The organism is Rhizobium sp. PL01, assembly GCF_033447125.1.
Taxonomy (GTDB): domain Bacteria; phylum Pseudomonadota; class Alphaproteobacteria; order Rhizobiales; family Rhizobiaceae; genus Pararhizobium.
Genome location: NZ_JAWQUM010000010.1, coordinates 57,672 through 114,305 on the forward strand (window position 1 = coordinate 57,672; position 56,634 = coordinate 114,305).

General features: G+C 58.0%; 53 protein-coding genes and 5 pseudogenes (1 of these 58 cut by a window edge). 17 read left to right on the top strand and 41 right to left on the bottom strand.

The features are described 5' to 3' along the window. Window positions 1-820: pseudogene (locus R6X40_RS22120) on the bottom strand (GGDEF domain-containing protein); it reaches 466 nt to the left of the window's first position. A 342-nt stretch (window positions 821-1,162) separates the two neighbouring features. Then, a complete protein-coding gene (locus R6X40_RS22125) occupies window positions 1,163-1,366 on the bottom strand; it encodes a cold-shock protein (RefSeq protein WP_318416118.1) in 204 nt (67 codons plus the stop codon). Between the two features lie 715 nt (window positions 1,367-2,081). On the opposite strand from R6X40_RS22125, the gene R6X40_RS22130 reads away from it, so the two are divergent. The 4 genes and pseudogenes from R6X40_RS22130 (at window position 2,082) to R6X40_RS22145 (ending at window position 5,684) form a co-directional block, all read left to right on the top strand. Continuing rightward, on the top strand, window positions 2,082-2,360 hold the full coding sequence (locus R6X40_RS22130) for a hypothetical protein (protein ID WP_318416120.1): 279 nt from the start codon (window positions 2,082-2,084) through the stop codon (window positions 2,358-2,360). Window positions 2,361-2,570: 210 nt separating this feature from the next. Beyond that, window positions 2,571-2,765 (top strand): annotated as a pseudogene (locus R6X40_RS22135) (IS66 family transposase); the annotation flags it as partial. Window positions 2,766-3,321: 556 nt separating this feature from the next. Beyond that, on the top strand, window positions 3,322-4,971 hold the full coding sequence (locus R6X40_RS22140) for an adenylate/guanylate cyclase domain-containing protein (RefSeq protein ID WP_318416122.1): 1,650 nt from the start codon (window positions 3,322-3,324) through the stop codon (window positions 4,969-4,971). 227 nt (window positions 4,972-5,198) lie between these two features. Then, the gene (locus tag R6X40_RS22145; protein ID WP_318416125.1) at window positions 5,199-5,684 is read left to right on the top strand and encodes a pyridoxamine 5'-phosphate oxidase family protein; all 486 of its coding nucleotides are present in this window, start codon (window positions 5,199-5,201) and stop codon (window positions 5,682-5,684) included. Window positions 5,685-6,088: 404 nt separating this feature from the next. On the opposite strand, the gene R6X40_RS22150 is transcribed toward R6X40_RS22145, so the two are convergent. From R6X40_RS22150 to R6X40_RS22225, 16 genes and pseudogenes are all read right to left on the bottom strand, one after another. Continuing rightward, the gene (locus R6X40_RS22150; protein WP_318416129.1) at window positions 6,089-6,493 is read right to left on the bottom strand and encodes a host attachment family protein; all 405 of its coding nucleotides are present in this window, start codon (window positions 6,491-6,493) and stop codon (window positions 6,089-6,091) included. 348 nt (window positions 6,494-6,841) lie between these two features. Further along, window positions 6,842-7,141: pseudogene (locus R6X40_RS22155) on the bottom strand (transposase zinc-binding domain-containing protein); the annotation flags it as partial. 10 nt (window positions 7,142-7,151) lie between these two features. Continuing rightward, window positions 7,152-7,577 carry a tyrosine-type recombinase/integrase gene (locus tag R6X40_RS22160; RefSeq protein WP_318416131.1) on the bottom strand — a complete coding sequence of 142 codons (426 nt, stop codon included), beginning with the start codon at window positions 7,575-7,577 and terminating at the stop codon, window positions 7,152-7,154. A gap of 228 nt (window positions 7,578-7,805) precedes the next feature. Continuing rightward, window positions 7,806-8,597 carry a PhzF family phenazine biosynthesis protein gene (locus R6X40_RS22165; protein ID WP_318416133.1) on the bottom strand — a complete coding sequence of 264 codons (792 nt, stop codon included), beginning with the start codon at window positions 8,595-8,597 and terminating at the stop codon, window positions 7,806-7,808. Between the two features lie 79 nt (window positions 8,598-8,676). Further along, on the bottom strand, window positions 8,677-9,459 hold the full coding sequence (locus R6X40_RS22170) for an SDR family oxidoreductase (protein ID WP_318416135.1): 783 nt from the start codon (window positions 9,457-9,459) through the stop codon (window positions 8,677-8,679). After that, entirely contained in the window at window positions 9,456-10,388 is a 933-nt protein-coding gene (locus R6X40_RS22175) for a dihydrodipicolinate synthase family protein (RefSeq protein WP_318416137.1), read from the bottom strand. The genes R6X40_RS22170 and R6X40_RS22175 overlap by 4 nt, the downstream gene beginning before the upstream one ends. 8 nt (window positions 10,389-10,396) lie before the next feature. Continuing rightward, a complete protein-coding gene (locus R6X40_RS22180; protein ID WP_318416138.1) occupies window positions 10,397-11,857 on the bottom strand; it encodes an amidohydrolase family protein in 1,461 nt (486 codons plus the stop codon). Continuing rightward, on the bottom strand, window positions 11,850-13,319 hold the full coding sequence (locus tag R6X40_RS22185) for an ABC transporter substrate-binding protein (protein ID WP_318416139.1): 1,470 nt from the start codon (window positions 13,317-13,319) through the stop codon (window positions 11,850-11,852). The genes R6X40_RS22180 and R6X40_RS22185 overlap by 8 nt, the downstream gene beginning before the upstream one ends. Next, window positions 13,316-14,344: a dipeptide ABC transporter ATP-binding protein gene (locus R6X40_RS22190; protein WP_318416141.1), complete on the bottom strand. Its 1,029-nt coding sequence runs from the start codon at window positions 14,342-14,344 to the stop codon at window positions 13,316-13,318. The genes R6X40_RS22185 and R6X40_RS22190 overlap by 4 nt, the downstream gene beginning before the upstream one ends. Further along, window positions 14,344-15,321 carry an ABC transporter ATP-binding protein gene (locus R6X40_RS22195; RefSeq protein WP_318416142.1) on the bottom strand — a complete coding sequence of 326 codons (978 nt, stop codon included), beginning with the start codon at window positions 15,319-15,321 and terminating at the stop codon, window positions 14,344-14,346. Before R6X40_RS22195 ends, R6X40_RS22190 begins: the two co-directional genes overlap by 1 nt. A 21-nt stretch (window positions 15,322-15,342) precedes the next feature. Next, window positions 15,343-16,215 (bottom strand): ABC transporter permease, encoded by an 873-nt coding sequence (locus R6X40_RS22200; protein ID WP_318416144.1) that lies wholly within the window; start codon window positions 16,213-16,215, stop codon window positions 15,343-15,345. 7 nt (window positions 16,216-16,222) lie between these two features. Continuing rightward, a complete protein-coding gene (locus tag R6X40_RS22205) occupies window positions 16,223-17,188 on the bottom strand; it encodes an ABC transporter permease (protein ID WP_318416146.1) in 966 nt (321 codons plus the stop codon). A gap of 77 nt (window positions 17,189-17,265) precedes the next feature. Further along, on the bottom strand, window positions 17,266-18,834 hold the full coding sequence (locus tag R6X40_RS22210) for an ABC transporter substrate-binding protein (protein WP_318416147.1): 1,569 nt from the start codon (window positions 18,832-18,834) through the stop codon (window positions 17,266-17,268). Window positions 18,835-18,878: 44 nt separating this feature from the next. Then, entirely contained in the window at window positions 18,879-19,277 is a 399-nt protein-coding gene (locus R6X40_RS22215; RefSeq protein WP_318416149.1) for a VOC family protein, read from the bottom strand. Beyond that, complete coding sequence (locus R6X40_RS22220) at window positions 19,274-20,650, bottom strand: dihydroorotase (protein ID WP_318416150.1); 1,377 nt, start codon at window positions 20,648-20,650, stop codon at window positions 19,274-19,276. Before R6X40_RS22220 ends, R6X40_RS22215 begins: the two co-directional genes overlap by 4 nt. Beyond that, window positions 20,647-21,306 carry an aspartate/glutamate racemase family protein gene (locus tag R6X40_RS22225; protein WP_318416153.1) on the bottom strand — a complete coding sequence of 220 codons (660 nt, stop codon included), beginning with the start codon at window positions 21,304-21,306 and terminating at the stop codon, window positions 20,647-20,649. Before R6X40_RS22225 ends, R6X40_RS22220 begins: the two co-directional genes overlap by 4 nt. A 176-nt stretch (window positions 21,307-21,482) precedes the next feature. Here R6X40_RS22225 and R6X40_RS22230 point away from each other — a divergent pair, with 176 nt between their 5' ends. Next, window positions 21,483-22,184 (top strand): GntR family transcriptional regulator, encoded by a 702-nt coding sequence (locus R6X40_RS22230; RefSeq protein WP_318416154.1) that lies wholly within the window; start codon window positions 21,483-21,485, stop codon window positions 22,182-22,184. Window positions 22,185-22,411: 227 nt separating this feature from the next. Here R6X40_RS22230 and hydA read toward each other — a convergent pair whose 3' ends face one another. From hydA to R6X40_RS22255, 5 genes are all read right to left on the bottom strand, one after another. Then, window positions 22,412-23,830 (bottom strand): dihydropyrimidinase, encoded by a 1,419-nt coding sequence (hydA, locus tag R6X40_RS22235; RefSeq protein ID WP_318416156.1) that lies wholly within the window; start codon window positions 23,828-23,830, stop codon window positions 22,412-22,414. A 16-nt stretch (window positions 23,831-23,846) separates the two neighbouring features. Next, window positions 23,847-25,130 carry a cysteine desulfurase-like protein gene (locus tag R6X40_RS22240; RefSeq protein WP_318416157.1) on the bottom strand — a complete coding sequence of 428 codons (1,284 nt, stop codon included), beginning with the start codon at window positions 25,128-25,130 and terminating at the stop codon, window positions 23,847-23,849. A 29-nt stretch (window positions 25,131-25,159) separates the two neighbouring features. After that, window positions 25,160-25,897: an amino acid ABC transporter ATP-binding protein gene (locus R6X40_RS22245; RefSeq protein ID WP_318416159.1), complete on the bottom strand. Its 738-nt coding sequence runs from the start codon at window positions 25,895-25,897 to the stop codon at window positions 25,160-25,162. Next, a complete protein-coding gene (locus R6X40_RS22250) occupies window positions 25,894-26,568 on the bottom strand; it encodes an amino acid ABC transporter permease (RefSeq protein ID WP_318416161.1) in 675 nt (224 codons plus the stop codon). Before R6X40_RS22250 ends, R6X40_RS22245 begins: the two co-directional genes overlap by 4 nt. A 62-nt stretch (window positions 26,569-26,630) precedes the next feature. Beyond that, the gene (locus R6X40_RS22255) at window positions 26,631-27,431 is read right to left on the bottom strand and encodes an ABC transporter substrate-binding protein (RefSeq protein ID WP_318416162.1); all 801 of its coding nucleotides are present in this window, start codon (window positions 27,429-27,431) and stop codon (window positions 26,631-26,633) included. 194 nt (window positions 27,432-27,625) lie between these two features. Here R6X40_RS22255 and R6X40_RS22260 point away from each other — a divergent pair, with 194 nt between their 5' ends. Next, a complete protein-coding gene (locus tag R6X40_RS22260; protein ID WP_318416164.1) occupies window positions 27,626-28,315 on the top strand; it encodes a FadR/GntR family transcriptional regulator in 690 nt (229 codons plus the stop codon). Window positions 28,316-29,153: 838 nt separating this feature from the next. Here R6X40_RS22260 and R6X40_RS31660 read toward each other — a convergent pair. Further along, window positions 29,154-29,483 (bottom strand): BA14K family protein, encoded by a 330-nt coding sequence (locus R6X40_RS31660; protein ID WP_412178439.1) that lies wholly within the window; start codon window positions 29,481-29,483, stop codon window positions 29,154-29,156. 306 nt (window positions 29,484-29,789) lie between these two features. Here R6X40_RS31660 and R6X40_RS22265 point away from each other — a divergent pair, with 306 nt between their 5' ends. From R6X40_RS22265 to R6X40_RS22275, 3 genes are read left to right on the top strand one after another with little or no spacing between them, the layout of a single operon-like run. Continuing rightward, window positions 29,790-30,164, top strand: coding sequence for a metalloregulator ArsR/SmtB family transcription factor (locus R6X40_RS22265; protein ID WP_318416166.1), 375 nt, complete (start codon window positions 29,790-29,792; stop codon window positions 30,162-30,164). Next, window positions 30,161-30,625 (top strand): SRPBCC domain-containing protein, encoded by a 465-nt coding sequence (locus R6X40_RS22270; RefSeq protein WP_318416168.1) that lies wholly within the window; start codon window positions 30,161-30,163, stop codon window positions 30,623-30,625. The genes R6X40_RS22265 and R6X40_RS22270 overlap by 4 nt, the downstream gene beginning before the upstream one ends. Next, window positions 30,597-31,310, top strand: coding sequence for a glutathione S-transferase family protein (locus R6X40_RS22275; RefSeq protein WP_318416169.1), 714 nt, complete (start codon window positions 30,597-30,599; stop codon window positions 31,308-31,310). Before R6X40_RS22270 ends, R6X40_RS22275 begins: the two co-directional genes overlap by 29 nt. A gap of 105 nt (window positions 31,311-31,415) precedes the next feature. Here the strand turns inward: R6X40_RS22275 and R6X40_RS22280 are convergent, their stop codons facing one another. The 3 genes from R6X40_RS22280 to R6X40_RS22290 are packed head-to-tail and all read right to left on the bottom strand — an operon-like array spanning window position 31,416 to window position 34,692. After that, window positions 31,416-32,060 (bottom strand): Isoquinoline 1-oxidoreductase subunit, encoded by a 645-nt coding sequence (locus R6X40_RS22280; RefSeq protein WP_318416171.1) that lies wholly within the window; start codon window positions 32,058-32,060, stop codon window positions 31,416-31,418. A gap of 10 nt (window positions 32,061-32,070) precedes the next feature. Continuing rightward, a complete protein-coding gene (locus tag R6X40_RS22285; RefSeq protein ID WP_318416173.1) occupies window positions 32,071-34,230 on the bottom strand; it encodes a xanthine dehydrogenase family protein molybdopterin-binding subunit in 2,160 nt (719 codons plus the stop codon). 3 nt (window positions 34,231-34,233) lie between these two features. Then, window positions 34,234-34,692, bottom strand: coding sequence for a (2Fe-2S)-binding protein (locus tag R6X40_RS22290; RefSeq protein WP_318416175.1), 459 nt, complete (start codon window positions 34,690-34,692; stop codon window positions 34,234-34,236). 140 nt (window positions 34,693-34,832) lie between these two features. Here R6X40_RS22290 and R6X40_RS22295 point away from each other — a divergent pair, with 140 nt between their 5' ends. Then, on the top strand, window positions 34,833-35,009 hold the full coding sequence (locus R6X40_RS22295; RefSeq protein ID WP_318416177.1) for a hypothetical protein: 177 nt from the start codon (window positions 34,833-34,835) through the stop codon (window positions 35,007-35,009). A 191-nt stretch (window positions 35,010-35,200) separates the two neighbouring features. On the opposite strand, the gene R6X40_RS22300 is transcribed toward R6X40_RS22295, so the two are convergent. Continuing rightward, a complete protein-coding gene (locus R6X40_RS22300; RefSeq protein ID WP_318416179.1) occupies window positions 35,201-36,103 on the bottom strand; it encodes a LysR family transcriptional regulator in 903 nt (300 codons plus the stop codon). Between the two features lie 157 nt (window positions 36,104-36,260). Here R6X40_RS22300 and R6X40_RS22305 point away from each other — a divergent pair, with 157 nt between their 5' ends. From R6X40_RS22305 to R6X40_RS22320, 4 genes are all read left to right on the top strand, one after another. After that, on the top strand, window positions 36,261-36,653 hold the full coding sequence (locus R6X40_RS22305) for a hypothetical protein (protein WP_318416181.1): 393 nt from the start codon (window positions 36,261-36,263) through the stop codon (window positions 36,651-36,653). A gap of 93 nt (window positions 36,654-36,746) precedes the next feature. Continuing rightward, window positions 36,747-37,988 carry an adenine deaminase C-terminal domain-containing protein gene (locus R6X40_RS22310; RefSeq protein WP_318416183.1) on the top strand — a complete coding sequence of 414 codons (1,242 nt, stop codon included), beginning with the start codon at window positions 36,747-36,749 and terminating at the stop codon, window positions 37,986-37,988. A gap of 138 nt (window positions 37,989-38,126) precedes the next feature. Continuing rightward, entirely contained in the window at window positions 38,127-38,837 is a 711-nt protein-coding gene (locus tag R6X40_RS22315) for a YczE/YyaS/YitT family protein (RefSeq protein ID WP_318416184.1), read from the top strand. A gap of 90 nt (window positions 38,838-38,927) precedes the next feature. Next, window positions 38,928-39,167 carry an IS66 family transposase gene (locus R6X40_RS22320; RefSeq protein ID WP_412178440.1) on the top strand — a complete coding sequence of 80 codons (240 nt, stop codon included), beginning with the start codon at window positions 38,928-38,930 and terminating at the stop codon, window positions 39,165-39,167. A gap of 58 nt (window positions 39,168-39,225) precedes the next feature. Here R6X40_RS22320 and R6X40_RS22325 read toward each other — a convergent pair. Both R6X40_RS22325 and serA read right to left on the bottom strand, forming a co-directional pair. Continuing rightward, a pseudogene (locus R6X40_RS22325) lies at window positions 39,226-39,442 on the bottom strand (transposase); the annotation flags it as partial. A gap of 295 nt (window positions 39,443-39,737) precedes the next feature. After that, on the bottom strand, window positions 39,738-40,976 hold the full coding sequence (serA, locus tag R6X40_RS22330; RefSeq protein ID WP_318416186.1) for a phosphoglycerate dehydrogenase: 1,239 nt from the start codon (window positions 40,974-40,976) through the stop codon (window positions 39,738-39,740). A 164-nt stretch (window positions 40,977-41,140) separates the two neighbouring features. Here serA and R6X40_RS22335 point away from each other — a divergent pair. Further along, a pseudogene (locus R6X40_RS22335) lies at window positions 41,141-41,675 on the top strand (LLM class flavin-dependent oxidoreductase); the annotation flags it as partial. A gap of 908 nt (window positions 41,676-42,583) precedes the next feature. Here the strand turns inward: R6X40_RS22335 and R6X40_RS22340 are convergent. Then, the gene (locus tag R6X40_RS22340) at window positions 42,584-42,817 is read right to left on the bottom strand and encodes a DUF6894 family protein (RefSeq protein ID WP_318416187.1); all 234 of its coding nucleotides are present in this window, start codon (window positions 42,815-42,817) and stop codon (window positions 42,584-42,586) included. 922 nt (window positions 42,818-43,739) lie between these two features. Continuing rightward, window positions 43,740-44,339 carry an NADPH-dependent F420 reductase gene (locus tag R6X40_RS22345; protein ID WP_318416188.1) on the bottom strand — a complete coding sequence of 200 codons (600 nt, stop codon included), beginning with the start codon at window positions 44,337-44,339 and terminating at the stop codon, window positions 43,740-43,742. A gap of 208 nt (window positions 44,340-44,547) precedes the next feature. Between R6X40_RS22345 and R6X40_RS22350 the strand changes: the two genes are divergently transcribed. Next, window positions 44,548-45,462 (top strand): LysR family transcriptional regulator, encoded by a 915-nt coding sequence (locus R6X40_RS22350; protein WP_318416190.1) that lies wholly within the window; start codon window positions 44,548-44,550, stop codon window positions 45,460-45,462. 366 nt (window positions 45,463-45,828) lie between these two features. On the opposite strand, the gene R6X40_RS22355 is transcribed toward R6X40_RS22350, so the two are convergent. Next, window positions 45,829-46,725: a LysR family transcriptional regulator gene (locus tag R6X40_RS22355; RefSeq protein ID WP_318416192.1), complete on the bottom strand. Its 897-nt coding sequence runs from the start codon at window positions 46,723-46,725 to the stop codon at window positions 45,829-45,831. Window positions 46,726-46,915: 190 nt separating this feature from the next. Between R6X40_RS22355 and R6X40_RS22360 the strand changes: the two genes are divergently transcribed. Continuing rightward, window positions 46,916-47,812 (top strand): MBL fold metallo-hydrolase, encoded by an 897-nt coding sequence (locus tag R6X40_RS22360; protein ID WP_318416194.1) that lies wholly within the window; start codon window positions 46,916-46,918, stop codon window positions 47,810-47,812. Window positions 47,813-48,289: 477 nt separating this feature from the next. On the opposite strand, the gene R6X40_RS22365 is transcribed toward R6X40_RS22360, so the two are convergent. The 8 genes from R6X40_RS22365 to R6X40_RS22400 are packed head-to-tail and all read right to left on the bottom strand — an operon-like array spanning window position 48,290 to window position 56,489. After that, a complete protein-coding gene (locus tag R6X40_RS22365) occupies window positions 48,290-49,201 on the bottom strand; it encodes an ABC transporter permease (protein WP_318416196.1) in 912 nt (303 codons plus the stop codon). Next, window positions 49,198-50,310 (bottom strand): ABC transporter permease, encoded by a 1,113-nt coding sequence (locus tag R6X40_RS22370; protein WP_318416198.1) that lies wholly within the window; start codon window positions 50,308-50,310, stop codon window positions 49,198-49,200. Before R6X40_RS22370 ends, R6X40_RS22365 begins: the two co-directional genes overlap by 4 nt. After that, entirely contained in the window at window positions 50,307-51,830 is a 1,524-nt protein-coding gene (locus tag R6X40_RS22375; RefSeq protein WP_318416199.1) for an ABC transporter ATP-binding protein, read from the bottom strand. The genes R6X40_RS22370 and R6X40_RS22375 overlap by 4 nt, the downstream gene beginning before the upstream one ends. Window positions 51,831-51,833: 3 nt before the next feature. Continuing rightward, window positions 51,834-52,931 (bottom strand): BMP family ABC transporter substrate-binding protein, encoded by a 1,098-nt coding sequence (locus R6X40_RS22380; protein WP_318416201.1) that lies wholly within the window; start codon window positions 52,929-52,931, stop codon window positions 51,834-51,836. A gap of 25 nt (window positions 52,932-52,956) precedes the next feature. Further along, window positions 52,957-54,336: an amidohydrolase gene (locus tag R6X40_RS22385; RefSeq protein ID WP_318416202.1), complete on the bottom strand. Its 1,380-nt coding sequence runs from the start codon at window positions 54,334-54,336 to the stop codon at window positions 52,957-52,959. Window position 54,337: 1 nt separating this feature from the next. After that, entirely contained in the window at window positions 54,338-54,997 is a 660-nt protein-coding gene (locus R6X40_RS22390; protein ID WP_318416203.1) for a glutathione S-transferase family protein, read from the bottom strand. Further along, window positions 54,994-55,839, bottom strand: a complete 846-nt coding sequence (locus R6X40_RS22395) for an aromatic ring-hydroxylating dioxygenase subunit alpha (RefSeq protein ID WP_318416205.1) — start codon at window positions 55,837-55,839, stop codon at window positions 54,994-54,996. Before R6X40_RS22395 ends, R6X40_RS22390 begins: the two co-directional genes overlap by 4 nt. Continuing rightward, window positions 55,836-56,489, bottom strand: a complete 654-nt coding sequence (locus R6X40_RS22400; RefSeq protein WP_318416206.1) for a Rieske 2Fe-2S domain-containing protein — start codon at window positions 56,487-56,489, stop codon at window positions 55,836-55,838. Before R6X40_RS22400 ends, R6X40_RS22395 begins: the two co-directional genes overlap by 4 nt. Window positions 56,490-56,634: the final 145 nt, after the last annotated feature.

The window sequence follows — 56,634 nt, forward strand, 5'->3', positions numbered from 1 at the left end:
AGCGTTTCGTTCATGGAGCGGCGGTTGGCAACTCCGGTTAGGGGATCGGTTGTTGCGAGGCGTTCCAGCTTTACGTTGGCATCCGTGAGCACTGCAAGGCGGCTACGGTCGCGAAGTTCCAGTAAGAAAGTTTTATGCGCCAGGACGATGATAGTCCGGCGCGCGACGACGGTCGCAAATACGCCGCATGCAAAAAACAAGGTTCCTGCAAGAGCGCTTCCAACTCCGATGCTCGGGTTTCGCAGCTGAAACACGAGATAGAGACCGAGGGCGAATATGGCGATCGCCATGGTCCATTTGAGGGGGACCGGGAAGATGATTATCGTGGTGACCGCAACGAACAGCATGATCTTAAGGTGGCGCTCGTAGAACTCTTGGCCTGCGCTTACACCGACCAAAGCCACGCAAAGCAGGATGACGAACACACCAGAAAGAATGATTGCGCCCTGTGCCCAAACCCCAGGCCTCTGAACGAAGGCGAAGCTGGTGAGGAGAGCTGCCGGAATCATCATTGAAGCGGGGAGGAGCATCGAGACGACGGTGCGGGTGGGAAGCAAGAGCGCATTGAGGACAAGCGTCAAAACATCGAGCACAACGACCCACAACATCCACGATTGCACGATTGCACGATCTTGGCAGTCTGCGGCCAAACGCGCTCGCGAAAGAGTTGAGACAATTCGGGACTGAGACGGATGTTACGCGTGCGGCGTGCGAGCAGACGTTCGACTTCTTCGACGAGCTCGGCACTCAGCCTCGGGAAGTTCTTCTTTGAAGGGCTACCCGTCGGTGTGCCAGATCCTGTCGCTCTCTGCTCGTCCATGTCCTTTGAACTAGCGGACTGATGATCAGCTGCAAGCCTCCATTATCGCATCAATGTTTGGATGTCGTTAACCGCAAATGTTGATCGCGTGCATTTCTGCTATGAGGCGGGATAGCGTCCGAGACCCACCCGGCAGCAAATCCCGCCGACGGAAAAGCTCGAGCGTTTTGGTGGCGACACGGTCATCCATGGGCCTTGCGTCCATCACGTCCAACCTTCTGATCCGAAGGCGGCCTATGCCACTGGCCAGGTTTATGGTGCGGCAGGTGGGGCAGTCAGCCGTAGCTCGTTACATCCCTTCGGCTGTCAAAACTACAGCCGAAGGGGGGCTTTCCTTGGCAATCAGAGAACCGAAACGTTCTCCGCCTTCGACTTTCCGGTCTTGCGATCCTGACCGACTTCAAAGCTTACCTTGTCCCCCTCGCGCAGGGAACTGCCGCTTTGCAAGGCGGAAACGTGGACGAACACGTCCTGTCCGCCATTTTCGGGGGTGATGAAGCCGAAGCCTTTATCGTCGTTGAAAAACTTTACTAAACCCGTAGCCATCTCGATTTCGTCCCATGTGATTTCGGCGGAATTGCGAGGCAGATCTAACGCGCTAAGGGACTGTAATCAACAGAGATTTTTGCGAAGAGAAATTAATGGAGCGCGCATATCCGTCCAGGACAGATCTGCTTGAAAAAGTCTTCTTTGTGGATGTGATTTCCAGAAATGACCTGCCTTCAGGTTTCGTTAGGCCGAGCGCAATCTCATGACTGGTCTTTTTTGCCGATTGGCAGTTTGGCGGTTGCGTTAACGGACAAGTCGACGCGTATCCTTTTGGCCGTCACAAAGTGAACACGATGAGAACATCGTCGTTTGCAATGTAAACCGATGCCTAAAGCGAACCAAGCCGTTATTGATTGCCTAAGGAGGATAGGTGCAACGCCAGCGGACCCAGTTGGATTGTTTTCTATCGCAGTTCCATTGGTGACCGAGGGCTTCAGCGAGAACGAAATCGCGAGCGCGTTGCTTTGGCTTGAATCGAAGAATGTAATAGCGCTCGAAAAAAACAATCGCTTGAGATTGTTGAAAAGGCTGCCTGACGAGCCGCACTAACTGAAGTATTGCAGGATTGACAGTGCAGCTCTGCGCAGATGGCACGACGCGCCGATTGCCAAGGGGAACGATCGTTTCCATATTACTCCCAATTCCAACGTCACACCACTTGCCGTGCCGACGGTTTCCAGCCGTGCGATGCTGCGGGAGCTAGGAGAAGGCAATGCCGATAATGCCGAAGACCCTGATGGAGATGCCTTCGAACGAGCGGACAGGAATGTTGACTGTTGTCGTAGAGGCTCTGCGTGCGTTGGCCGAAGAGGCAGTGGATGAGGGAAATGCCAGACTAGCTGCAAATGCGGTATCGATCGCCTATTCAATCGTCGGATGCCGGGCCGATCGCTCAGACGAACATTTGGGCGCTGCGGGTATGTTGCTGGAACAGGGCATCCAGTTCATCCACGCGCAAGGAGCCGGGCTGAAGCAAAGTCCGCTTCAATGAAAACCAAGCAGTAGTGATCGCACGCTCCGAACTCTTCCTTGACCTTGCATGTGGCCGGCCGGAGCACCGGTATCCAATTTGCGGTCCAGTCGCGCGCGACCGCAACAGTCACGTTCTATCGTCGTGTTTCGGGCACTTTATTGGCGAGCAGCCTCGCCACACTGCCGTCCTAGGTCAGTGCTTTCGGAGCGGTCTTGAAGCCTTTGCAGATTGATCGATGCGCATGTGCTTGCTGTCGAGCGTCTAAACGGCGATGACACGCCACTTCCGACCCTGGCGAAGGGAAAAAACCGATACTGGGCGGATTTGGACCCATGTCAGGGACGATCGGCCGTTCGGTGGCCCCCGCCGCCAGCAGCCCTCTTCTATGCCTCGCGTGATCGGCGGCAGGAACATCCACTGCGTTAACTTCGGACTCTGGGATGCTGGAAGCGTACGAAAGATCTTTTCCGAGATTGAGGAAGAGGCAATTTCATATTGTCTTGAAGAGGGACGCGCCCATCCAACATAAAGTAATTTTTTATGTTCGGTCGCGTACGGGGCATCTCAATAAGGATTGCAGTTGGTAACTCCGGGTCCAGACTATGGTGCTGCGCTGCTGCCTATTTTACCGACAATCGACATAAGGTGCTCCCGCTGAAACCGTAGAAAGGAACCGAAAAAGAGGATCAGACGCCGATAAACGCGTCGACCACGCAGCGCTCGGCACGAGCATTGATAATTTGCAAACGGCCCACGACTGCCCTCCTTCGCCTTTGTTGCGATGCCGCGTTCCCGACCGCGAAGTAGGTAGCGCTTGGCACACGACGTTCACAAACCGCGTCAGTAACCCGGCAAGCCTACAACGATTGGACTAGTTGGAACGTTTCAAAAACGATGTAAATTGTCGGACCATAGAGTTGAGAAAATCTTTCCCAGACGGACTTTGGCTGTCAAAGAGAACATATTGGGGTCCCTGAACTTGGCTTCACACAGTGTGCTTCTTGCGGAAATCACACTCGCCGCCACAACCATGGCGCAAACCACCGATTGGCGGGACGGTATTGACAATCTACTGGAACGATTGGGCGGTTCTGCGGATGTCAGCCGCGTCTATCTCTTCGAAGTCGAAGTGACCAAAGACGGAGTGCTGACACACGGCTGCTTTCACGACTGGGCGGCCCATGGTCTTGATCGTCTCGCCAAGTCGGCCCGGTATAAACGCGAGATCATTGAGAACTATGATCCCATATTCGATTCATGGATCGAGAGCCGCAGACGTGGTCAGCTCATCAAAGGCCATACCCGCGAGCTTAAGGGCGTGCTCAGAGAGGACTTCGACTATCAAAAGATCAAATCATTTATGTCGATGCCGATACTGGTGAACGGCGTTTGGTGGGGCCATCTCGGGTTCGATGATTGTATTCGCGAGCGCGAATGGTCGATCGACGAGGTTCACCTTCTCCAAACAACCGCGGCATTGATCGGCGCATCCGCCACGCGAGAAGAAGCAGCTCAAAAATATCATCGGAACGAGAGGCTGCGGGCCGCGATGGCGGACGTCGCTCTTGACGCAATCATTGTGATCGATGGTGATGGAATTGCCAGGGATTTCAACCCGGCCGCAGAAGCGATCTTCGGCCGTTCTCGATCGGATGTCCTCGGTCGGAAAATATCGGATTTGATTGTTCCTGAGAAGCTTAGACCAGGCCATGAACGCGGCTTCAAGGCCGCGACAAAAGATCGCCAGCTACGCCTGCCAGCGGTCCGCCGCGAGATGTCAGCCCTGCGCGTGGATGGAACCGAGTTTCCGATTGAACTGGCTCTGGTCCAGGTCGATCAAGGACACGAAATCCTCTACGCTGGGTTTATCCGAGATCCTACGGATCGCAAGCTGGCAGAAGTCCGCATACGTGAGGTAGAGCGAGAACGGTCGAACCTGGCGCGGTTCTTTTCGCCGCAACTCGTCGATCATATGATTTCCATCGAAACGCCCCTGTCATCTGATCGTTATCAGGCTGCGTCCGTACTTTTTGTCGATATGATCGGCTTTACGACATTTTGCGCGGAAAACATGCCGAGAACTGTGATCGATTTGCTCAGAGAGCTGCTATCAATCCTCAGTCAGCAGGTATTTGCGAACGAGGGTACCATCGACAAGTTTCTCGGCGATGGTCTGATGGCCGTCTTCGGATCACCAAAGGCTGGGCCGTTCGACTGCACCAACGCAATCCGCTGTGCATTCTCTATGCAACGTGCTGTTGCCGAATGGAATAGGCGCGCAGGCCGGCTCGACGACGAGGCCATTCGGATCGCAATCGGGATCCATTCCGGGCATGTGATCATAGGAGATATCGGCAGCGAACACCGGCTTGAGTTTGCTGTGCTCGGCGATACCGTCAATATAGCAAGCCGTGTCGAAGGAAAGTGCCGCTCGCTCGGCGCCACGATCTTGGTCACAAGCGAGGTTATGGCTGCTCTGGAGGCGGAAGGAGGCAGTGAGGTTGCGAAAGATTTCGAGGACCTCGGGGAGCAACACCTTCGAGGGCGTAGTTCCAGCGTCCATCTCCATGGCGTAAAACGTTCACTGGCCTCAACGAAGCTCAATGAACTCGGGCCACCAATCCCCTGATCCATTCCGGCCGCTTCGGAACGCTCGCCGGCCACGGGCATGAAGGGCCCAAGAGTAAGCAGCGTCTGGTTTCAAGCACTATGAACGCCGGCTAGTCGCGACAGAGTTTTTTTGATCGAGGCTGTGCTCCTATAGGCGTTCAGCAAAAAATTTTCAAACCAATCTGCGGATCACATCCGTCGCCTGCGCGTTGACGTTGGTCGAAACGCAAAAATGGAGACCGATCAATGGCCGACGAACAAGAACTGCAAGAAAAATTCTGGAAAGCGCTGAAATCCGATATGACTGTCATGCTCGGCCTATCTGGCGTGGACGAAGGTCATATGCGGCCAATGACGGCGCAGCTTGAAGGAGATAAGGGCCCGATTTGGTTCTTTACTTCCACGGAGTCCGAGCTGGTTAGCCAGCTTTCGGGTTCCCATCGGGCTATTGCAACGTTCTCGTCCAAAGGACACGACGTCTTTGCAGCGATCCACGGCGACCTTGCGATTGACAACGATCGCCCGGTCATTGACCGGCTTTGGAACAAATTTGTTGCCGCTTGGTATGAAGGGGGGAGGGACGATCCGAAACTTGTCCTTCTAAGGTTCAACGCTGAACGCGCTGAGATTTGGAAGGATGGATCGAGCCTATGGGCGGGGTTCAAAATGCTGCTCGGGTCGGATCCGAAAGAAGATTTCAAGGATAACGTCGCAGAAGTGGATCTGAAATGAAATCGAGCGGCTGACCGCGGCGTATTGGAAACCGACGGGGTCGGCCGCATTCAAATGCGCGCCGCCTCGCTCAATGCTGGGCGACCCTGATTACCAAAAAATATTTTGCAGTGTCTTCATTTAGTGACTGCCGTAGTTCGGCTCACTGACTCCCCAAGGCAACTCTTCTAGCATCATGTCGCCGTCCCACAGCGCTACGTTTTTTGGCGACCAGAACAACGGTCAGGAGGACGAAGAAGGTCACGTTGGCTGAGCAGCGATGTCCCAAGTGCCCTCGAGCAACAACGCCTAATACCACCAGCTCCGCGGGCGCACCCCCGATCGCCCTCAGGGTCAATCCGGGCTCAACGAGAAGGCCCCAAAATTTTTGGGAGCCTTCCCGTAGTGTAGAAACTAGGTCATCGCTAAGCGGCTGCCAGCGCCTTTTCGATATCCTGCAGTGAATGTCCAGTAAGATCCTTGTCTAACTCTCCGATGAGAATTTCGCTTAAAGACTTGTGGTATCGCTTTCTCATTTCGCCCAGGGTACGGGGAGCCGCGATTACAACGAGACTTTTGATATTCCCGTCAAGCACGTGCTTGTTCAGCATATCCGTGACGCCTAAGCTGAAGCCGTCCTCTTCTTGCTGACTGTCATCGGGATTTGCGGAACTGCTGGAATGGCGGCCGCCGGAAGAAATTTTCGAGCTGTCGATTTCTTCGGAAGCCATCGCCTTCAGGCTAACATTGGCCGCATCGCCTTCATTTTTGAACAGGCTGAGCTTTTCACCATCAGCCACAGCAACGACAGTGTGTTGGGGAAGTTCCATGGTATTATCTCCACTTGTGAGCAATGTGTGCATCCCGCCGAGTGGCAGGCCAATGCTGTTCGTTCGTGGGATAACCCCATTGTCCGGCATCGGTTCCTTCACAGATGGGATTGGACGACGCCTTAAAACTTCGTTGTCAGCCTAGCGACCACCGTAGGTTCCGGAAACGAACGCGCAGCCCGGCGCTGCCAGAGGTTGCGGTATTTCACGATGTGGCGGTTTCAGGATCGCGAAACATGCTGTGGGCCCTTGCTTGCCGACGATTTCGTCAAGCCAATATGCTAAGAAGCGGGACCTTCAAGATTGAACTCACCATTTCCGCGAAAACGCGCTTCGCGCCTCGGCGCCTTCGGCCGGTAGGGTGAACACCACGTGGAAGTAGCCGACTGGAAGCAGATCGGCCTCGCGTCCGGCAGGCCGGTCCGTGCCGCTGCGCCCTGGCACTTTGGGCAATGCCGATTGCGGCAGGAGTTGTAGGCGATCCGCCACTGGCCGCAGTCCTCGACGTGACCGCCGAGGGCAGCAGTGCGGCAGTTCTCAACCGCCGACATCACCTTCAATTGCGGCAGGCTCAGACGTTCAGCGTGGGCGCCGGTACGCCGCCCCGGCAGCACGGAAGATGTCGGCGACCTCGACAGAGGCGCGCACGGCTCAGCCGTCAGACGATATCTCTGCCGGCTTGAACAGGCCGAGCTTGTCGAGCGGGCTTGTCACGGTTCGCACCGTGCGGGTCGCGACCTTGGTACAGAAAGCGGTGTTGTTCAGCTTGGCGTGCCGGGCAGGACTTGGATGATCCGGATGTCGGTCCGTCGTCCAGTAGGTGGGTAGCGAAGCTGTGGCCTAACCTGTGCGGCCGACCCCTCTTGGCGATGTCGGCGGTCTTGGCCGCCGCAACGACGATGCGGTAGAGCTGCCGCGTGCTGATCGGCTTCATGGCGTGGCGTCCGGGGAACAGCCAGCCGTCGCGGTGCATCTCGCCCTGCCGCCGCCCCACCCTCCACCACTGGCGCAGCAGGGTGAACAGGTCCTCCGAAAGCATGGCATTGCGATAGCGCCCGCCTTTGCCACGTTCGACGCGCAGCACCCTCCCGCGCAGCGGGTTCGGTCTTCGGTCTCATATCAGTCATTCCATCCGACTTAAATTCCAGGGCGAGCTATGAAGTTTGTGTGCAAAAAAATGCAACCAGCAGAGCCGTAGGTTTGATACCCGTCAAGGCAAACATTCAAAGGTCGCAGCCATCTTGCGCACATTCCATGAGGAAAGTGCCAGCTCAGCCGAGACCCAGCCGCCCTCGTTGTCTCATGCGGTGCGTCACGGTCCAATTTCTGCGTGGCCTTCGAGGAAGAAGACGCATTGCCCTTCTAATTCGACCCGGTCATCTAAAGCCCGACACACAACCACACCGCCGCGGTGGGATGCTTGATAGGCGCGAAATGTCGACTTACCTGTTTTCCCCGCCCAATAAGGCGCAAGCATGCAATGAGCGGCGCCCGTCACGGGGTCTTCCGGGACACCCTTGGCGGGCGCAAAGTACCGGCTCACAAAATCATAGCCCTGGTCACCCGTTGCGGTGACGATAACACCCGGTCGATCAAATGCAGCGATGGCGCTGAAATCCGGTGTGAGCGTGCGGACGCTGCGCGCATCCTCCAACAAGACGAGGTAATTGAATGGGCTGCTGAAGACTTCTACGGGAACGGCGCCGAGGGCCTCGGCCATCCCAGTTGGCGGTATCGTCTCCTCAGAAAGCCTGGACGGAAAATCCATAACATATCCATTTTGCTTTCGATGGACCGCCAAGGGGCCGCTTGCCGTCCCGAAGATGACGCTATTGCGGCCTGGCTCCAGGCGCTCCATTACAACGGCAGCACTCGCCAAAGTCGCATGGCCGCACAGGGCGACCTCGACAGCCGGGGTGAACCAGCGCAAATTATACTGCCCTAAATCAGGAACCAGAAATGCGGTTTCGGCGAGATTGTTTTCAGCCGCGATTGCCTGCAGCGCCGCGTCGTCCAGGAAGCCCGCAAGAACCATGACGGCGGCGGGGTTTCCGGCGAAGCGCCTGTCTGTGAAAGCATCGATCTGAAATATAGGAACGCGCATGCTGTGGGATGTCCTCGCACCGATGTGAAAAAATCAAAAGTGGGTGAAATAGCGCGCGGCGCTAAGGAAAGGTACGATCCTATATTGCCCGGATTGCCCCGCCATCCACCCGGATTTTCGATCCGGTAATGTAGGAAGCGCGCTCGGATGCCAGGAACACGGCGACGTCGGCGAATTCCTCCGGTCGCCCGTAGCGGCCGAGGGGAATGCTCGCTGCAGATGCGGCAGCGACGTCTGCAAGGTTTCGGTCGAAACGTTTGGCGGCACTTGCGTCGAGTTCATCGACGCGTTGTGTGTGGATGCGGCCGGGCAGGAGGACATTTACCGTTATACCATCGGCTGCGACCTCGTCGGCAAGGGTTTTCGACCATCCCACAATGGCCGACCGGATACCGTTCGAAAGTGCGAGCCTTGGAATGGGTTGCTCAACACCGGATGATGCCAACGTGATGATCCTGCCCCATCTCCTGGCGCGCATAGGGGGCAAAAGCCGGCCGGTAAGATGGAACAGGTTTGCAGCCATCATCTCGAACTGGATAAGCCAGTCCGCACGGGATGCCTCGACAGCGGAAGCGGGCGGCGGGCCGCCGGTATTGTTGATGACAATATCGACGCCGCCTTTTGCCAGCAGGCGATCGGCAAGGTGGTCGACGCTTTTCAAATTGCCGAGATCGAGCGAGTTTGGCAACACAATTCCAGAGCCCTGCGGTAAAGCGTTGGCCCAGGCTTCGATCTTCTCCACCGACCGTGCGGCGGCAAAAACGGTTGCGCCTTCTGCAGCGAGGCCTAAGGCGATGGCCGCGCCCAGACCACGGCTTGCGCCGATCACCAGAGCCGTCTTGTCTTTAAGTCCAAGGTTCATTGTCCAAGCTCCCGCAGGCGTTTCGTCTGTCGTTCAATAAGCAGTTCGATTTCCGAAATGTCGTCCTTCGACAGGACCGTACCGGGTTTGCGCAAGGTGGGCGAGGTGATCGCACCGCGCTTGGCCATCACGTATTTGCGAATGGACAGGCCCAGACCGGGCTGCTGTTCATAACGTGCAAGCGGCAAATAGGCGTCGAAGATATCCTGCGCCTGCGCCGTATCGTCCCCGCGGTGAAGACGCACGACGTCCCGCATCATTTCGGGATAGGCAAAACCGGTCATGGCCCCATCAGCACCGCGCGCCATTTCCTCCGGTAGAAACAGGCCGCCGTTTCCGCACAGGATCGATATCTGGCGCTTGCCTGGCTCGTTTGCGGTCTTGCGCAAGGCGGTAATCTTGGCAAGGCCCGGCCAATCTTCGTGCTTCAAGCAGACGCAGGTTGGAACCAGGTCAATGATGGTCTGAATGACGGAAACCGGAATTGTCACGGACGTCACAAGCGGAAAGTCCTGTAGGACGAATGGAACGTCGCCAAGGAACTCGGCCGCCTGCTGGTAGTAATTGACAATCTGCTGGTCATTTCGGAGACTTGCTGGCGGGGCGATCATCACCCCGGCTGCGCCATCATCCATGACCATATCGGTCAGAGCTTTCATTGGCGCTAATCCGGCAGATGAAACGCCCGCGACGACCGGCACCCGTCCATCGACGCGCTTCAAAATGCGCCGGACGTAGATCTGAGATTCATCTGTGGTCAGCTTCTGAGCTTCACCCATCATGCCGAGCACCGTCAGGCCGGTCGCACCCCGTTCCAGATAGAAGTCGACCATGCGATCGGTGCTGTCGAGGTCGAGCGCGCCGGTGTCGGTAAAGGGCGTCAATGCGATAATGTAGACGCCATTTGCGTCCTCGGTCAGTCTTGCCATGGCGGTCCTCATTCGGCTTTAGGTCTTGCGGTGGGATAACGGGCTGCGCCAAAGAAGCCGTCCGGCAGGCCAGTCATGGATTTCAGGCTCATGCGGGTGACGAGAGCGTCGGCCTCGCGGTTGGCGGCCTTCAGGATCGCGTTTGTGTCGGCTTTGACCGCCAGTCCGCCCTCAAGCAGCACCTCTCCATCGATCACGACCGTGTCGACATCGTTACCATTGGCGAAGTAAATGGTGCGAAAAGCCGGCATCTGGAAGGGCGCAAGGTGCGGGCGCACCATGTCAATGACGACAATATCGGCCTTCTTTCCAGTTTGAAGAGAGCCGATCTCCCCGTCGAGGCCCAATGCCTTGGCGGCATCGATCGTTGCCATCTCCAAGACCTTTCCGGGCGGAAGCACAGAGGGGTCACGAAAGAACGTGCGGTGATAATGCATGCACTGTTGCATGTGGCGGAACATGTCTGAGGAACGATCTGGCGCCGTCGCGTCTGAGCCGAGTGCCACGACCGCGCCAGCCTCCAAAAGCTCGACCGCAGGGCACCGGCCAAGGATTGACGCTATGGCGCTTGGGTTGTGGGCAATGCGCGTCCCAGTATCGGCGACGATCCTGATTTCCTCGTCGCTCAGGTCGATAGCGTGCGAGAGCAGAGCATCGGTGCCGAGAATGCCGATGTCCCTTGCGCGCTGGACCGAGCCGCGCCAGTGACCATCCTGCGTAAAAATCACACCGGCCTCGCGCGACAGGGCGCGAACGGTCTGTGTCTGGCGGACGGCCGCCTCATAATCTGCCACAGACATCGTCTTGGCATGCTCGTCTCGTAACACTGGCGTCAGGAGCGCGATACGGATGCGGCCCTTGCTGTGCCAATCATCGAGCAGTCCGCGCGAGACCGCGAGCTGGTCTTCGAACGTTACAGGTCGTTCGCTACGCTGGCCACCGTCCCAACGCGCATAGGTGCGCGGGTGTGGTGGGCGGGTGCTCCCGACTGCGACAACCGAACGCGTACCGATGGCGGCCACGCCCTCACAATGCGCGGTTCCGTAAACGGGGTCGTCAGTTCGCATGATCGTGTCGCCGCCACCGAGCAGCGATACGGCGCACGTTACGCCAAAACGCAGCCGCTCCAGTGCGGCGAGTTGTGCCTCCGCATGCCAAAACTCAGGCGTCGTTCCGACCGTGTAGGCAGCATTGACGATCTCTTCCCAGTGGCTCTCCTGTTCCATACCCATCGTTTTGATCAATCCGTGACCAGCATGCGCGTGAACGTCGATCAGTCCGGGGATAAGGACCTTGCCGGTTGTGTCGATGGTGCGGCCAGACCGATAGCGCAATGCCAGGAGTTCGGATGGACCGACGTCGACGATCCGGTCGGCACGTACCGCGATTGCACCGTCGTCGATGACGCGGCGTGTGTCATCCATGGTGATGACCGTGCCGCCGGAAAACAGCAGGTCGATGTCAATCATGGCGGTCGGCCTTAATCCCGAAATCTGGCAGCATGGTCACGTCGAGGACTGCGTCAGGGCGCATGCGCCATTGTGGGTGTTTGCCGCCCAGTCCCGTAATGCGCAGCGGATTGTAGAGATAAAGCCACGGCGGATCCTGCTGTAACAAACGGTAGGCGCTGGCGTAGATCGCCGCACGCGCCGTGTCGTTGATGGTTCGGCGGCCCTCATCAATAAGACGCTCGACCTCGCCGTTGTGGTAACCGAGCCACCAGGACCCACGGCTGCGCGCGTCTATTTTCTCGGCGAGCACGCGGAAGGTACTGAGCGGGCTGGAATCAAAGACGCACATGTCGCGCACGTTTTTCAGGCGAACGTCATGGGCATAGGCCTCGCGGTCTTCATGGCGATGGACACAGAACGATATGCCGATTTCGGCGAGTTGGTGACCGACTGCTGCGGTCAGTGCTTCTGCTTCGTCGGGAAGGCGCGTGGGGCAATCAACGTTGATGACCAGACCATCGCCATGGCCCGCTTCGATCAAGAGCCGTTTTGCTTCAGCAAGATCACGCGACATGCCGGGCGCAGAATCCCCGGCACCAAAATGGGTGGGGCTGACGAAGCCGGGGAGCGGGTGAGCCGCACCGCAAACCACCGTCTTGACCAGTGCATGCCTGTCGAGCGCTATGTTAGCAGCGCGTCGAACGCGCGGGTCGGCAAATGGGCCGCGGGCGCTGTTGAAGAGGTAGATAATGGAGACTGGCACCAGCGAAACAACACGCGTATGGCCGCCGCTGTCTAAATCACACGATTTCCGGAAGCCAAGGCCGTTTGCAACCTGTGCATTGCCGGCGAGGAGCATGTTTTGCCGCCGGCTTTCGTCGGGCTCCAGGAGAAAGCGGATACGCGCATTTGCCACCCTTGCGCCATGCCAGCCTTCAAAGCGTGAGCCGCTGATCTCGTGACCGTCTGTAAACGATTCAAAACGATAGGGGCCAGTACCGATCGGCGTGGTCACATCACCGCGTTCATAGCCCTCAAGTGCAGCTGGCGCGATGACATAGCCGTACACGAGGACGTCGAGAAGGTCTGCCATGGGGTGGCTGAGACTGATCGTGACCGTTCTCTCATTCGCCGCGGAGATATTAGCGTCACCGAGATACTGATGCCAGACACCGGGTGCGCCAAGCGTGTATCCCTTGTCCGCCCGCGCCATGCGGCGCAGCGACAGAATGACTGCAGCCGCATCGCATTCGGTGCCGTCGTGGAAGAAAAGGTTTTCGCGCAGAACGAACGTCCAGTCGCGCGCATCGCTGGAGACAATCCAGCTTTCCGCGATCGCAGGACGGTAGCCGCCGTCTTCTCCGAAGCGCACAAGGCCGTCAAAAAAGGCATCGAATATACACAGGACGTCATTTGCATCCGTGCAGTCATGAGGGTCTTCAAGCCGTAGCCGCGGCTGGACGATCGTTGCTGTGGTCATGTTGAGCAGGCCTCCGGAAAGCTGTCATGCAGATGGCAGGCAACGCTGCCTCCACCGGGCTGTGGGAGAAGTGCAGGACGCTCCGACGCACAGCGAGAAAAAGCAAGCGGACAACGGGTTCGAAAACAGCAGCCCGCCGGCAGATTGAGTGCGCTTGGAACCTCGCCGGTGATTTCCGCCTCCGGCTTTCGCAATGTCTTGTCGACGCTCGGGGCGGCCGAGAGCAATGCCTGCGTGTAGGGGTGCCGGGGATTGGCGAAAAGCTGTTCGCGCGAGGCTGTCTCGACCATGAAACCGAGATACATCACCGCGACCCGGTCGGCGATGTGGTGGACGACCGACAGGTCATGAGAAACAAACAGATAAGACACGCCGAACTCGTCGCGCAGGTCCATCATCAGGTTGAGGATCTGCGCTTGGATCGAAACGTCGAGTGCAGAGACCGGCTCGTCGGCTATGATCAACTTGGGCCGCACCGACAAGGCGCGGGCAATGCCGATACGCTGGCGCTGCCCTCCAGAGAACTGATGCGGATACCGGTCTGCTTGTTCTGCGTTGAGACCGACGCGCGCCAGCAGCTTGATCGCCTCCGCATCAATGTCGCTGCTGCTCATTCTGCTGTCGGATTGCGCCCTCATGGGTTCGATCACGATGTCTTTGACGCGCCTGCGCGGATTGAGGGAGGCGTAGGGATCTTGAAAGATCATCTGGAGCTCGCGCCGTACAGGCCTGAGTTCCTTCTGGCTAAGGTGGGATACATTTTTGCCGTCGATAAGAATCTCACCTGACGTCGGGGCGTGAATGCGGGCGATCGTCTTTGCGACGGTGGATTTCCCGCAGCCGGATTCACCCACCAGGGCCAGTACCTCTCCGGGCGCAATCGACAGCGATACGCTGTTAACGGCGTTCACTATCCTTGGCGGTGCAAGCAGTTTTCCGCCGCTGAACCGGAGCCGGTCAAAAATACTGTCGCCAACGGCGAAGGATTTAACGAGGTTTCGAACGTCAAGAACGGGCTGTGTCATCAACTCGCCTCCTTGAGCGGAAAATGACAGGCAGCATCGAGCGATCCACGCACCGCAACGAGTTCAGGGGATCGCTCTGCACATAGAGGTTGCGCGTGCGCGCATCGGCCGCGAAACGAACAGCCTTCGCCCAGGGTGTGAATATCAGGAACGGTTCCGGGAATTTGCCGCAGACGGTGCTGGCGGTCGGAAATGCGAGGAATGCTGTCGAGCAGACCGCGCGTATAGGGATGTGCCGGGCTCTCAATGACCTCATCGGTCAGCCCGCGTTCAACGACTTTGCCGCAATAAAGCACCACAACGCGGTCAGCCATTTCCGACACCACGGCAAGGTCATGCGTAACAAGGATCATCGCGGCTCCAGTCTCCTCGACCTGGCGGCGCATGAGCTTGAGGATTTGTGATTGCACGGTCACGTCGAGTGCGGTCGTCGGCTCGTCGGCGATGATCAGGCGTGAGCCCGCAAGCAGTGCGATTGCGATCACGACACGTTGTCTCATGCCGCCGGAAAACTGGTGGGGATAGGCACCCAGCCGGCTCTCGGCGCTCGCTATGCCGACGTCTTCCAGCATACGAATACAACGTGCTTGCCTGGCCGCCTCATCGAGGTTGGTATGCAGTCGCAATACCTCGTCCATCTGCCTGCCGATCGTATAGACCGGGTTCAGCGAGGTCATGGGATCCTGGAAGACCATGGCGATGTCACGGCCACGCACGTTTCTCATTTCGCGGTCGCCGAGCCGTGAGATATCGCGGCCATCAAACAAAATCTCGCCACCTGCAATGCGCCCGGGCGGATCGATAAGCCCGAGGATTGAAAAGCCTATCACAGACTTGCCGCCGCCGGATTCTCCGACAAGACCAACGATTTCACCGCTGCGGACGTCGAAACTGACATCGTCAACAGCCTTGACAAGCCCTCCGAACGTTTGGAAATGCGTTCGAAGCCCCCGGATGTCGAGCAAAGGTTCTGCCATGTGCACGTGCTCCCCCATGGCTCACCGGAGCCGCGGATTAAGTTCGTCGCGCAAGAAGTCGCCGAACAGGTTTATGCCGAACACCAGAAACATGATGAACAAGCCTGGAAAGGCCGACGTCCACCAGATGCCGGAGAAAAGAACGTCGAAACCTTCCTTGACCAGAAGCCCGAGCGACGGTTCGGTGATGGGCACGCCGACGCCCAAAAAGCTCAAGGATGCCTCGATGAGGATGAATGTGCCGACCTGGATCGTGGATACGACGATGAGCGGTGTCAGGACGTTCGGCAGTACATGGCGGCGGATGATCTGGGCGTCGTTAAGGCCTGCTACGCGCGCCGCCTGAATGTATTCCTTCTGGATTTCGCTCAATGTGGAGCCGCGCACAGTTCGCGCGTAGACGACCCATCCGACGGCAGTCAACGCGATAAGGATCATGCCGATCCCGTTTCCGAAGGCCGACATGAGGAACAGCGCGATCAGCATCGATGGGAAGGAAAGCTGGATGTCGGCAACCCGCATGATCACGGCGTCCAGCATGCCCCCGTAGTAGCCGGAGATGAGGCCGAGGATAGTGCCGATCACGCAGGAACAAGCCATCGCAGCAATGCCGATAAAGGCGGAGATCCGTGCGCCATATATGATCGAAGCCAGGACATCGCGGCCTTGGCCGTCTGTGCCAAGTAGGTAACGCGGATCTCCGCCGTCTAGCCAAAGGGGAGGCTTGAAGCTGTCCATCAGCTCCAGCTGTGAAACATCGTAAGGGTCCTGCCACACAAGCAGGGGGCCGAATATGGCGAGAAACGTAAAGGCGAGGACAAGGAGGCTGCCTAGCACGGCGGGAATGTTATGGCGGTAGTTGTAGACGAATTCTGATGAAAGCAATCGGTGCATCTGTCCCTCACTTGACGGTGATACGAGGGTCGATCATCGTGTAGACGATGTCGACGAGGAAATTGATGACAACGAAAATCAAGGCGGTCAGCATCAGGTAGACAACGATAACGGGACGGTCGCCGCGATAGATGGAATCGATCAGGAGCTTGCCTGTACCCGGCCATGCGAAGATCGTCTCGGTGATGGTAGCAAAAGCGATGAGGTCGCCAAGTTGCAGGCCAAAGATTGTTACGACAGGGATGAGGGCGTTCTTCAGCCCGTGCGCGAACAGGATGTGTGTTCGCGAGGCGCCCTTTGCGCGTGCAAACCGGATATAGTCCTGCCTCATGACTTCCATCATCCCGGCGCGCGTGATGCGCAGGATAATGGCTAGGGTCGCCAGTGCCAGGGTGACTGCTGGAAGAAGGATGTGCGACCACCCGTCCGCCGTGAAAATCGAGATGCGCAGCCCAAGAACCTCGATCGTCTCACCCCGGCCTGATGACGGCAGAAACTGGTGGCGAACCGAGAAGAAGTAGATCAGCATCATGCCAACCCAGAATCCCGGCAGCGATATACCGAAAAGCGATGCAGCCATGATGCTGCGGGAAGTGGTGCGGTTCGGGTTGGCGCCGGCGTAAACGCCGAGCGGAATGGCTATCACCGTGGCAAATGCCATGGCAACCAGAACCATTTCGATGGTCGCAGGCAGCCGCTCCAGAATGAGATCCATCGCTGGCTGACGAAAGACGTAGGATCGCCCGAAATCGCCCTGCAGCACGTTGGACAGGAAAATCCAGTATTGGTTGAGAAGCGATTGGTCGAGGCCGAGAAGACGCCGCGCCTGCTCGATTTCTGCTTGCGTGGAATCGATCGGAATGACCATGAAGACCGGATCACCGGTGAAGCTCATCATCAGGAATACAATGATCGAGACCACGAAGAGAACCAGCACCATCTGCAGGAGCCGTTTTATTGTGTAACCGAGCAAGGTTGAGGTTCCGTCAGGTTCGTGACTGAAAGAAAGGGTGCCGGATCCGGCCGGCACCCCATGAGGACTAAAGTTTCCTACTCTTTTACGTCAATCTCATAGGCCCAAAGGAATTTGTCGGCTCGAGGAGTGATCTCGACAGTGGTCTTGGCCGCGTAGAGGTCCTGCTCATAGTGGATCGGGATCATCGGGATGTCGGCCATCAGGATCTTGGTCACACTTTGGAGAAGTTTGTCGCGTTCATCGAGCTTCGATGTAGCGTCCGCCTTGTCGATGAGGGCGTCCACGTCAGCGCTGGAGTAGCCACCGCGGTTGACCTGACCATAGCCTTCCTTCTTGCCGCGCGAGTAGAACATGACGCTGTACATCGAGCCGCCGTCGCCGGAGGGAACGTCCCAGCCACTCATGATCAGACTGGACTTGTCGCTCGGCACCCGGATGTAGCTGAAGAAGTTGGACTTCGGCATCAGGTTGAGCTTCAGATTGATCTTGATCTTGCCCAGCATGCTGGCAAGCGCCTGGACGATCTGCTGGTCGTTGACGTAGCGATTATTGGTCGCGTCCAGCGTCACCGTGAAACCGTCCGCATGGCCAGCTTCTGCCATCAGGGCAGACGCTTTTTCCAGGTCGAACGGATACATGTCGCGGAAGCTTGCCCCATCAAGATAGCCGGTGTGGGAAGCCGGCACGTACTGCTCGGACGGCGTCGAGAGACCGTTCATGATCACCTTGTTGATGGCGCTAACATCGATGGCGCGCACCATCGCTTCACGCACGCGGCGATCGGTCATCGGGTTCTTGTCGAGATCGATGGTCGGGCTCTTCTCGCGCTGGTCGATCGAAAGCACAACATTGAGCAGGCTTGGCCGCATCAACACCTTATAGCGGTCATCGCTCTTGACACGTTCAACGTCGCGCACGTTGAGATCTTGGATGACATCAACTTCGCCGGTCAGGAGCGCAGCGGTTCTTGTTGCACCATTGGTGATCGGGCGGAAAGTGACGGTGTCGAGTTTTGCAGGGCCTGCGTAGTAGTCCTTGTTTGCCTCCAGAGTGATGTGATCTTCCTTGACCCACTCGGCGAGCTTGTAGGGACCTGTGCCGATCGGCTTCAGGTCCGCTTGTTCGTCTCCGGCCTCCTTGACGTACTTTTCACTGAGGATCAGCACGGCGGCGAGGTCGTTCGGCAGGACCGCGTAGGGACGCGCTGTCTTGATCTCGACCGTGTGGTCGTCGATCACCTTAAACGAGGCAATGTTGGCCCCCAGATTGGCCATCAGCGACTTCTTCAGCCGGTCGAGGGTAAACACGACATCGGACGCCTTGAATTCCTCGCCATTGTGGAATTTGACACCCGTGCGCAGCTTGAAAACCCATGTGGTGTCGTCGATAAGCTCCCAGCTTTCGGCAAGGCCCGGACCGAAGGTAAGGTCGGCGTTTCGGCGAACCAGGGGGTCGTAGATGTGGTAAAAAAGGATATTACTCGACAGTTCCTCGCCCGCCTGGGGGTCAAGGTTGACGGCATCCGACGTGAGGCCGATGGTCAGTGACTTGGCGTCAAGTTGGCTGCTCAAGGCGGTTGAGGCTAGAAATAGAGCACCTGCGAACAGGGTTCCTTTCGTTGCAATCATGCGTAGGTTCATCATCGTATTCCCCTTTTTTGTTTGGTGATGATAAGCATGCGGGGCGGTCAGCGAAGCACGGACTGCACCTCGATCTGATAGCCTTCTGTGTCTTCGAAAACGAAAGCACGTATGCCAAGGCCCGCGCTGTCGCGCGCTTGCGTCAGGCTGGGTGCCCGGTTGACGGCGAGATAGGCATGCCACGCGTCGACGTCAGATACGCGGATGCACAGCTGCACCGGCTTGATGGGGTGCGTCCGGTGCATGCCGCGCGTCTCGTCCACGAGACCGACATAGGCGCTTTGTCCGATACGAAGTATCTTTGACCAGCCTTGGTCAATCTCAAGCGGAAAGCCCATGATTTCGGTATAGAAAGCAAAGGCCTTTGGCAGGTCCTTGTAGTAGAAGAAGGTGATTGCCTTCTCCACATGTCCGTCGTTAGGGAGGGCGGTGTTGGCGGCGCTCATATCATCGTTTCTCCAGTAAACCAGCTGGTTGAACCGCGCGGGACAAAACGCCCGTCTCCCGGTCGGTTGAGGACGCGCTCGCCGTCATAGACCAGGCGTCCAGCGAGGTACGTGGCTGTGACGCGTCCTGCAAAGCGGCTGCCGTCATATGGGCTCCAGCGCAGCCCATCCTCGGCTCTTGCGGAATCCCAGACAACGTCTGCTTCTTCGAAAATTGTGAGGTCTGCATCTGCGCCTGCAACAATCGCGCCCTTTCGGGGTGAGAGACCGAAGAACCGGGCGGGCCGGGTGCAGAGTTGGTCGACTGTTAGTCGGATCGCATCCGTGCATCTGGCGCGCGCCGCCGTGTAGAAGGCAGGCAAAAGGGTCTCCATGCCAGGCACACCCGCGCCGGCGTCGAAGATGCTATCGGTGAACTTGTTGTCAATCGGCCAACTGGAATGATCCGAACTCACGAATGCAACGCGATCCGACGTTACTTCGTCCCATAGCGCGTCAATCATGCCCGGCCGGATCGGCGGGTTAACTTTCATACGGGCGCCGAGTGCCGCACCGTCGCGCTCCGGGTCGAAGCAGAAGTAGTGAACACACGTCTCACCGGTGGCACGGTGTCCATCCCGACGGTAATGATCGACGATCTGAAAGCCCCGCGGATGGCTGATATGAACAATATGGGCATGCGCACCCGCTGCGGCGGCAAGTTCGAGGAAATGCGCCGTCGAAGCAAGCTCTGCGGCCGGCGGCCGGCTTTGCGAATGAACCGCAATACCGTTAAGACCGGCGCTGCGCGTGCGCTCGACGCGCGATCTGACAATCTCCTGATCTTCATTGTGCAGCCCGACTGGAAGTTCGGTGGCCGCAAGGGCTTCTAGCAAATCGAGCGCGAGTGCGGCATCGACCCGTGGGAAACGCGTCGGACTGCTTTCGAAAGCCGAGATTTTGAATGCAACCACACCGCCCTGCGCAAGCGCTGCCACGTCATCCAGCGGATGGCCGGGCATCACAGTTGCATAAAGCGCGACATTGGCGTGGGCATAACGGCTAATCGCCCTGATCTTCGCTGCCAGATGCTCCGGAGTGCTTAGGGGAGAAGGGTTGTCATAGGGCATATCGACAATCGTCGTGACGCCGCCGGCAACGGCTGAACGGGTGGTCGGCTCAATGCCCGCCAAGCCAAGATAGCTGCCGGCATGTGTCTGACCATCCACAACGCCGGGCATCACGTATCGGCGGCCGGCATCATGACATTCGGCTGCGTCTGGCTCTTTCCCTTCCCCTATGGCCTCGATTTTCCCCTGCGTGACGGCTACCCATCCGTCATCGAGGACGCCGTGCGGTGTTACGATCCGGCCGCGAATGATCAGATCGGTCACTGGGCCCTTCCCACGTAGCGTAGGTCAGCATGTGTGCAGGCAAGCGCGACGCCCGCCTGAACAGGATCGACGACGGGCAGGCGGAGCCTGTCTTGAATCGCCTCGCGGTAGGAGCCAAGACCAGCGCAGCCAAGAATGATGACGTCGGCGCCATCCTTGTCTCGCAGCTGCGTCGCGATTGCGCAGACACGATCCACAACGTCCGTTGCGACAAGCTGGACGATCGTCATGTCGATGGAGCGGTCTCCGGCAAGGCGTGCCTGAAGGTTTAGCTTTTCGAGATAGCGGCGGTGGCGGGCGATCGACGAAGGGCCGAGTGACACGATGCCGAAACGCGGGCCAAGGCCAAGCGCTGCGAGATATGCAGCTTCGGCAATTCCGGTTACCGGAACATTTGCAGCAGCTCGCACTGCGTCGATGCCGGGGTCGGAAAAACAGCTAACAACGATGGCGTCGGCACGCGCATTGCGCGCAGCCTCGACCAGATAAGGGATCACTTCGTCCACATGTTCATCTGTTTCGATCCCCGGCGGCGACTTGGCAAGTTCGATGCAGCGGATGGCATGGCGACGGTCAAAGAGCGGTTCGAGACAGGCCTCCATCGATCGCGTCACCGCTTTCGAGCTGTTCGGATTAATGACGAGAATATTCCCCACGCGGCCTCCACGAGCCCGGAAAAATGCCCGGGCGTTAGTCTGATATTCTACGTGATATACTACGAAATATTTCATGTCAAAGGGCGATGTGATTGCATGTTCGATAAACTTCGACCACAACGGAAAAAAGCGCTACTGCGCGTAAGCATGACTTCCAACAGGAGAGACCATTGGGCATGACAGCGGCAAACAGTGACGGCGCGGCTGGCAAACCCCGCAAGCAGTCGTTGACCGAAATGGCGTATGTGTCCGTTCGCGAACAGATCCTCCTGGGCCTTCTTCGGCCGGGGGCGGAGTTTTCAGAACTGGAACTGGCCGAACAGCTCGCCATGAGCAAGACGCCGGTGCGCGAAGCGCTTGGCCGGATGGTAGCCGAGGGTCTGATCGAAGCCTTTCCGCGACGTGGCTATCGAGTAACGCCAGTCACGGTGAAGGATATCAATGATCTCTTCGCAATCCGGGCAATGACGGAGGGTACGGCCGCTGCCATGGCAGCCGTCAATCTCAGTGCCGGCGAACTGGATCATCTCGATGTGCTGGCAAACGCGCATTATGAGCCCACGGAAGGGATGACGATCCATTCTTTTGTCAAGGCAAACCGGGATTTTCACATGGCGATTGCGAATGGTTCGGACAATCCACGACTTTCCGCCATGGTCTCGACGCATCTAGACGAATGCGCGCGGCTTTTCTATCTTGGCGCCCGCAGCCGGGATGTAAACCCCGAGACCAACGATGATCATCGGCATATCGTCAATGTCTTGCGGTTCAGGGACAGTGAAAAAGCGCGGGCAGCCATGGTGGAACACAGCGAGCACACCCGGCAGGGCGTGTTGAAAGCGCTGATTTCAAGCGACGTCAGCGACTTGCGTATCTAAGGCTGACTATGCTGGAAGGCTGGAGCACCGTTTGCGCTGAGCAAGTCGTACTCAACGTCCCGCAATCACCTTTTACGTCGGTTGTTCAAGCCGCCACAGCCATTTGTGAATACACCTGTTTCCACGTGAGTAGACGCGATCGGACAGCCTCCACTTTTAGCATGTGAGAGTTTGTCGCGCCTACCGCTGACAGAAAAGTTTGACTTCGACGTGCAGGGACGCGGTCGTTAACTGCCCGCGTTGTCTGCAGTTAAAGAGGACCTTGACCGTTTGAGATAATTTCCCGAGCCCTTCGCCCCAATCAGCGCCGCTCCATCAGTGACCGTTTTCCCACGCACGAGCACGCGAACCGGCCAGCCTGTAACTTTAAGCCCCTCATACGGCGTGTAGTCAGCCCCATGATGCAAAATCCCGTTGCTAATTGTTACCGACATCTTCGGGTCCCAAAGCGCAATATCGGCATCCGAACCAATCGCGATCGTCCCCTTTTTGGGATAAAGGCCATAGAGCTTGGCGTGGTTGGTGGAGGAGAGGGCGACGAACCGGTTGAGGTCGATCCGCCCCTTGCCAACACCTTCTGAAAACAAGATAGGCAACCGTGTCTCCACACCGGGGATGCCATTCGGGATCCAGCGAAAATACCGTTTCCCTTTTTCATTCAGCTTGCCCTGATCATCCTCGTAGCGAAACGGGCAGTGGTCTGAGGAAAACAAGTCGAACGTTCCATTTTGCAGGCCTTCCCAGCATGCGGCCTGACTTTCCTTGTCGCGTGGCGGCGGCGAGCAGACGAATTTTGCGCCCTCCAGCTCCGTGGCGTCGAGGTCGTCCGCCGTCAACATCAGATACTGCGGGCAGGTTTCCCCAGCGACCTTGCTGCCGCGTGCGCGTGCGCGCTGGATTTCTTCCATGGCCTCGCGGTTCGAGACATGGACGATGACAATTGGCGTATCAACGATTTCGGCCAGCGATAATGCCCTGTGGGTCGCTTCGCGCTCGGCAGCGACAGGCCGGCTGGTGGCATGATATTTCGGCGCCAGTTCGCCGTTCTTCTCATGGCGGCCGATCAGGAAACGGATGGCATCCTCATTTTCGCAATGGACCATCACCAGCGCACCGGATAAGCGTGCGCTGTCGAGCGTCGCCAGAATTTCGTGATCGCGAAGGCGAAGATTGTCATAGGTCATGAAGACCTTGATCGATGTATAACCATCCTCAACCAGGGCTGGCAGCTCCTGCCCCAGCACATGGCCGGTCGGATCGGTGACGACGAGATGGAAGCTGACGTCAACATAGCATTCACCGTCAGCCTTGGCATGATAGACCTTGAGCGATTCCCTGAGCGTCGTGCCCTTTTCCTGCATGCAGAAAGGCATCACCGTGGTGTTGCCGCCAAAAGCTGCCGATAATGTGCCGCTAGCAAAATCATCGGCCATGACGATGCCGTCGCCGGACGGCTGTGCAAGGTGCACGTGGCTATCGATACCGCCGGGCATGACGTAGAGCCCGCTGGCATCGATGACCTCCGCCGCGTCATCAAGTTTGTCGGCAAGGGCCGTTATGCGGCCATTCTGGATGCCGACATCACACCGGAAGGTATCGCTGGCGGTAACGACCGTTCCGTTGCGGATAATCGTGTCGAACTTCATGCGGTATCCTCCGGGTTCAAGCGGCCGTGGTGACGGTACTGCCGGCGGATGCGAGGATCTGATCCAATGCCGAAGTCATCCGGTCAATTTCCTCGATTGTGTTGTAGTGAACCATCGAGACACGGACCATGCCATTGTTTCCGGTGAGGTCGAGATATTCCGCGAGCCTGCGCGAGTGGAAATCGCCAAAGCGGATCGCGATGCGATGGGCGTCCATTGCCTTGCAGATTTCCGCCGAGTCACGGCCGTCAAAGACGAAGCTGATGGTCGGGATACGTTTGCCGTCGCGGTTGGTACTCTGGCCGATGATCCGGCAGTCGTTGCGGCCACGAAGATAACCGAGAAGCCGGTCGACGAGAGCATTTTCCTGCCGTGTGATCGCGCCATAGGCCGCGACGATCTTTTCGCGGGTGGAGCCCGTTTCTCCGGCCTTTTCGCCCAGGTCGTTGAGGTAATCGACGATACCGCAGGTGGAATAGGCGAGCTCGTAGTTCGGGTTGCCTGGCTCGAGTTTACCCGGCACTTTGTCCTTGCCGTAGAAGTAGTGGTAGAGCGTGTCGAGTTCGAGCAGATGCGCGTACTTGCCGTACATCAGTGCGTAATGCGGACCATAGGTCTTGTAGAGGCTGAAGACGTAGTAATCGACATCCAAGGCCTGCACGTCGATAGCGCGATGAGGCGCATAGGCGACCGCATCGACACAGATGCGAGCACCCCTCCCATGCACGAACGCGGCTATTTCCTGCACCGGATTGATCGAGCCGAGGATGTTCGACACATGGGTGATGCAGACAAGCTTCGTGCGGTCGGACATCAGCGGTTCGAGATCGTCAAGATCGAGCGCGAAAGTGTCCTTGTTCAACGGCCAGAACTTGATGACCATCCCGGCATCGCGCAGCCGGTCCCAGGGCCCGATATTGGATTCGTGGTCCGCAATGGTAACGACGATCTCGTCGCCCGGGGCCAATTGGCTAGTCATGGCACGGGCAAGGTTCTGCAGGAGCGCGGTGGTCGAGCTGCCGAAGACAATTTCCTCCGGGCGGCTCGCATTGACGAGATGCATTGCGGCGGTGCGGGCTTCATAGAGTGCCTTCGCGGCGGCCTGCGACACCTCGTAACTGCCGCCGATCTGGACGTTCTTGTCATAGAGGAAGGTGTTGATCCGCTCGACGGCGCGCCTCAGAATCTGCGATCCGCCAGCATTGTCGAAAAAGGTCCAGCCGTTGGAAAGCCCGGGAAACTGGCTACGGACGAAGTCGACATCCAGTCCGTCCTGCGTCTGCTTGTTTTGGTTCGGCATTGGGTCCTCCAGACCGTCTTTTGTTTTTCTCAGTGGTTGAGAACAGCGCGCAGGAACCCGCGTGTCCGTTCTTCCTTGGGGTTGTCGAAGATTTCGCCCGGCGTGCCCTGTTCGATGATGCGGCCGCCATCCATGAAGATAACGCGGTCGGCCACCTGACGGGCAAAGCCCATCTCGTGGGTGACGACGATCATCGTCACACCGGTGCCGGCAAGCCTTTTCATGACGTCCAGCACCTCGCCGACCATTTCCGGGTCGAGCGACGATGTCGGCTCGTCGAACAGCATCACCTTCGGCTCCATCGCCAGTGCACGGGCAATCGCGACGCGTTGCTGCTGTCCGCCCGATAGCTTTCCAGGATATTTCTCCGCCTGCTCGGCAATGCCGACACGGGAAAGAAGCTCGCGTGCGTTGCGCTCGGCATCTTCAGGCTTTTTGCCCCGCACCCGCATGGGGGCGAGCATGACGTTTTTCAGAACCGTCAGATGCGGGAAGAGGTTGAAGGATTGAAACACCATGCCCACTTCGGCCCGCACCTTTGCCAGCGCCTTTCCTGGTCCGACGGTGACGCCATCGACGACAATGCTGCTATCGCTGGAAAAGGCCTCAAGCCGGTTGATGCAGCGGATGAGGGTGGACTTGCCGGAACCGGATGGCCCGATGACGCAGACGACTTCCCCCTCGGCAATGTCGAGATCGATGCCATGCAGCACGGTGAAGATGCCGTAGGCCTTTTTCAGATTGGTGATCTGGATAAGCGGGCTCATGAGCGTTTCTCCCCGCCGAAGCGTTTCTCAAGGCGCGCGACGATGCTGACCAGCGGCCACAGCAGGCCGACATAGATGAGTGCCGCACCGATCAGCGGCGTCGGATTGGCTGACAAGGCCTGCGCCTGGGTGGCCTGTTTCAGGAGGTCGGGCATGGCGACGACGGAGGCGAGGGCGGTGTCCTTGAGGACGTTGATGCAATTGTTGGTCAGCGGAGGAATGACAATCTTGACGGCTTGCGGCAGGATCACGTCGATCATCATGTGGCGGCCCGAAAGCCCCAGCGCCTGCGATGCCTCAAACTGGCCATGCGGAATGGCCTCGATGCCGGCGCGGAAAATCTCCGCCGTGTAGGCCGATGACACCAGGGTGAGTGCCACGACGGCCGAGACGAAAGGCGAGAACCGGATGCCGACAAAGGGCAGGGCGTAATAGACGACGATTAGCAGCACCAGAAGAGGGATCGAGCGGAAAATGTCGATATATATCTTGGCGAGGAACGGAACCGGCCCGGCTCCGTAAAGCCTGACGAGTGCCAGAAACAGGCCACCGGCCAGGCCGGCGACGATGCTTGTGATGCCGATTTCAAGCGTCACCAAAAGCCCTGATAAAAGAAGCGGGAAGGTTTCGATTAGGATCGGTATATTGAAGAAGGTATTAAGCAGATTCATGAGATCACCGGCTTTGAATGCGATGGCGGCGCACCAACGCCGTCATCGCATGGGGTCACGGTTTACTTGGCAGATGGCATGTCCATGACCATAACGGTCGATGTCGTGTCTTCGGCCTTGGCACCGAACCAGGTCTCGTGCAGCTTTGCGATGAACCCATCCTTCTTCAGCGTTGAAATGACCTCATTGACTTCGGTGGCCAAAGGATCGCCCTTGTTAAACATGACGGAGTATTTCTCGCCGGTCGTGATCCGCTCCACCACCTTCAGTTCCGGCTTGTCCTTTACGTAGTACTGAAGGGCCGGAATATCGCTGATATAGCCGTCGATGCGGCCGGCAGCCAGATCGAGCATGGCTGGCGAAAGGCCCTCGAACTTACGGATTTCACCAAGCTTGTATTTTGCCGTATTGGTTGTCGCCCACATATCGCCGGTCGAGCCTGTATCGACGCCGACGACTTTTCCTTCCATGGCCGACACTCCGGAAATGCCGCTGGAGGCCAATACCGTCAACGACTGGTCACTGTCGTAGTATGGCTGCGCGAAGGTGACGGATTCCAGCCGCTTTTCGGTAATCGTGATGGACGAAACCGCCATATTGATGCGGCCTGACTGCACGGCGGAAAACAGCCCGCTGAAAGGGATGTTGACAAACTCGACCGACTTGCCAAGCCGCTTGCCGACTTCGGTTACGAGATCGATTTCAAAGCCAACGGTCTTGCCGGATGCATCCTGAAATTCCCACGGGACGTTGCCGATATTTGCGCCGACTGTGAGGTCGGCTGCGATGGCAGTGGAGGCAAAACCCGCCGTCGCAAGCAGGGCGGATAGAATGGTGGACTTGATGAGGGTGAGCGTTTTCATGAGGTTCCCCTTGATTTTTTGACCTTAACACGTTTACGCTGGCTTGCCTGGTCTAACTGGTCAGACCGGTTTAACCAGGGAAGCATGCCTGTTTGGCAATTGCAAGACAGGGTGCCAATAAATTAGACTGGCTCAGAGAGTAGGCGGCTGCGTTGCGGCGCACAGCACCAATGGGACGGATGGATCACACGAGAATGTTGAACAGAACCTTGGTCCCCCAATCGGTTGCCCGCGAAATTCAAAGCATGATCCAGAACGGCAGCCTTAAGATTGGCCAAAAGATCCCGTCGCAACGGGAGTTTTCGCAGAAATTCGGCGTCAGTCGGGCATCGCTGCGCGAAGCGTTATTGACCCTTGAGACACTTGGCTTGCTTAAAACGGAGGCGGGACGGGGGACATTCGTGTCAGGGGGCCCGTCCTCGGAATCGAACCATATGGCGCCCTGGCGCTATTCCGGCAGCTATTCGGTATTCGACGTGTTCCAGACCCGCATCATGCTTGAGGGGCAGATCGCCAGCCTGTCAGCGGGCAGGCTCATGGCCAATCAGTTGGAGCAGATGGAGCATGCAACCCGTCAGATGGAAGAGTGCTGGGCGAAACAGGATTTGCTGACCAATGTCGAGGCAGACCTGGAGTTCCACGCAATCATTGCATCGGCTTGCAGCAATACGATGCTGCGTGCGCTCTATCAAACCGTGCGCGAACAGCTAACGGAAACCCAGCGCCAACCTATCCCGATTACCGATCCCGCCCGCATGAAAGCATCCATCTCTGAGCACCGTCGCATCATCGCGGCCCTGCGCTCCAATGACCCAGCTGCTGCACGTGTTGAAATGGAAACGCACATCCGCAATACGGCGCGTTGTGCGGGGCTCGAGCCGTAGCGGATAAGCACATCCTGTTGGGTTTCATCAGCATTTAACCCATTTTTCCGTTTCGGGTTAGGCGATCAAATCCAATGTAATGGATTGGCCGCACACACCTTTTCTCGCTCTGATTGGATCAAGGTGAAGTGGAAAAACGGATCGAAGTCATACGAGAATCAATAGCCGGCACCCAGACGCTCGCCTGCGAGCTGGGCGAGGGGACGGCAGGCGGGAAGGGGATTTCCCTACGCGTCTACCGCCCTCAGCAGAGGCTTCTCGTCGGCGGTACGCCGATGGAGACCGGGGCAGTGGCGCGTGCTGCAATGGCGGCAGGCTATGAGGTTATCGTGGTTAAGCGCGGCCTACCGCTTTCAGCGGATCAATTGGACCGGGATACGGCCGTCGCAATATTATACCATGACGTCGATGCGAATTGCCATTCCTCCAATACGCACTCGCCTCACCGGCCTTGTATATCGGTGCGCTTGGGAGCCGCCGCACACATGCAATACGATGCGAGGCTTTGAGATAGCTTGGATACAGCTAGCCTGAACTGGACAGCGTCAAGGCGCCGATCGGAATCTTTGGCAAGGCGAGAAATTCAAGATCGCTTGCGCTCTCGGTCGTTACCGGCATCGCTCAAACAAGATTGCGCCCAGACTGATGATAGGAGCATCTACGGTCCTCGTAGACGTTCTTCCTTCACAAAGGCGACGAAATCAGTGCAGATTTCAGAACTGGCGGAAGAGCCGAGCTGCTTATTTTCAACTCCGGCCCGTCTCGCATGCTTAATCGGTTTTGCACTAGCCAAATCGCGCCCTTCCTCGTCTTCACCCAACCCGATTTAGCTGTAGGGCTAATACGGTGATCGACACTCTACCCGCTTGCCGGTCAGATCAGCGTATGTGTTGTCGGTCGCATGGTATGATAGGTGGCGCGTTGCGCACCAGCGGACGTGCAATATATCCTCGGGTGACAGAAATAACCCGTCAGGTGCAGATTCGTCCGTGCCGTTGGCGGCAAACGCGGCGATGCTGTTAGCGGCAGACACTCGCTCTGGGTTCTCGACAATGTGGAATGCGTTGGCAGATACCGCCGTGCAACCAAACATTATGACCGCAAGAGTGAGCGAGGAAGCAAAGTTTTTCAATCGAGGCATCGCCGATCCAATTCCTAACGTGCCCATTTAACGGCAATTTCGTGGTATTTGTTCCGGATTGCTTCAGCGGTCGCGTCCTCAAGCTTTCGATTCACGTGCCTGGGTGGGTATCGTCACGGGACTTCCGTGCAACCATATGCCCTGTATTGACCGACCGAATGGGTGCTCGCAAATGCGGCCTCGATGATTGAATGCTGAAAGCGCTCGGCAGCCGCCATCGCGTTCAAACGGAGCAGGGGGGCGATTGACGAGCAGAAGGGTCCTGACGCAGCTCGTGCGGCTTGGGCCTGTCGTCGCTCTCCCAGCTGACAGGGGGCGCCCGGAGCCGGACGCTTGACTTCGCCAGCGAAAAAGCAAATACTTCGCTATGTGGTGAAGTATCAATCAACAGCGATGGATCGCACATTTTTCGCGCTCGCCGATCCCACTCGGCGACACCTCTTGCTGCGGCTGAATGACGAACTGGAACTGTCGGTTAGCGAGCTTGCGCGGCCGTTATCGTTGAAGCTTCCCGGGTTAATGAAGCATCTCGACGTGTTGTCGGACGCTGGATTGATCACGCGGTCCAAAACAGGCCGCACGGTGTCGGTTCGACTGTCCGTTGCGCCAATGCATGAAGCAATGGAATGGCTGAAAAGGTACGAACGTTTGTGGATGGTAAGCTTGGATCGGCTTGCCTTTCTCGTCGAAGAGGATGGCGAGCGATGACCAGCACACTTCCAAGCGTGATGATTGTGCGCACAATCAAAGCTTCCCCTGCCAAGGTTTGGGCAGCGATCACGCAGCCTGAGCAGATGATACGGTGGTGGGGTCCTGACGCAGGCCCCACGCTCAGCGCCGTGGCGGACGTTCGCCCAGGCGGACAGTTTGCCGTGGTATTCCAGTTGATCAACGGCGATGAGCACAACCCTACTGGAATTTATCAGGAAGTGGTTCCTGAGGAGAAACTTGTTTTCACCTGGGATTTGCCTGAGACGTCCGAGCGGGTGTCGCTCGTGACATTTCTGCTGAGACCGTTCGAAGGCGGCACCGAACTGACGTTGCTGCACGAACATCTTCCCAACGAGGAAGAGCGCAAGAGCCATAAGCAAGGCTGGAAAGGCCTCCTCGATAAACTGCCAATTTTCCTGGAGATTCCCAATGAGCAAACTGATCGTTTGGACATATGATTGGGTGCCAGATGGCCCCCGTGGTTTCGTGCGCGACATACGGTTGAGATGGGCGTGTGAGGAGGCAGGGTTTGGCTATTCCGTGCAAACAGTCCCTTTCAACGACCGGGGGAGCGATCATCTGGCGCGGCAGCCTTTCGGTCAGGTCCCGTTCCTGAACGATGGCGAGCTTGAGCTATTCGAGAGGGGAGCGGGGCTGTTGGATATCGCGCGGAAAAGCGAAAAGCTCATGCCACGCGACCCGGTCGGGGAAGCCCAAACGCTTCAATGGACGATTGCAGCACTCAACTCGATGGAGATTGTTACAGTTCCATGGTGGTTCCTGGAGATGACCGGCGTTAAGGACAATCACCTGACCGGGTGGTTGGAAAGCCGCCTTGATCATATGGAGCGCGTCCTGATGGAGCGAGAATGGCTGGCCGCCGGCCGCTTCACTGTTGCGGACTTGCTCATGGCCGATGTTCTCCGCGTGGTAAAAGTTCGTTCCTTCGGGAAGCGAACGGCGACCGAAGCCTATGTGGCACGGATCACCGAGCGCCCGTCATTCAAGACGGCCCATGCCGATCAGATGGCGCACTTCGCTGCGGGTGACGCCTCGAGGGCGCTCCAAAACCTTGACGAATCCCGGCGGTACAACAACTTTTTCCTTGTAAATCATACAGCGCGGAAAGGAGATAAACCATGATGGGATGCGGTGGCTGACGTGAACGCTTACGTTTGCGGAAATCCACTTGGAGATGAACGTGAGTGCGCCTACCGCGCGGAGTATCCGGGGTTTGGTCGAGGGAGCTCAGTCACAGACCGCGCCGCTTTCAACCCACGCAGCGATCAGTTCGCCGAAGACAGCCTGTGAGCCCGGGACGGGCTCGCGCCCGGCACCTGGCTGCCAGCCCCAGCCGACGAGGCTGTCGTGCGCCATGTGCTCGGTGATTTCGGCTAGCGTCTTACCGCCGTTGCGTTCCGGATCCTTGATCTGCCGACAGATTTCCTTGAGGGACTTGCCCTCCCACGCCATTTCGATCGGCGCCAGATGCCAGGCCGGATTGCCGGGGATGCTCTTTAGCGTTTCGGCCTGGCCGATGACCTCGACATTGGCCTGCCCGTGACAGGTGTTGCACGTCATGCCCGGCATGCCCATGCCGCCGTCGCCGCGTGACACTGGCGGCTGGTGCTTGTGCATGGCCATGGTCTGGAGCGGCCGGTCGGTCGCCGGGTGGCAATTGACGCAGCGCGGATGCTGGATGACCTTACCGGCCTCTTCGAACAGCGCCCACGAGCGGTTTTTCGTGTCGGTGATCGACTGGAATTCCGCGGCTGGTTTTAGCGGAGCGGATTTTTCTGTCTCTGTGTTTTGCGCGGCCGAGAATGTGGCGGCGAAGAGCGAGACGGCGACACCGAGGACTGCGACGCCGGAAGCGATGGTACGGTTCTTCATCGTCTGGCCCTCACGACATCACGACATTGACGATCGGCAATCGGCGTACCGGGGTGCCGGTCAATCGTCGCCAGGCATTGGCGACCGCCGGCCCGACGGGCGGAACTCCGGGTTCACCCACGCCGGTCGGCTTTTCCGTCGATGCAATCACCGCCACCTCGACCGCCGGCATCTCGTTGATGCGCAACGAACGATAGTCGTGGAAGTTCGACTGCATGATCTTGCCGCCCTTGCCCAGCGTCACCGCATCGAAGAGGACCGCGCCGAGGCCGTAGCCGATACCGCCTTCCATCTGCGCCTTGATGATATTTGGGTTGACGGCAACGCCGCAATCGACAGCGCACCAGACGGTGTGTACGCGTGGTGCCCCGTCATCTCCGAGCGAGACCTCAACAATTTGGGCGACATAGGTGTTGAAGCTCTTGACGACGGCGACGCCGCGCGAGCGCCCATCGGGAACCTTCGATCCCCAGTCGGCCATTTCCGCCACCCTCTTTAAAGTACCGATGTGCCGGGGCTCGTTGGTGAGCAACGCAAGACGACCCTCGACGGGATCCTTGCCGACTTTCTGCAGTAGTTCATCGACGAAGGTCTCGACGGCAAAACCCGTGTGCGTATGGCCAACCGAACGCCACCACAGCGGTGGCACCGCCAGCTTCACGTTATGCGCCGTGACGCGCAAGTTGGGGATGACGTAAGGCAGGTTCGACGCACCCTCAACCGAGGTTTCGTCGAGGTCGGCCTTACCCATGATCGACTGGCCGACGATGACCTGCTCCCACGCCGCAATCTTGCCGTCTGCATCGATCGCGCCGCGCATCTTGTGGGCATACATCGGTCGGTAGTAGCCGCCGCGAATATCATCCTCGCGTGTCCACATGTGCTTCACCGGCCGCTTGCCGTCCGTCGCCGCGTAGACGGCGGCAGCTTCCTGCATGTAGGGCGAGCCGAACTGCGCCTTGCGTCCGAAACTGCCGCCGGTCAGCTGCGTATTGACCCGAACCTTGGATGGATCGAGCCCGATGACCTTGGCGGCGGTCGCCTGATCCATTGCCGGAAACTGAGCACCATTGTAGATATCGAGAGACCCGTCGGCTGCCTGGATAAACACCGCATCGAGCGGCTCCATCGGCGCATGCGCCAGGAACGGGAAGACAAGCTCCGCCTCCAGCGTCTGCAGACCTTGCCTGGCGAAGGCGCCGTCGACGTCACCATTGTTGGTGGCCTCCAGGCCCTTCTCCGAAAACTGCTTGGCGTAGTCGGCGGCAAGTTGCTCGCTTGACCGTGTCTCGGCCTTGGAGAGATCCCATTCGACTTTCAGGTTGGCCCGGCCGCGCAACGCTGCAAACGTGTTGTCAGCATAGACGGCGATCCCGTGCGGTACCTGTTTGACATCGACCACGCCCATGACCTTGCGCGTCTCGCTGTCATCGAAGGATTTGACCGTCGCCCCGAAGTGATCGGGATGGGCGACGACGGCGATCAGCATGTCATCGGTGGCGATATCCAACGTGTAGATCGCCGTACCATTGGTCTTGCCGACCGTATCGAGCTTGGGCAGTTCCTGGCCGATCAGGACGAATTTTGAGGGATCCTTGAGCGTCGGATTTTCCGGTGCGACCTGCGTTGCGGCCCTGACGGTCAGCGCGCCGAATCCGCTCTCCTTGTTGGAGGGAGCGTGCCTGATGCGTCCTTTCTTGACGGTAATCTCGCCAGCAGGCACGCCCCATTCCTCGGCGGCGGCCGCAACCAGCATGGCGCGCGCAGTGGCTCCCGCCTTGCGCATTTGCTCGTAGGAATTGGCGATCGACGTCGAACCGCCGGTTCCTTGCAAGCCGAAGGCAAGATTGGCGTAGATCTTGTCGTCGGCCGGAGAGTGGACGGCACGCATCTGCGACCAATCGGCATCGAGTTCCTCAGCGACGAGTGTCGCCAGTCCCGTGAAAGGTCCTTGCCCCATCTCAATGTGCTTGGAAAGTACGGTAACGGTGTCGTCGGTACCGATCTTGACGAAGGTGTTAAGCGCCGTCAGCGCATCTTCGCCGCCTGCCTTGACGCCACGCGGGGCGGCGAAGGCAGTCATGCTGCGCTGGGTAAGCGCCAGGCCGATGATGAGGCCGCTACCGGCAAGAAACGCGCGGCGGGTGCTGGAAATCTGTTGCAGTGTCATGGCTTAACCCTCCATCGCATCGGCAGCATTGTGGATCGCCTGCCGGATTCGATGGTAGGTTGCGCATCGACAGAGGTTTCCGGCCATGGCGCCGTCGATATCGGCGTCGCTCGGTTTCGGCGTGACCTGCAGCAGGGCAACCGCCGACATGATCTGCCCGGATTGACAGTAACCGCACTGCGGTACGTCGATGGCGACCCAGGCCGCCTGGACCGCCTTTGCCTCGACACCCTCAATGCCTTCGATCGTGATGACCTGCGAACCATCGACCGTCGAGATCGGGGTGATGCAAGAGCGGCGCGTCATGCCGTCCAGATGCACGGTGCAGGCGCCGCACTGCGCGACGCCACAGCCATACTTGGTTCCGGTGAGCTTTTCGAAATCGCGTATCACCCAAAGCAGGGGTGTGTCCAAATCTCCGTCGAAAGTCCGTTCTTTTCCGTTCAGTGTGAAAGTAACCACGGTGCAGCCTCACAATTTGTCCGGCGCCACATACGGTCGCACGGATGGAAACCTGAATTCAAACGGGATGCCGATCATAGCTATCTAAACCGCGAGCCTGGCATTTCCAGTCCCTGACACGAATAAATGGAATTTCGAACATGAATCAGCCCGAGCTTTTTGAAAACACGCCGGCGGATTTCTGCAAACCACCCGGCTGGTGGCAGATCGTGAATGGGTCAAGCGGCGGCGGCTGGACTTTCCGAATGCCCAGTGATTGGGGCCTTCGTCGCGCCATTTTCGGTCGGTATTCCCAAGACCGGATGAGCTCGATGTGAGGGCGCACCGCACTGGCCGGACAATGTCGAGGCCAGATCCTTCCGGAGAGCCGCGGCCGGGCATGATGGTGGATGAAGCTGCCACGCGGTACGGACTGAAGCCGAACACGCTTTTAGCCTCGCGTGATAGGCGCATGGCGACGACAGCCTACCTGGGTGTCGAGCTTAAGACGTGGCAGCCCGGCGTTTTTCTATTCACCCACGGCGCGGACCGTACGGATAAGCTCCTCGCCGAACATTGTGGCCGCGAGGCCCCGGTTTCGCTTTTCGCGTTGGACAAGGGAAAGGGTGTTCTTGCCGAAGGTGCGATCGCGTATCGGCACGTAGGTCAGCACACCATTGCGCTGCTCCTCAGCAACGTCGAATTTACTGAGGAAGGCGATACCGTCGCCAGCAGATGCCAGGTATTTCATCGCCTCTATCGAATTTGCAAGGAAGGTTGGCTCGACCGTTAGTCCCGCGTTGACAAAAGCATCGGCAACGATGCCGTGGATCAGCATCGACTTGTCGGCAAAAATCAGCGGATAGGTTTGGCAGACAGAGAGCGGGAGCGACGCCGTCCCAACCAGCGGATGTTCGGGAGAGACGACAGCGCCCAACCGGGTGTCCATTTTCCAAAGAGTTTCCAATTGAGGGACCGGTGGAAGGTTGTAGGCGAGGCCAAGATCCGCCTGCCCATCCAACACGGCCTGGACGATATCGCGCACGAACATCACCCGTATTGTAATCTTGAGGCGGGGGTGCCGTGCTGCAAAATATGCTGCCGTTTTCGGCACGATCCCGCCGGCAAGTCCCCCCATGGTGGCGATGATGATCTCTCCACTCTGGAGGGTTTTCATGTCGCGAATGTCGGCCTCGACCTGGCTGAATTCCTTGATGGTTCGTCGCACATGCGCGACAAGGATTTCTCCGGCGGGCGTCAGATGCATTCCGCGGGGCAGGCGTTCGAACAACGGCTCGCCGATCGCCTCTTCCAGCTGCAGAATGTGTTTGTTGATTGCAGATGACGCGACATTCAGGCGTTCCCCTGCCGCCCGGATAGAGCCGCAGCGCGCGACCTCGTCAATATAGCGCAAGACACGCGAATGCAGCACCGGCGACTCCTACCGTTCTCGAAAAGCGTACGAACTGCGCAGAAAATAGCGCTTTTCGGAAGCGGTGCAATCCTTTCTTATCGTTCTCGCAAGCATGCGGGGAAACAGACCTGGTTCGCAAAGGGTCTGCCCGCTGGCAATGGAGTGGAGGAAAGACGTGAACGCATTGGAAGCTGCGCATTATGAAAAGGTGCGCGCGATATTCGATATCCTTGAAGGCAGGGGCGAGGCCGATCTTCTTTTGAAGAACCTCAACATTCTCGATGTGCATGGAGAGACGGTCTATCACGGTTCGATCCTCGTCTATGACAAGCGCATCATCGCGCTCAACCCGGACGAGGATATTTTGAAGGTAAAGGAGGTTTTCGACGGTGAGGGGCTCTATGCGATCCCAGGCCTGATCGACGCCCATATTCACTTTGAATCCCAGCTCGCCCATCCGACCGCACTGGCCGAAGCCATGGTTCCATGCGGGACGACGACGATCTATGCCGAATGCCTGGATCTTTTGAGCGCGGCCGGCGCGCAAGGCGTTGACGCCGCCGAGTAGCTGTTCAAGGACTACGACAAGCTGCCGTACAGGCTCTACGCCTTTGCGCCGGGGAAAAAGACAGCCGCTTCTGTCGCCGAGGCTGTCCTCGATATGGATCCGGTCATTGGCCTCGGCGAATTCGAGCACTTCACCTATAGCTCAGGCAGTGACGATGACTTCCGCAAGGCGGCCTGGGTGCGTGCCAAAGGCGGCTTTATGAACGGCCATTGGGGCGTTACCGCGCTTTCCGACATGATGCTCAACTACCTGCCGGCGATCGGTGTTTCCAATAACCACGACGTCTGGAACGAGAAGGACATCGAAAAAAGCATTCGCTACGGCTTCCCGACACATATCAAGTTCGGTGTCGGCTCCAGCGATGTGATCAAGGTTCTGCTGCGTGCCATCGTCGATCGGAAATGGCCGACTGACAATTTCATGCTCTGCACCGACAACATCTCCGTCGAGCGGCTGCTGACCATGGGCCACATGGACTGGATCATTTCGCTCTGCGTCGAAATGGGTTTCAACCCGATCCACGCCATCAAGATGGCGACCTACAACACCGCGCGTTCCTTCCATATGGAGGATCAGCTTGGCTCTCTGACCCCAGGACGTTTCGCCGACATAGTGCTGACCGACAGCCTATCGAAGATCAACCCGCTCTATGTGTTCAAGGACGGCGAACTGGTTGCCAAGGACCGCAAGCTTTTAAGAAATGCCGCGATCGATTACTCCGGCATGTGTAAGACTGGAATTCCGGGCCTTGAAACCTTGACGCCGGAGCAGCTCGAAATCACGCCTCTGGAGGTCTGCGCCGACGGTTCGCAGGCAAAGGTTCTTCTGTTCGACGTCTACGGTCGAGGCCATGCGAAGTTCTTCCAGGAAGTCTGGGTTCCGCTGCATCACGGCAAGGTGGTTGCGGAACTGGACGGCGTGAAACTCAGCCGGCTGTCGGTAGTGCAGCGTTACGCCGATGGTAAGCGCCATGTGGTCAACGGCCTGTTCAAGGGCGTCCATGTCGACCGCGGAGCTGTCTCGACCTTTTGGCCGGCACCGAAGCCCTACTTTGTCGCGGTCGGGCAGGACAGCGCCGAAATGTGCCATTGCCTCAAACAGGTCGATACCTATGCCGGCGCGTGTATCGTGACTGAAAACAGAACGGTAAAAGCGGTCATGCCGCTCGATATCTACGGCGTCATGGCGAATATGTCCGTTCCAGAGCTGACGGCTGCTGCCGCCAGCATCGACGGCGCACTCGAGGACTTGGGCAATCGCAATGAGGGAGAGCCAGTGGTGAACAAGCTGCTCAGCCTCTTCATATCGCTGCACCGGTTCCGTTTCATGACCTGACGGCTGCAGCAACAAGAGTGCCGACAGGTGCCGGGAGGACCTGTCGGTAAAGAGCAGGACTGTGAATTGAAATGCAGCCGGCGCAAGTCGGCAAAACGACCGCAGGAAAACCTGCGCAAAAATGAGGGAGAACGAATAATGGCACACAATGCGGCGGAAGCCGAAATCGTCGATACAGGCAGCCTGGTGCGACGCTGGATCATGTATGTGGTCGGCATCTATATTCTGACGTTCGGTGTCAGTCTGGCGATCCGCGCTGGCATCGGTATTTCGCCCCAGAGCAGCTTGACGCGAACGATGACCCTGGTCTACACGCCGCTCAGCCAAGGCACCTACAATTTCATTCTCGAACTGATCATGCTTTTCCTGACCTATCTGGTCTTGCCGAAGGATTTCAAGGTCAAGAATTTCGCCTCTCTCATCCCGGCTTTCGTACTGGCTGCATGCCTGGATTTGAACCTGAAGCTCACCGAGTTCATCCAGCTCGACGTCTACCAATGGAAGGTCGTGCTCCTTATCATCGGCGATGCGGCACTCGCTTTCGGCCTATTCATGATGATCCGCGCCAATCTCGTGCTGATGCCGATCGACATGTTCGTCAACACCATCTTCAAACGAACCGGCTGGAAGTGGGGCAACATCAAAACCGGTTTCGACTGCACGCTGCTCGTCACATCGGCGCTTGTCGGTCTGGCCTTCCTCGGGGAGATTAAATTCATCCGCGAGGGAACGATCTTGAACGCGATCCTGGTCGGCCAATATATCAGGCTGTACTTCTTCTTATTTAAGAAGTTCCAGTCGCGTAAAACCGCTCAGGCTGGCGAAAGGGTGGAAGCCGCGATCAAGTAGGCGAGTGACTAGGGTGACCGCCCAGTTTCGGCGGTTACCTTGTGGGCCCATGCGCGTGACGATCGGCCGTTCGGGGGATCAAGGCTAACAATGGTCGCCTACAGATTTGAAGACAGCAGGGGCGGGCGGTGTGGTGCTCGGCACCTGAGCGGCTTCAACGGCATTCTCCAAGTGGATGGGCACGGCACCTATACGAGCATGGTCAAAGACCAGGTCAAGTCCGGCAGCAATGAAACCATCACGCTGGCCGGGTGTTGGGCTCATCTCAGGCGCAAAGTCTATGAACTCCATGTGGGGGCGGTATCAATTACGTTGCGACAGCGTCGGTGAAAGCGATGGCCGAGTTTTGGAAGGTGGAGGACGAGGCCCGCGGCAAGGATGCGGAAACAGGAAAATCCCTCGGCAACATTCGCCGTTGGCAGCCGGTCGATGCAATATAAAGCAGTGTGCTCAAAACCCCGCGCAACTCCGTCTTGCGCGGTCGGCCGAGCCTGGGTGGTGGCGGCATACGCAGCGATCAGCGACCACTCCCAGTCCGTCAGACCAGTTGCATAACGCCCTGTCCGCCGGACATATCGGCGACGGGTGAAATCAGTCCAGCCCATTTCGGTCTCCGTCGAACCCCTAGCAGATCCGATGGAACCACAACTGGCTGATATCACTCAACTCTTTTTCGTCCAGGCTCTAAGACTTAATAGGTTTCGACGGTTCATTTCCTTTCAAGAGCTCGCGATATCCTCGAATTTACATTCGCGGAAGCGAGACATACCTCCCCACCTCTTCATCGAACGTTTGGAGGCTTCACCTCGATAGGTCCGAAAATCGGCGTGAAAACGTATCTATGCGTTCAGCCACAAGGCTATGCGGGAACGCCAGGAGAAGAGCAATTCTCCACCGTCGTCAGTAAACCAATCGAGCCCGTATTGTTCCTGGGATCCGGCGGAGCGCATCAAGTATGTCATTTGCTGTTTGGTCAACAGCCTCGACTTCAATAACCACATAACCCGTTTCGCCATGTGTCTGCAGGAACTCGCCAACGATATTCAGTCCGCGCGACGAAAAAATCGAATTTAGACTATTTAGAATGCCAGGGCGATTTTCATGAACATGGATGAACCGCGTGCCGTTTGGACGCGGTGGCAGTTGGACCTGGGGAAAGTTGAGCGCGCCCAATGTCGAGCCGACGTCGGAATATTCCACAAGCTTCCTGGCAACTTCCCGTCCTATGCGCTCCTGGGCTTCCTCGGTCGATCCGCCAATATGCGGGGTCAGGATAACATTATCCAAACCTTGCAACGGGGTTTCGAAGCGCTCGTTGTTTGATGCCGGCTCCTTCGGAAACACATCGACAGCCGCGCCTGCGAGATGTCCTTCTTTCAAAACCTTCGCGAGCGCTTCAAGATCCACCACCGTACCGCGGGAATTATTGATGAAAAAGGCCCCCTTCTTCATTTTACGTAGCTCGGTTTCAGTGATCATGTTCTGCGTCGAACGGGTTTCGGGAACATGCATCGTCACAAAATCTGAGATTTCGAGAAGATCACCAAGCGAGGCCATCGATTCCGAGTTGCCCTGGCGAAGCTTGTCTGAAAGATCGAAATAGCGCACGACCATACCCATGCTTTCCGCAAGGACGCTGAGCTGCAAGCCGATGTTGCCGTAGCCCACGATCCCCAGTGTTTTCCCGCGCACCTCACGATTACCTGCTGCCGATTTGTCCCATCCGCCCACGTGGGCCGAGGCCGAGCGTGGGAAAATCCGCCTGGTCAGCATTATGATCTCACCGATCACTAGCTCCGCGACGGAGCGCGTATTCGAGTAAGGAGCGTTAAACACCGGGATTCCACGTCGGCGGGCCGCATCCAGATCCACCTGGTTTGTACCCACAGAAAAACAACCAACAGCGATGAGTTTTTTGGCCGAGTTTAAAATCTCCTCGGTCAGTTGCGTGCGTGACCGAATTCCGACGATGTGGGCCTCGGCCATATGCCTTTTAAGGTCCTTGTCATCCAAGGCCTTCGGCAAATGGGTCAGGTTGACGTAGCCGGCCGACGCAAAGTAGTCCACCGCGCTCTGACTGATCCCTTCCAGAAGAAGGACGGAAATCCGATCGCGAGGAAGAGAAAGTTGTCCGGTCATTGAACTGCCTTTGAAACTCGAATTCTATTTCGCCAAAGGCGCTCGTCCGCCTCAAATGCACTTTGCCATTAACACTGACTTAGCGATCATCCTAAGGACAGCGCAAGAACGAACTCAGTTCCACAGGCAGGGAGAAAGGATTGTTTCTGCATCTCACCACGTGCCAGGCGGCGCAGATACCGGTCAACGGTCCGTTGCAACGCGCCGCTCCGATTGCGCTTGCGGCAGAGCGTCCGGGGATCGGCATCACCGCCTCCACCTCATTTGTACATCCTTATACCTTAGCCCGCCGGCTGGCGACGGCAGACTATTCATACGAAGGGTCGTGTCGGCTGGAACATCGTGACGTCCCATCTCGAAAGTGGCGCCAAAAATATCGGCCAGGGTGGCTTGCGCGGCCATGACAATCGCTAGGCGGTCGCCAACGAATATGTCGAGGTGCTTACACGCTCTTCGAAGGCAGCCGGGAGGAGGGCGCAGTCTAGCGCGGCCGCGCGGCGCATGCTCACCGATCCTTCCAAGGTCCACGAGAATGACCACAGGGGTAAGTATTTCGTTGTGCCCGGCTATGCCCTCAGCGAGCCTTCGCCACAGCGCACACCGGTTCTTTAGCAGGCGGGCGCCTCAGGCCCAGGCAAGACCTTCGCCGCCGGGCACGCCGAATGCATCTTCGTTGCGGCGCCGACGAAATCGGTGCTCTACAACGCCACCGCATAACTACAATTTCTTGTTCACGAAAATTAGCAATATCTTTCAAAATGTCCGCTGCTACAATTTTGGGGTGAGTCCAATGAATTGATGGAGCAATGTAAGGATGCGAAATTCTCACGTTCATGACCATTTGACCGTTGCCAAGCTCGGCGCAATATCAGCGAATGACACCATGTTGGTTTACTTGATCGACATGGCTCTGCTTCACGAGGCTCAGTCTGCGAGGGAGCCGAAGGTATCAACGGCACCCTCAAAGGTCGCTTGAACCGCGACCGTCAAGGCCGAAAGTCATCAGCGCGCACTCTGTGCTAACATCAAAAGAACCCGCGATTGCACGGAGTGTCAGCGACAGCCGGACCAAGCTGTTGATTTATTCCATTCCACTCTTTTTTCCTTGCCAGACATTTCGGCAAAACGGCGATCGCATACCTTACGATGGAAACGGGATGACCGGTGCGATGAGGGGAGGCCAGTTCTGGCAGATGAACATTATGCCGTGAAATTGGGTTTCTGCGCTGGCTGTGCCGGTGTGATTGTCGTGATCAATAAGACAAGCTCGATCATGCATTCAGCATCTGTCGAGCGGTGAGCACGGTCGATCCGCTTTCAATCAGTGTGATATCGCCCCTTCGCGTTGCATCGCTCGAAGCTGCCATATCGTTAATGCGCGTATCGGCTTCACGATACAGGTCGAGAGCTTTGTCGGCATGTTTGACGGCGGCGACTGCGGCAAGGTGTCAGTCCTCATAGCCTTCACCTTCGGCAGCTTGCGCCAGTTGCATTGCGTCTGTTCTATGAAACATGGCAAGCAGAATGGCGTCATGGGTACGACTACAATGGTTGTGTTCGAACGTCATCGTGAACCCAATCGCGAATGTGGCTTCTTCTGATCAGATTCAAACGTGCAGAACGTCTTTGAAGTCGACCCTGAACAAAAGACAGCCTGACTCGTCGCTCACTTCAAAGGCTTTTTCATGCAGAGGTTTTGCAAGAGCAAGGTCTTCGATCATCATTTCACGGGCCGCACGCAATGTCTCCTGATATGCGGCGCCTGCATCCGGCAAATCGATGCCTTCAAGGTCTTCATCAATCTCGTCGCCGTCGATTAGGACAAAGAAGAACCGTGGCATCTTGCGCTTTCCCGTTTCATTTGCCGGAAAACGAACGTAAGTCTTTGTTGTTCCATAGTTTTACATGGTGTTTATGATCAAATCTGATCGGGCGGGATGTATCTGCCATACACTGGATGGTCGCTAACGCTATTCGACCTGCCCGCTTTAGCCGCCGTTCGCACATTTCGATGTGGATCATTCCATCTGTTTAGCATGCCGGGCTCTTGGTGTGTACGGCTCAAGCTGCAGAGGACATAGGCGCCGATCTCGCTCTTCGACAAAAGACCGCTTGTCCGATGTCCTAGCCTGACAAATTGGTCGTGTTGTCAGCCGGACACAAATGGACCGTTATCTGTTGCAAAGTTGTCAGCGATGAAGCTATCCTGACCATTCTCCGCGATATCCATGCCACGCCTGAGAAGCCGGTGGTTCTTTATGAAATCGGCATCGCGCTGATCTTGGGACAGAAGTACTTTACGCAAGACGATCTCTCCACGCTCTTGATTGGCTTGTGCGCGAACGTATCATCGAATTGCTGGGGAACAATACGTCGAGGTTGTTGAAGCCATTGCCGGGCTAATCGATGCCATGTCACTTTCCGACTTCGATGCAAGCCGCATCCGCGTTATTTCCGGTGTCATAGATCCTCCCGTAAACAATGCCTGCATGTTGATTGGGACTGCCCGCCCTTGCGAGGACAATCGAATGGGATGCCCCCTTCATTGAAGGAAGGAGAGCCCTTGCTGTGTCCATACGGGGCATCGATATCGGAAGAATAGCTGCAGCCGTGTTGGCGTCGACGAACCGCATGAACGTCCGTCGAACCATGCGGCGGACGTTCATGCGGTTCGTCGACGCCCAAAGCGAAGACCAGGCCGAAGCTTGCCTCTGGTCATCGCGGCTCATTGAGGCGTAGGTCGGCTCATGCCCAGCAGTTCCATCAGTCGCCAAATTTAACCAGGTTTTGAAAAACAAGTGCGTTGCGGGCCTGGATAAGGCGACCACCCTCGGCAATCTTGCCGACCGCGATGGGCGCAAACCCGAGGTCTGTCGCCAGCGATACGATCGTTGCACTCGCATCGCTGTGGTCACTGGACACGAACACGACGCGGCGACCACCGTCAGCAACTGGAGCGACGAGCTCCTTCATTGGGAGCTGGTTGAACGCTTTCACCAGTTTTGCACCGGGGACGCGTTCGGCATTGATTTCAGACGATAGGCGACCTTGAAGCTCGCGCTCTTGAACCTCGGGCGGGAGAAAAGCCGAATTTGTCACATCAATGACGATCTTGTCCGACCAGTCCGGTCGCAATTTGCCGACGTCCTTGAAATTGAGGAACTGGACAGCGAAAAAGATGATCTCGGCTTCCAGCGCGTCTTCGATCGTCACCGCGACGACCTTTTCACCCAAATTCCCGATAAGAGGCGCGATTGAATTCGGCCCGCGTGTGTTGGTGATGCCGACCTCAATGTCGCTTCTGGCGAACAGGCTCGCCAATGTATAGCCGACATTCCCGGTTCCTATAATGCTGTATTTCATTGTCATTCTCCATCATTTTATTGGTTCAGGAAGACGTCGCGCGCCAGGAAACGGCCGTTTGCCAACTCTCGGTAGGCTCTTTGGATTTCGGTTTCGGTCTCCGTCTCCGTGAAGGTGACTGCGTCGTTGAAAGGATGTGTAGCAGGATGGAATTATCTAGGTAATTGACGTAATATTGCTCATATTTATCTAATCTTTGGATGTATCAATGCTCGATAGCGTTACCATCAACCAGCTTCGTACATTCGTTGCAGTTTGTGAGGCGGGTAGCTTTTCAGGCGCAGCGAAGACCCTTCTTCGCGCGCAATCTGCAGTGAGCCATGCCGTCTCGGCGCTGGAGACAGCGCTGTCTGTGGAACTGTTCGAGCGGGATAAGCGAAGGCCCGAACTCAGCGCTGCTGGCCGCAGTCTTCTCCCGGACGCCCGTGCGGTCATCGCCCGCACTGAGGAGATGAAGACACGGGCACGCTCGATCGCCGACGTTGGCGCGCCTCAGCTTTCAATCGCAGTAGATGTCTATTTCCCGCGTCAGCTTCTCGTCAGAAGCATCCAGGCACTCCAGCGGTCGATACCAACGGCCGCCGTTACCCTGTATCTCACGACTATGCAGAGTGGTGAATCACTGGTCGTCGATGGCAAGTGCAACTTCGCCATTACCGTTGCTGACGTTCCTGAATTGAAACCAAGCGCGATAGAAAGGCACTGGCTTTGTGAAACAAAGATGGTCACCGTCTGCGCTCCGTCCCACCCTTTAGCGGATATGATGAACCCGGTGTCCCTCGACGAATTCAACCGGCACGTCCAGCTTGTCGTCACGGACAATCAGCCCCAGTCTGAAAAGACACAGATGGCCGTCGCGGGTGAGAGGCGCTGGTTTGTCAATGACCTCGGCGCGAAACACGACTTCCTCAAAGCCGGGCTGGGGTGGGGGCATATGCCGGTTGACCTCGTCGCGGATGATCTGGCTTCAGCAGTGCTGGTCGAGATCACTCGCCATGCTTGGCATATCAGGCCACTAACCTTCATGGTCTCTCGGCGGAGGGGGGATAAGCCGTCCCCCCATGCGGCCCAATTGATCGAGGCGCTCACTGGAGTGTCGCCCCAGACGACTGGGAAACACTGAATGCGCCCAGCGGAGTTTGCGTCCAATGGGTCGCAACACTTCAAACTTTTGAATCGCATGATATCCCGACTGGCTCTTGAAGTGATCGAAAGTGGGGATTGCAGCATGGCTGTTCTGATGCGATCGATCTTGGCGCACGTGTTGTCAGCAGCCCGCTGGCGTCATTGCCGTTTGGGCCGCTCTCTGCGCAGGGCTTCGCCATGATCCAACCTGCTCCATTGCTGAGCTTCAAGGAAGCTCCGCATGCGACTTTCCTTTTCTGTCAAGGTCGGACGCAGCTGAAAGGATGGCATATCACCGGAAAACGTAGCCTTTTCTGTCAGAGACTTGGCCATAAGGCCGTTCATCTTGTGGCATAATCGTCAGTTATCCCTTCAACGCCGTTGTCAGCATATCGACAAACGCTGAAACTTTTGGCGGACGAAATCGCGCCGCTGGGTAGACAATGTAAATGCCGCCAGATGGGAGACGCCAGTCAGGCAGGACATGAAGCAGCCGCCCGTTTTCCACATCTGCCTTCGCAAGGAAATCCGGCAGGATCGACAGTCCGCCCCCTAGGCGGACGGCCTCCATAACTGCCGGTGTGGTATTGATCGCGATATTCTCATGGAAACGCACGGTCTGAACGTTTTGATCGCCGCGCGTGAACGTCCATTCCAGAGGCTCTCGCAGCGCGTTATTGGCGACAAAGGGCAGGGACGGCAACTCGGACGGCATCCTCACTTCGGCTATTTTCGCGGCAAGCTGAGGCGGACCGACCAGAAACTGCGAAAAAGAGCCTATCCGTCTGGACTGCAGACTTGAGTCATCGAGCCAGCCGACGCGAATGGCGAGGTCCATGTTGTCAGCGATCAGGTCCATCGTACTGTCGCTTAGGTTCAGCTCAACCTTGCAATCCGTGTAGTGCGCGGTGAAGGTCGTGATCAAAGGCACGATGACTGAGGTGCCATAGTCAAAGGGTGCGGTGATCCTCAAAAGGCCTTTGGGGTCGGTCCTGGATTGTGCCAGTTCCGCCAAGGCTTCCTCTGCCTCTTTCAGGATCGACACACAGCGGGCATGAAACAGTCGTCCGGCCTCGGTCGGCTGCAGCCGCCGTGTCGTGCGCATCAGCAACGTGGTCCCGACTTCCTGTTCAAGCTTGGCCACTTGCTGGCTGACAACAGCCTTCGTAATTCCGAGATATTCAGCCGCCCGCGTGAAGGAACCCGCATCAACCACAGCGGCAAAGTGGGCGAGGCGATTGAGGTTCGTGGCGTGAGGCATCAGGGGGCACCCATGAAATTGTCAGCTTTTGGCATACAATATGTCAAATTAAACGGTATTTTCCATCCAATGTCTACGTGCGACAGTACGAGCAGGATAACGGCCTACTGCAGGCGAGATACACGACCGCACGTGCAGACACGTTGTGACGATTTGAGTTCCCACTATGAACGAGACGCAAGGAAACCTCATGTTTACCAGGAGAACCATCATGAAAACCACGCTCGCCGCTGGACTGACTACCGTCTTCGCACCCGCTGGCCTTGGCCATGCGTCAGGAAGCCTCACATGGCAAGCATTTCCGGCCGGGCAAAACGGCTTCTTTCGTGCGCCCGTTCTTTTGTCCGGTGCGACCGAAGCTGTGCTGATCGACGGCGGCTTCACCCTTCCCGACGGCAAGGCCGTCGCTGAGGCGATCAAAGCGTCAGGTAAAAAACTCACCACGATCTATATCAGCCAGAGCGACCCGGACTATTACTTCAGCCTGCGCCCGATCAAGGCTGCATTCCCTGATGCAAAGGTCGTCGCGGCTTCCACCACCGTTGACGTCATCAAGGGCAGTGTTGAGAAAAAGCTTGCCGTCTGGGGCCCGCAGCTCAAGGAGAACGGTCCGCAGGCACTGGCCGATGTTATCATCCCGGAATCCTTCGACGACAAGACGCTGATGGTTGACGGCGAGACAATCGAGATCGTTGAGGCCGAAGGCCTGACCAACCGGCGCTATCTGTTCGTGCCTTCGCTCAACGCTGTAGTCGGTGGCGTGCTGATCTTCAACGGCGTGCATGTGTGGACGGCCGACACCAACAGCGCCGAGCTGAGGGCCGGCTGGATTGCCACGCTCGAACAGATTGCGGCGCGCAAGCCGGTGATCGTGGTCGCCGGCCATATGACCCCGGAAGCCAAGGCAGATATCTCTGGCGTGAGGCATACGATAGCCTACCTGAAGGCGTTTGAGGAAGAACTCGCTAAGCACAAGGATTCGACATCGCTCAAGGCTGCCATGGACGCGCGCTTCCCGGGTCTCGGAATGAGTGTGGCGCTCGATATCGGCTCCAAGGTCGCAACCGGCGAGATGAAGTGGGGCTGATCAATCATGGGTGCTAATCTCGATCTTCTCCGGGCCAAATACAAGGGCTTGTCAGAAGACAATGGTGGTAATCTGGCTGCAGCCCTTTCACCCGACCCCGCCGGCTGACCACATACTTTGCCGTTCGCGGATGGGCGGATGACGAGCACCGCTTGCGGGCGCGTTCATCGTTCGGATATCGGACTAGGAGAAGATGCCTGGCTCATCGCGGCAACCGGCTCCAACGTTGCGTAAGACGAAATCTTGGCATTTCCATCTGGCGTATCCAAAACTGCCGAAACGCCAATCGCCGCCGGATGAGACTTCAATCGCTGGCGAAACAAAAGACGATAAGCGACAGGGACGCAGCCATTCGCGCAAGCTGGTTTGCGGTTCCAATTCGTTCAAGGTGAGCAGGCGGTGTTACCACTTGCTCAACGTCGGTTCACCAAGCACGATTTTGCGACAGGGCTGGCTGTCTTGGCTGTCCCCTTCCGGCTAACGTCCGAACGGTTCGCCGAGCGAGGCGACGCCGTTCAGCTTCAGGAGGCGGCGGTCTGCCGAGATTATTCCCAACACGATTATCGTGACGAGATAGGGTAGGCTAGACAGCAATTGGGAGGGAACATCCATTCCCGTCGCCTGAGCTGCCAGCCCCATCAGGGAGACGGCACCGAATAGGCAGGCACCCAGGAAGATGCGTCCGGTGAGCCAGGTACCGAATACGACGAGGGCGATAGCAATCCAGCCGCGACCGGCAATCATCCCATCGGCCCAAAGTGGTGTGTAGATCACAGCGGCGTAAGCGCCGGCAAAGCCCGCCATCGCACCGCCAAAAGCGATCGCAAGAACGCGCACATTGATGACTGCGTAGCCAATGGCGTGGGCCGCCTTTGGGTTTTCGCCGACGGCGCGGATGACAAGGCCGAGTTTGGTGTGGGTGAACATCGCCCATATGGCGAAGGTTGCCACAAGCGAAATCCATACGACGATGTCCTGGTTGAAAAGCCCGCCGACGACCGGGACTTCGGACAGCCAGGGAAGTGCAAGCTTCGGCAATGCCTTGACTGTAAGGCTTTCGTAAGTTTTGCCGAACAATGCGGAGAGGCCTTGGCCAAGAATGCCGATCGCCAGGCCAGTCGCCACCTGGTTTGCCCGAAATCCAAGCGCGACAAGGGCAAAGAGGAGCGAAAGAGCAGCGCTGCCAAGGCCCGCGACGACGAAACCGAGGAAATGCCCGCCGCCGTGATAGACGACGATGAAGGCGAGCACGGCACCTAAGGCCATCAGCCCTTCGACGCCAAGGTTTAGGACGCCAGCACGCTCGACCACCAACTCGCCGAGGGCGGCGAGAAGGAACGGCGTCGCAGCGGCAAGCATTCCGGAAATGATGAATTCGATGGCGTTCATGACGGGCTCCGGTGGGCGGTCTTCTGGGTGGATTGCGGCCATTCAAGTCGGTAACGCACGAAGGCAACTGCAACGAGATAGGCAAGCAGAAGACTGCCCTGGAAGACGCGGACGGCAGCGATCGGCAGGTTCGCCGAGACCATGGCATTGTCGCCGCCGATATAGATAACCGCCATGACCAGTGCGGAGATGATGATGCCGATCGGATGTAGGCCGCCGAGATAGGCGACGATAATGGCAGCGTAGCCATAGCCGGTGGAGATCGAGCGTTGCAGCTGGCCAAGCGGCCCGGCAACTTCTGCAGCGCCCGCAAGTCCTGCGGCAAAGCCGCCGATCAACAGCGAAAGCCAGATAGCCCAGCCTTCGTTGAAGCCGGCATAGCCGGCTGCCTTCGGTGCAAGCCCACCGACCTGCAGCTTATAGCCAGAGAAGCTCTTCTGCATGAAAACCCAGGCCGCGAGCGACAGCGCAAGCGTGATGAGGAGCGAGACGTTGACGCGCGTACCGGACATCAGTGTTGGCACCATTGCGTCATACTGGAACATCACCGACTGCGGGAAATTAAAGCCGTTCGGATCCTTCCAGGGACCGAGCAGCAGGTAATTGAGCAGCTGGGTTGCAACAAGGCTGAGCATCAGCGAAACCAGGATCTCGTTGGCATTCAGCCGGACCCGCCAGAAGGCGGTGATCGACGCCCAGAGCGCGCCTCCGATTGCGCCGAGCAGCAGCATTGCCGGCCAGATCCACTGGCCCGTCGCCTGCGGAAACCAGACGGGAATAGCGGAGGCGAAAATCGCGCCGAGGATGAACTGGCCCTCGGCGCCAATGTTGAAGACTTTGGCGCGAAAGCCGATTGCCAATCCCTGGGCAATGAGAAGCAGCGGCCCCGCCTTCAACAGCACTTCCGAAAACGATGCCCAGGAGAGGAAGGGCTCGAGCAGCATGGCATAGACGACTGCGACCGGGTCACGCCCCATTACAATGTAAAGACCGAGATTGAGGATGATGGCGGCCGACAGCGCGATGACAGGTGCAAGCAAGGTTGCCTTCAGTGACGCGCGCTCCCGCCGCACAAGATTGGGAAGGAAAGCCATGGACAAGCCATTCATGCGGGTGCCTTTCCGGGCGAATGCTGCGCCCCGATCATGTATCGGCCGATGTCTTCGGGCTTTGTGTCGCGGGTCACGAGCGGCGGGCTGAGCGCGCCGTGATGCAGTACCTGGATGCTATCGCTCAGCTCGAACAGTTCCTCAAGCTCTTCGGAGATCACGAGGATCGCCATGCCTTCGTTGCGCAATGCGACCAGCCGGCTTCGCACGGCCGACGCAGCGCCGATATCGACGCCCCAGGTCGGTTGCGCGACGAACAGCAGTTTGGGCGACAGCATGATTTCGCGGCCGACGATGAATTTCTGCAGATTGCCGCCGGACAAGCTACCGGCTTCCGCGTCTGGGCCGGGTGTGCGGACATCGTATTGGCGGATGCAATCTTCGGTGAACGCGGTCGCGCGCGCCCTGTCGACAAGGCCGCGCCGCAGAAGCTTGAGCGGGTGGGCCGTCAACAAGCTGTTGAGAGTGAGCGACATTTCCGGCACGGCGCCGCGCCCAAGCCGGTCTTCCGGAACGAAAGCGAATCCGAGGTGTCTGCGGGCGGCGGCATCGAACCTGCCGACGTCCTTTCCCATCATGTAGATCCGGTCGCGCTGTTCCCGCCCAAGCAAGGTCTCGCCGGATATCAGCGCGGCAAGCTCGCTTTGACCGTTGCCGGAAATTCCAGCAATTCCCAGAATTTCACCGGCGCGCACTTCAAGGCTGATGCCGGAAAGCGGCACGCCGAAAGGGTCGGTGGGCGTATGGTCGAGCCCGATGATCTCAAGCCGCTTTTCACCCGCCGACCGTGGCAGCGCCGGCATCGGTGCCGGCATCTCGCGGCCGATCATCATGCGGGCCAGATCATGAGCATCGTGCTCGCGTGGGTCGATATCGCCTGTGACACGCCCGCCACGCAGGATGGTAGCCCGGTCGCAGATTGCGCGGATTTCCTCCAGCTTGTGGGAAATGAACAGGACGGAAACGCCGCCGTCGCGCAGCCTGCGCAGCGTATCGAAAAGCTTCTCCACCAGCTGCGGCGGCAGGACCGAGGTGGGTTCGTCCAGGATCAGCAGTTTCGGATTGGTCATCAGGCAGCGAATGATCTCCACCCGCTGCCGCTCGCCGACGGACAGCGCGTGCACATGGGCGAGCGGATCGACGTCAAGGCCGAACTCCCGTCCAAGCGCCTCGATCCGCGCCTTGAGATCGGCTTTCCGACCGGGCACGACCAGCCGGATGTTCTCAACGACGGTCAAAGTCTCGAATAGCGAAAAATGTTGGAAGACCATGCCGATGCCCTTGCGTCTCGCATCCGCAGGGGAGGCAAGATGCAATGGCTTTCCTTCCCAGACGACGGTACCGTCATCCGGTTGCTCGACGCCGTAGATCAGTTTCATCAGCGTCGATTTTCCCGCCCCGTTTTCTCCGAGGATCGCATGGATCGACTGCGGAGCCACATCCAGATCGATTGCCTGATTGGCGTGGATCTGGCCGTAGCTCTTGGAAATGCCGCGGAGCGACAGGAGCGGGATAGCCATGGCTTATTTCGGCAGCGGCGTGGTGACGCCCTTGACGTGCCAGTCCAGTGCAACGATCTGGGTATCGGGCATTGCCGTTCCGGCCGCCACGCCTTCGCTGCCGTCCGCCTTGGTAATCGGCCCAGTAAATGGCGAGAAACTGCCGTCGGCGACTTTCGCCTCGACGTCCTTGATCTTTGTCATCACATCGGCTGGGACGTCCGGGCTCCAGTCGATGACTTGGACGACCTTTTCGGCGACGCCGAGGAAGGTATTGGCACCCTTGAAGGCGCCGGCAAGATGCGCATCGACAGACGCCTTGAAGAAGGGCGACCAGTCTGTCGAAATGCAGCCGAGGTACGTTTTCGGCGCGTATTTCTTCATCGACGAGTTGAGGTTGAACGAGTAGACGCCCGCGTCCTCGCAGGCGGCGATGACGGAGGGCGTATCCTGAGCGTTGGAGAAGATAACGTCGCATTTCTGCGCGATCAAAGCCTTGGCGGCTTCCTGCTCCTTGGCCGGATCAAACCACGAATTCACCCATACGACCGACACTTCGATGTCCGGCTTGACTGCCTGGGCGCCAAGCGTGAAGGCGTTGATGGTGGTGATGAGCTCGGGGATCGCGAAGGCGGATACGGAGCCGAGCTTGCCGGTTTTGCTCAGCGCTGCGGCCGCCATTCCGAGCAGATAGGAGCCCTGGAAATACTTTGCGGCAAAGGGTGAGAAGTTCGGGGCAACCTGAAAGCCGGAAGCATGCAGCACGGTAACGCCCGGATCACGGCGCGCGATCTGCAATGCGCCATTCTGATAGCCGAACGAGCCGGCAATCAGGAACTTGTTCCCGTCGGCAACTGTCTTGGTCATGATACGGTCGGCATCGGGACCTTCGGCGATGTTTTCGAGAATGGTGACCTTCACCTTGTCGCCATAGGCTGCCTTGATGGGATCGAGGCCGACGGCCAGCGCATGACCCCAACCGACGTCACCGATGGGCGAGGGAACGACAAGCGTGATGCCGAGCGGCTCGTCGGCGGCAAAGGCCAGGCGGCCGCCGAGCGCGCCGGCAAGGCCAGTTGCGGCAGCGGCCTTGATCAGGTTTCTGCGGGTCAGGTTGTTCATGGTTACAGTTCCCTTTTTGGTTTTTTTAGAATTCCACGGTGGCGAGTGCGGCCTCGGCATCGGCCGACAGTTTTGCTTCGTCAAGGCCGGGGAATTCGCCCTTTTGCCAGACAATGCGGCCGTTGATCATGGTCATGTCGGTTGCCATGCCGATACCGACGCGGGGAATAAGGCTCAGCGGATCATGCCGCGTGCCGACATAGTCCATACGGCGGGTATCAATCGCAAAAAGGTCGGCGGCCATGCCCGGCGCAAGCCGTCCGATGTCGCCCCGGCCGAGCAGGCTCGCGCCCCCGGTCGTGGCGTAGCTGAGGAAATCGACCGGTGGCGGTACCGGATGGGCGCGTGTGGACGCGACGAGGCACTGCAGCATGTAGGCCGAGTGCAGGCAGTGCATCAGGTTCGAATTGTCATTGGACGCGGTACCGTCGCAGCCGAGGCCAACACGCAGGCCAAAGGCCTGCATGGCGGGGATATCGGTGACTTCAGCGCCGACCAGATAGACCGGTTCTGGGCAATGGGCGACGCCGGTGCCGCTGGCAGCCATCGTCTTGAGCTCGTCATGGGTCAGTTCCCAGCAATGGGCATAGAAGGCGTCAGGTCCTGCAAAACCGAGCTCTTCCAGATAATCGACGGTGCGCATGCCGTGGCGGGCCTGAATGACCGGGCTTTCACCCTCGCCGACATGGGTGTGCATCATCACGCCGCGATCGCGTGCCAGTGCCACTGATTCCACGAACGTCTCGCGGTAGCAGTTGACCGGCTGGCAGGGTGCGACCGCAACCTGGCGCATACTGAACCGGCTGGTATCGTGATAGGTGTCGATCAGGCGGGCGCAATCGGAAATGAACTCGTCCGTTGTTTCCAGCATTTCATCGGGAATGGTGGAACCCTTCGATTTTGGCAGGGTATTGCCGCCCCGCCCGGCGTGAAAGCGCATGCCGAGCAGTTCGGCGGCCTCGAACTGGCGGTCGATCAGCTGCTTTCCGGCGTGGCGGGGGAAATTATACTGGTGATCGAAGGCGGTGGTGCAGCCATGCTTGATCAGTTCGGCCATGGCGGTGACTGAGGAGTGGTAGAAGCATTTTTCGTTGAGCTGCGAGAAGATCGGGTAGATGCGGTCCAGCCATTCGATGACCGACAGCTTCGTCCAGTCGAGTTCGGCACGGTTGCGCACGAAGCACTGGAAGAAATGATGGTGGGTGTTGACGAGGCCCGGATAGACGAACCAGCCGGTGGCGTCTTGAACGGTCGTGCCATCGGGCAGCGTGCCCATCTCGATATTTGCGCCAATGGCTTGGATGGCTGGCCCATTGGTCAGGAGGTCGACATTGCGACGAACGACCGGTCTCTGGCCTTCGTCGACGATCACAGCTGCGCAGTTCTTCAAAAGATGGCTGGTCATGTCATGCCTCGCCCGGTTCGATATGAGGTTCGGGCTTCAGTTCATGCAGCCGGTGAATGCCGGGCATCTCGATGAAATGATCGAGACTGCGGAGCGCCCGCGACCAGAGCCTGATCGCGGGATAGGGATCGAGCGATACGCCGCCGTCGGGCGCCAGCGCGACGTAGGGAAAGCAGGCAATATCGGCAACCGTCGGCCGGTGTCCAGCAAGGAAGCGCATGCCACGGAGGTCTTGCTCGACAAGGCCCGCTTCCAATTCGCGTAGGGCCAGAACTCCTTGTGTCTGCAGCGCGCCGATATTGCCCGGCCGCAGCAGCATTTCGGTCAACCGTGCGCCGCCGAGACTTGCCGTCAGCCGACCGGAAAAGGAAAGCCATTGCTGCACGCGTGCGGCTTCCTCGGAACTCGCGCCGCCGAGCCATACCGGTGCTGCCTTGGCGGCGAGATAGACGAGGATGGCCGAGGATTCGGTCAGGACCAAGTCGCCGTCTTCCAGGATCGGGATGGAGCCGGCCGGATTGAGTGCCAGGAGTTCGGCGCCCTTATGCTCCGCCCCGGGATGGAAATCCACCGGGCGGATGTCGAGCGTCAAGCCGGTGAGTGCCGCCATAAGGCGCACCTTGTAGCAGCTGGGCGAGAGGATGTAGTCGAACAACCTCATTGTGCCACCAGCTGTGCGCCATAGGTGTAGTTGTGGCGTTTAAGCCAGCGTCGGTAAGCGACCGAGGTCAGATCGGCTCGGGTGGGAATTTCCATCCCGGGATCGAGCGGCAGAAGGCGCGGGATCTGGTTTTCGAGAATCGAACGGTCCTGCAGGAAGATCGTCTGCTGGAAGTGGATAAGATCGGTCTGGGATGTCGTGTCATCGAACAGCGCCATCCACGGCCAGACGTCGCACAGGTCTTCGGCAAGCGGCTGGACGAAAAGCGTGATGACATCCCATTCGCTCGGGCGCGGTGGGCACGTCTTGTAGAGGACCGAGCAGGTGGGCGCCGGCACGCGATACATATACTCCGTCGTGATGCCGCCGCTTGCCGACTTCGCCGCCTGCGGCTGGTAGAACCTCACCTGCGTTGCCCAGACCTCATCGACGTCCTCGCGGATCTCGACCTTGTAGTTCTGCACTTCCGTATGGGGCTCGGCGCCGAGAATATCGGTGTGTACGAAGGGGAAATGCGCGACATCGAGGAAGTTCTCGACTGCGCGCAAGGGAGAGCAGCGCACTCGCACGGCGCCGACATCGACGAAGCGGCGGCCAGGCTGATCAGCCTCGGGGATCGGAAAAAGGTCCTTCCTCGGCGCGCCGAGGGACGACCAGACATGGCCGTAGCGAACGCGCACAGGCAGGCAGCGGCCATTTCCGCCGGTTACCTTCGCGTCGCCATTCTCATCGCGCGCCACCGCGATTGGCTCGCCCATCAGCGTGGTCTGGCGCCCTGCCTGATCCAGCTGACTGAACAGGCCGACCGGATACCATTCGTCAATCATCGCCTGTTCGGTCATTGGGCGATCGCCTTGATCTGAAGATCCTCGGCCTTGCGGCGCAGAGTTTCGACCGCCCTTGAGGCGGCGATGCGAGCAGCAGGGTCGGCCGCGCCCTTGAGCAGCACATGGATCAGGGTCTTGCCCTCGTCTTGGGCTGACAGCAGAAGAAAGATCGTCCCGGCGGTCCGGGCGAGGTCGACGACACCTTTCACGCTCGCCTTCGCGCCCGCTGCAGACTCGATCGCAGCGACATCGGCGAGCGCCGTCAGGGAACGCAGAGGAATGAGATCTTCAAGCCGAGGAGGTCTGTCCTCCGGCTGCCCAACGGCGACCCAGATGACCCCATCGGATTCCACGACCGCATGCGTTAAGACGCGGATCGTCTCCGGCGGCACCAACCCTGGATGAGCCGGAATGCGAAGACAGTGTCCAGCCTGTGCATAGCTCCAGCCGTGATAGATGCATGAAAGCGATTCGCCGCGCACGAAGCCGTGAGACAAACGCATTCCACGATGCGGACAGCGATCGGCCGATGCTGTTGCATGCCCTGAAACCGTTCGCCAGAGGGCAAGCGATCCAGCTGATGTCTGTGCCGGCATGACAGTTCCCGCCGGCAAATCTGCGGAAAGGGCGACTGGCGTCCACGAGCCCCTCGTGTCGGAATGCATCAATGAACTTCCTGAATAAAATCAAATAGTAGCCAAGTGTATTCGCGTTATGCGACGCGCGACGTTTTCCCGGCGGCCGTCACGTTTGCATAAATTTTCTGCATTGGCAAGAATGATCAAATAAAGTGCAGAGGTTGTATCTCTC

Bases quoted from the DNA above. Each gene is read 5' to 3' on its own strand.
- R6X40_RS22125 (WP_318416118.1), bottom strand. From the start codon at position 1,366: ATGGCTACGGGTTTAGTAAAGTTTTTCAACGACGATAAAGGCTTCGGC.
- R6X40_RS22130 (WP_318416120.1), top strand. From the start codon at position 2,082: ATGCCGATAATGCCGAAGACCCTGATGGAGATGCCTTCGAACGAGCGG.
- R6X40_RS22145 (WP_318416125.1), top strand. From the start codon at position 5,199: ATGGCCGACGAACAAGAACTGCAAGAAAAATTCTGGAAAGCGCTGAAA.
- R6X40_RS22150 (WP_318416129.1), bottom strand. From the start codon at position 6,493: ATGGAACTTCCCCAACACACTGTCGTTGCTGTGGCTGATGGTGAAAAG.
- R6X40_RS22165 (WP_318416133.1), bottom strand. From the start codon at position 8,597: ATGCGCGTTCCTATATTTCAGATCGATGCTTTCACAGACAGGCGCTTC.
- R6X40_RS22170 (WP_318416135.1), bottom strand. From the start codon at position 9,459: ATGAACCTTGGACTTAAAGACAAGACGGCTCTGGTGATCGGCGCAAGC.
- R6X40_RS22175 (WP_318416137.1), bottom strand. From the start codon at position 10,388: ATGGCAAGACTGACCGAGGACGCAAATGGCGTCTACATTATCGCATTG.
- R6X40_RS22180 (WP_318416138.1), bottom strand. From the start codon at position 11,857: ATGATTGACATCGACCTGCTGTTTTCCGGCGGCACGGTCATCACCATG.
- R6X40_RS22185 (WP_318416139.1), bottom strand. From the start codon at position 13,319: ATGACCACAGCAACGATCGTCCAGCCGCGGCTACGGCTTGAAGACCCT.
- R6X40_RS22190 (WP_318416141.1), bottom strand. From the start codon at position 14,344: ATGACACAGCCCGTTCTTGACGTTCGAAACCTCGTTAAATCCTTCGCC.
- R6X40_RS22195 (WP_318416142.1), bottom strand. From the start codon at position 15,321: ATGGCAGAACCTTTGCTCGACATCCGGGGGCTTCGAACGCATTTCCAA.
- R6X40_RS22200 (WP_318416144.1), bottom strand. From the start codon at position 16,215: ATGCACCGATTGCTTTCATCAGAATTCGTCTACAACTACCGCCATAAC.
- R6X40_RS22210 (WP_318416147.1), bottom strand. From the start codon at position 18,834: ATGATGAACCTACGCATGATTGCAACGAAAGGAACCCTGTTCGCAGGT.
- R6X40_RS22215 (WP_318416149.1), bottom strand. From the start codon at position 19,277: ATGAGCGCCGCCAACACCGCCCTCCCTAACGACGGACATGTGGAGAAG.
- R6X40_RS22230 (WP_318416154.1), top strand. From the start codon at position 21,483: ATGACAGCGGCAAACAGTGACGGCGCGGCTGGCAAACCCCGCAAGCAG.
- hydA (WP_318416156.1), bottom strand. From the start codon at position 23,830: ATGAAGTTCGACACGATTATCCGCAACGGAACGGTCGTTACCGCCAGC.
- R6X40_RS22240 (WP_318416157.1), bottom strand. From the start codon at position 25,130: ATGCCGAACCAAAACAAGCAGACGCAGGACGGACTGGATGTCGACTTC.
- R6X40_RS22245 (WP_318416159.1), bottom strand. From the start codon at position 25,897: ATGAGCCCGCTTATCCAGATCACCAATCTGAAAAAGGCCTACGGCATC.
- R6X40_RS22250 (WP_318416161.1), bottom strand. From the start codon at position 26,568: ATGAATCTGCTTAATACCTTCTTCAATATACCGATCCTAATCGAAACC.
- R6X40_RS22255 (WP_318416162.1), bottom strand. From the start codon at position 27,431: ATGAAAACGCTCACCCTCATCAAGTCCACCATTCTATCCGCCCTGCTT.
- R6X40_RS22260 (WP_318416164.1), top strand. From the start codon at position 27,626: ATGTTGAACAGAACCTTGGTCCCCCAATCGGTTGCCCGCGAAATTCAA.
- R6X40_RS31660 (WP_412178439.1), bottom strand. From the start codon at position 29,483: ATGGGCACGTTAGGAATTGGATCGGCGATGCCTCGATTGAAAAACTTT.
- R6X40_RS22270 (WP_318416168.1), top strand. From the start codon at position 30,161: ATGACCAGCACACTTCCAAGCGTGATGATTGTGCGCACAATCAAAGCT.
- R6X40_RS22275 (WP_318416169.1), top strand. From the start codon at position 30,597: ATGAGCAAACTGATCGTTTGGACATATGATTGGGTGCCAGATGGCCCC.
- R6X40_RS22280 (WP_318416171.1), bottom strand. From the start codon at position 32,060: ATGAAGAACCGTACCATCGCTTCCGGCGTCGCAGTCCTCGGTGTCGCC.
- R6X40_RS22285 (WP_318416173.1), bottom strand. From the start codon at position 34,230: ATGACACTGCAACAGATTTCCAGCACCCGCCGCGCGTTTCTTGCCGGT.
- R6X40_RS22295 (WP_318416177.1), top strand. From the start codon at position 34,833: ATGAATCAGCCCGAGCTTTTTGAAAACACGCCGGCGGATTTCTGCAAA.
- R6X40_RS22310 (WP_318416183.1), top strand. From the start codon at position 36,747: ATGGATCCGGTCATTGGCCTCGGCGAATTCGAGCACTTCACCTATAGC.
- R6X40_RS22315 (WP_318416184.1), top strand. From the start codon at position 38,127: ATGGCACACAATGCGGCGGAAGCCGAAATCGTCGATACAGGCAGCCTG.
- R6X40_RS22320 (WP_412178440.1), top strand. From the start codon at position 38,928: ATGGTCGCCTACAGATTTGAAGACAGCAGGGGCGGGCGGTGTGGTGCT.
- serA (WP_318416186.1), bottom strand. From the start codon at position 40,976: ATGACCGGACAACTTTCTCTTCCTCGCGATCGGATTTCCGTCCTTCTT.
- R6X40_RS22340 (WP_318416187.1), bottom strand. From the start codon at position 42,817: ATGCCACGGTTCTTCTTTGTCCTAATCGACGGCGACGAGATTGATGAA.
- R6X40_RS22345 (WP_318416188.1), bottom strand. From the start codon at position 44,339: ATGAAATACAGCATTATAGGAACCGGGAATGTCGGCTATACATTGGCG.
- R6X40_RS22350 (WP_318416190.1), top strand. From the start codon at position 44,548: ATGCTCGATAGCGTTACCATCAACCAGCTTCGTACATTCGTTGCAGTT.
- R6X40_RS22355 (WP_318416192.1), bottom strand. From the start codon at position 46,725: ATGCCTCACGCCACGAACCTCAATCGCCTCGCCCACTTTGCCGCTGTG.
- R6X40_RS22360 (WP_318416194.1), top strand. From the start codon at position 46,916: ATGTTTACCAGGAGAACCATCATGAAAACCACGCTCGCCGCTGGACTG.
- R6X40_RS22365 (WP_318416196.1), bottom strand. From the start codon at position 49,201: ATGAACGCCATCGAATTCATCATTTCCGGAATGCTTGCCGCTGCGACG.
- R6X40_RS22370 (WP_318416198.1), bottom strand. From the start codon at position 50,310: ATGAATGGCTTGTCCATGGCTTTCCTTCCCAATCTTGTGCGGCGGGAG.
- R6X40_RS22375 (WP_318416199.1), bottom strand. From the start codon at position 51,830: ATGGCTATCCCGCTCCTGTCGCTCCGCGGCATTTCCAAGAGCTACGGC.
- R6X40_RS22380 (WP_318416201.1), bottom strand. From the start codon at position 52,931: ATGAACAACCTGACCCGCAGAAACCTGATCAAGGCCGCTGCCGCAACT.
- R6X40_RS22385 (WP_318416202.1), bottom strand. From the start codon at position 54,336: ATGACCAGCCATCTTTTGAAGAACTGCGCAGCTGTGATCGTCGACGAA.
- R6X40_RS22390 (WP_318416203.1), bottom strand. From the start codon at position 54,997: ATGAGGTTGTTCGACTACATCCTCTCGCCCAGCTGCTACAAGGTGCGC.
- R6X40_RS22395 (WP_318416205.1), bottom strand. From the start codon at position 55,839: ATGACCGAACAGGCGATGATTGACGAATGGTATCCGGTCGGCCTGTTC.
- R6X40_RS22400 (WP_318416206.1), bottom strand. From the start codon at position 56,489: ATGCATTCCGACACGAGGGGCTCGTGGACGCCAGTCGCCCTTTCCGCA.